Consider the following 57318-nt stretch of genomic DNA (forward strand, 5'->3'; position numbering starts at 1 on the left):
GGTTGGCAGGGACCGGGAACTATAGCTAGCACATGCCTGTATTTTGTGACGATTTGATGACAAACGAGGGCATCGCCCGTGAACGGCGCGTCGGTGTTATCACCAACGCGCGGTCCGGGGCGAAGCGCTCATCGGGGCGTCATGCTGTCATTGCACTGGCAGGGGCCGCGGCATCGGCATGGGCATCGGTGCCATCGGCACCGGCTCGGGCATCGGCGGAGGCAGCGTCGCGGCGGGCATCGTCACCACGCGGGTGGAGACCGACTCGCGGATCACGCCGCCGCCCATCACGCTGCCATCGACATTGCTGCGGATGTTGCCTGCGCTGCCCAGCACGCGGGCCTCGCAGTCGGCGCGCTCGACCGGCGGTTGCAGGCCGCAGCGGGCCACGGCGTTGGCGCGGTAGTCGGGCGCCGAGGTGAGGCCGCCGCGGGCCGCGGCCTGGCGTGCGGCGCCGGCTTCACGGATGCAGGCGGCACGGTCCTGCTGGTTGTGGCCGCAGACGGACACTTCCTGCTGGTAGGTGCTGCCGCCGTCGCCACGGGCGGCCGTGGCGATGGTGGTGGTGGCCAGCCCGCTGAGTGCGAGCAGGGCGAAGATCATCGAACGCGCATTGTTTGGCATGGTGTGCTCCTTGTCTGGCGTATCGGGGGAGAAGGCCGGCCTCGCTGTTCGCTCAGCGCGCCGGCTGCACGGGCTGTGGCGGCAGCGGGGTGACGGTTTCGCGGATCACGCCGCCGCCCATCACGCTGCCTTCGGTGGTGGTGCGCGCACCGCCGCGCATGCGCGCTTCGCAGTCCGCGCGGTCGGCGGACGGTTGTTCGCTGCAGCGCGCCAGCGCGTTGGCGTCTTCGCGCGCGGCGCCGGGGGCGGTCAGGCCGTTGCGCCCGGCTTCCTGGCGCGCGGCGCCCGCTTCGCGCAGGCAGGCCGCGCGGTCCTGTTGCACGCCGTCGCAGGTGGCGCGCTCCTTCTGCATCCGGGCGTCGCTGCCGGGCGCCTGGGCCGAGGCCAGCGGCGCGCCGGCCATGAAGAAGCCGCCGACGGCCACGAGGGCAGCCGTCGAGAGCGTGGAACGGAAGGTGTGGATCGTCATCGGGGCTCCTGAAGCGGCGCGCCGTGCGAACAGAGAACAGAAAACAGAAAACAAAAGAACGCAGGGCGCGACCGGTGCCCCAGTGTGGGCCGGCCCGTGGCGCCTGGCTGTGGGACAAGCCGTGCGCCGTGGAGCGGGCCGGACGCGCCCCTGCGTGTGGGACACGTCCGTCAGCGCGGGGAGGGCGTGCCCTCCCGCGCTGTGCCGGCAGGATCAGCCCTGCGCGATGCGCTGCGCGAGGTGGGCCAGCGCCTCTTCGACCTGGTCGACCAGGATGAGCGACAGGTCGCCCGGCTGCAGCCGCGCCAGCGCGGTGTCGATGGCGACGAATTCGCCGCGGATCTCGTCGATCTGGCGCGTGCGCGACGCACCTTGCAGGCCCTGGCGCAGCAGTGCCATGACCTCGCCGTCGGCACGCCCGCGCTGCGCTGCGTCCTGGTACAGGATCACGTCGTCGAAGGCCTGGCCGAGGATCGCGGTCTGGTCGCGGATGTCGGAATCGCGCCGGTCGCCCGCGCCGCTGATGACCACCGAGCGCTTGTTGGCGGGCATGGTGTCCACTGCCGACACCAGCGCCTTCATGGCGTCGGTGTTGTGGCCGTAGTCGGCGATCACGGTAGCGCCGCGGTAGTCCATGACGTTGAATCGTCCGGGCACGCCGGCCGCGTCGTTCATGAAGCTCGACAGGCCGCTGCGGATGGTGTCCCAGTCGAGGCCCACGGCCCAGGCTGCGGCCACCGAGGCCATCACGTTGTCGACCTGGAAGCCGATGGTGCCGCCGCGCGTGATCGGCACGTCGCGCAGCGCGATGCGTTCGCGCCACGAGCCTTCGGCGGCCACCAGCGTGTCCTGGTCGACGTACACGGTGCGCTTGCCTTGCGCGCGGTGCGTGGCCATCACCGGGTGCATGCGGTCGGCGGTGAAGAAGATCACGTTGCCGGGGCAGCCGGCCGCCATGGCGGCGACGTTCACGTCGGCCGCATTGAGCACCGCGTAGCCGTCGGCGGCCACGTTGCGCACGATCACGCGCTTGAGCACCGCCAGGTCTTCCACCGTGGTGATGTAGTTCAGGCCCAGGTGGTCGCCGCTGCCGATGTTGGTGACCACGGCCACCTCGCAGCGGTCGAAGCCCAGGCCCTCGCGCAGCACGCCGCCGCGGGCCACTTCGAACACGGCCGCATCGACGTCGGGGTGCATCAGCACGTTGCGCGCGCTCTTGGGGCCGCTGCAGTCGCCGCTGTCGGTCTGGCGGCCGTTGACGTACACGCCGTCGGTGTTCGTCATGCCGGTGCGCAGGCCGCTGGAGGCAATGATGTGGTTGATCAGGCGCGCGGTGGTGGTCTTGCCGTTGGTGCCGGTGACGGCCACCACGGGAATGCGGCCGTCGTCGCCGGGCGCGAAGAGCGTGTCCATCACGGCTTCGCCGACCGCGCGGCCGCGGCCGAACGAGGGCGAGATGTGCATGCGCAGGCCGGGCGCGGCGTTCACTTCGACCACGCCGCCGTGTTGTTCTTCGAGCGGGCGCAGCACGTTCTCGCAGACCATGTCGACGCCGCAGATGTGCAGGCCGACCATCTGCGCCGCATCGACGGCGCGCGCGGCCACTTCGGGGTGCACGGTGTCGGTGACGTCGGTGGCGGTGCCGCCGGTCGAGAGGTTGGCGTTGTTGCGCAGCACCACGCGCTGGCCCAGCTCGGGCACGCTCTCGGGCGTGAGGCCCTGCGACTCGAGCCGGCCGATGGCGATGTCATCGAGGCGGATCTTGGTGAGCGAGGTGGCGTGGCCTTCGCCGCGGCGCGGGTCGAGGTTCACGGTGTCGACCAGCTGGCGCACGGTGGAGCTGCCGTCGCCGATGACCTGCGGCGGGTCGCGGCGCGCGGCGGCCACGAGGCGGTCGCCCACCACGAGCAGGCGGAAGTCGAAGCCGGGCAAGAATTTCTCGACCATCACTTCGCCGTACACGGCGGCCGAGTCGTAGGCCGAGGTGAGTTGTTCGCGCGTGGTGATGTTCACCGTCACGCCCTTGCCCTGGTTGCCGTCTTGCGGCTTCACCACGACCGGCAGGCCGATTTCTTCGGCGGCGGCCCAGCCGTCGTCGGCGCTGCTCACGGGGCGGCCCAGCGGCACCGGCACGCCGGCGGCGTTGAGCAGCTGCTTGGTGAGTTCCTTGTCCTGCGCAATCGATTCGGCCACGCCGCTGGTGCTGTCGATCTCGGCGGCCTGGATGCGGCGCTGCTTGGAGCCCCAGCCGAACTGCACCAGGCTGCCGCTGGTGAGGCGGCGGTACGGAATGCCGCGCGCCACGGCGGCGTCGACGATGGAGCCGGTGCTCGGGCCCAGGCGCTCCGACTCGTCGAGGTCGCGCAGCGCGGTGATGGCGGCGTCGGCGTCGAAGGGGGTGTCGGCCAGCGCGGCCTGGATCAGCTCCTCGGCCAGGGCCAGCGCGCGGCGGCCGACGTCTTCCTCGGAGTACTGCACGGTGACCTGGTACACGCCTTCTTCGGTCGTCGGCGCGGTGTTGCCGAAGTTGACGGCGCAGCCGGCCTGGGCCTGCAGCGCCACGGCGGCGTTCTCGAGCACGTGGGCCAGCGCCAGCGGCTGGCCGAGCACCATGGGGTGCAGCTCGCCGATGGTCGGGAAGCGGGCGCGCAGGCGGGCTTCGAACCCGTCGAGCTTGCCGACGGCGTTCTCGTCGCCTTCGCAGGCCACGACGGCCTCGATGGTGGTGTGGCGGCTCCAGAGATTGGGGCCACGCAGGGCGCGGATGCGGGTGACTTTCATGGGGCTACGGCACGGGGCGCGCGGTTGCAGTGATCTTGCGGTGTGACCTGGTGGGCGCCGGCCCCGCGGGTGGCGGGGCGGCGCATCGGGTCATGCCAGTTGTTGTTGGGGGGAAAGCGGCGAGGCCTGCGACAGCTGCAGCGAGGCCAGGGCCGCCTGCAGGTCGGCTTCGAAGGCCTCGACGCCGGCGCCGATCAGGTTGAGCGGAATGCCCAGGGCCCAGCCCGCGGCCACGGCGGCCAGCAGGCTTTCGAGGCTCACGCCCACGTGGGTCGCACGCCAGATGGTCAGGCGGCCCAGGCCGGGCAGGAACGATTCGCTCGTGCCGTTGGCCAGCACCACGCGGTCCTGGCGCACCAGCACGGCCTTGCCGCCGGCAGCCTGGTGCGCGGACAGCGCGGCGGCCTGCGGGTCGGCCGCATAGAGGATGACGTCGCCGTCGCACAGCGGCGCCAGCGCGGCGATGCGCGGCTCGTCGGCGTTCAGCACGGCGGTGCCTTCGGCCAGCACCACGTCGACCTGCGTGCGCAGCACCTTGACCATCTGGTCGCTCTCGGTGATGTCGTAGTCGGCCAGAGCTTCGGAGCCTTCGAGGTCGGTCACGATGCCGACTTCGCAGCGGTCGTAGGCCAGGCCGTCGCGCAGGATGGTTTCGGCGCCGTTCTCGATCACCACGGCCTCGACGGCGCGGTTCACGAGCAGGCGGTGGCCGGCGTCCCAGTTGGCGCTGGGGCGTGCGTCGACGCGGCGGCGTTCGAGGAACAGGCCGTCGCGGCAGGCCAGGCCGGTGTGGCGCCCGCCGAGGTTGATGAGCCAGGCCACCAGCCGTGCGAGCACGGCGGTGTCGCGCGAGCCGGCCACGCCCACCACGGGGATGCGGCCGGGTGCGTCGTTCGGGAACAGGTGGTCGCAGATGGCGCGGCCCACGGGGCGCGGCGAGCCGATGGCCGGCTTCAGGTGCATCAGCAGGCCGGGGCCGGCGTTCACTTCGACGATCGCGCCGCCCTGCGGGCCCAGCGGCCTGGAGATGTCTTGCGCGACCATGTCGATGCCCGCGATGTCCAGGCCGACCACGCGGGCGGCGAGCACGGCGGCGTGCGCCACCTCGGGGTGCACGAGGTCGGTGCAGTCGTAGGCCATGTTGCCGTTGCGCTGGATCGTGACCACGCGGCCGGCGGCCGGCACCGAGCTGCCGTCGAGCTCCTGGCGCTTGAGTTCCAGTTGCAGCTTGGCGTCGGTGGCCAGCACGATCACGTCGAGCGGAAACTCTTCTTCGGCGCCGCGGCGCGGGTCGCTGTTGAGCTGCTTGTCGATCAGCCCGGCCACGGTGTTCGTGCCGTCGCCGGTCACGGTGATGATCTCGCCGCGTGCGGCCGCCACCACCTCGCCGCCCACCACCAGCAGGCGGTGTTCGTGGCCGCGGATGAAGCGCTCGACCATCACGTCGCTGCCTTCGGGCTCGGCGACCGCGAAGGCGGCCATGACTTCCTCGCGCGTGGTCAGCTCGAGCGACACGCCGCGGCCGTGGTTGGCGTCCGACGGTTTCACGACCACGGGCAGGCCGATGTCCTCGGCGGCTTCCCAGGCTTCTTCGGGCGACTCGACCACCTGGCCGTGCGGCACGGGCACGCCGCAGCTCGCGAGCAGCGACTTGGTCAGCTCTTTGTCGCTGGCAATCGATTCGCCGATGGCGCTGGTGTAGTCGGTTTCCGCGGTCCAGATGCGCTGCTGGTTGGCGCCGTAGCCCAGCTGCACCAGGTTGCCGCTGTTCAGGCGCATGTGCGGAATGCCGCGGTCGGTGGCGGCGGACACGATGGCCGCGGTGCTCGGGCCGAGGTAGCAGTCTTCGACCTTGGCCTTGACCGCCTCGACGGCCGTTTGCACGTCGGCCGCGGTGAACGGGTCGTTGTTGATGGCCGCCATCAGCAGGCGGTGGCCTTCGGCCAGCGCCACGCGGGCGACCTGTTCGTCACGGGCACGGAACACCATGCGGTACACGCCGTGCTCCGAGGTGCTGCGGGTCTGCCCGAAGCCGGTCGGCATGCCGGCCAGGTTCAGCAGCTCGATCACGACGTGTTCGAGCACGTGGCCCGACCAGGTGCCTTCGGTGAGGCGCTGGATGAAGCCACCGCGCTCGCCCACGCCGCAGTGGTGCTCGATGAGCGCCGGCAGCAGGGTGGTCAGCCGGTCGGTGAAACCGTCGATCTTGTTGGAGGGGAAGTCCTCGAGCTTGCCCAGGTCGAGCCAGACTTCGAGCACCGGACGGTAGGTCCAGAGGTTGGGACCGCGCAAATAGTTGATGCGCAGCAATTGGATGTCGTCGAAACGGGTCATGCAAACGTTCGATGTGCTTTGGCCGAGCACCACGGCGCCTTCAAGCGCTCCCATGGCGATCGGTCAGAATCGGCGCCCGACCAGGGGCGCCATGACGCGGTCCCTGCGGCCCGCGACGGGCAAGAGTCAAATAAACACAATGCAACATCACGATCCAGTCGGCGCCCAGGTGGGCGAAACGGAGGCGGTCTCAGGCGCGCTGAAAAGCCGACTCGCTGGCGCTGAAAACGTTCTGGTAACACTTGCGGTTGACCTCGACGACCAACTTCGCTTCGCCACGGGCCTCGTCGCCCTGACCGACCAGCGGCTCATCGCCCTGGAACCCGGCGGCGAATGGCGTGAGTGGCCACTCACCGATCAGGCCTTGGAAATGCGTCTTTCCGACCACGCAGGCGTCGGAACCCTCGACCTCATCGGCCCTTCCGGACAGCTCACCCGCTGGCGCTACACCCTGGCCGGCCAGCCGGCGGCGCTCAAGCTGCTCAAGTTGTTCGGCCAGCGCGCCGCGCCGGCTGTCACGAAGGCGACAGAAGAGGTGCCCGAACTTCTCGATGCCGAGGGCACCGACACCGAGCTTCAGACCCCGCCTTCGACCTGGGTGCTGCTGCGCCTGGGCCGCTTCGCCGGGCCGTACCGCAAGCAGCTGATCCTCGGGTTTGTTCTGACCCTGATCTCCACCGCCGCCACGCTGGTGCCGCCGTACCTGACCATCCCGCTGATGGACGACATCCTGATCCCGTTCCAGAACGGGCAGAAGATCGACTCCGGCCGGGTCGGCCTGTACCTGGGCGGCCTGCTGATCGCGGCGCTGGTCGGCTGGGGGCTCGGCTGGGCGCGCACCTACCTGCTGGCGCTGGTGTCCGAGCGCATCGGCGCCGACCTGCGCACCACCACCTACGAGCACCTGCTGACCCTGCCGCTGGACTACTTCGGCGGCAAACGCACCGGCGACCTCATGGCGCGCATCGGCTCGGAAACCGACCGCATCAACGTCTTTCTGTCGCTGCATGCGCTCGATTTCGCGAACGACGTGCTGATGATCGTCATGACGGCGGTCATCCTGTTCTCGATCAACCCGCTGCTGGCCGTGGTCACGCTGGTGCCGCTGCCCTTCATCGCCTGGATGATCCACGTCGTGCGCGACCGCCTGCGCACCGGCTTCGAGAAGATCGACCGCGTCTGGTCCGAAGTGACCAACGTGCTGGCCGACACCATCCCCGGCATCCGCGTGGTCAAGGCCTTCGCGCAGGAGCGCCGCGAAGCCGAGCGCTTCCGCGTGGCCAATGCCTACAACCTGCAGGTCAACGACAAGCTCAACCGCACCTGGTCGCTGTTCACGCCGACCGTGTCGCTGCTCACCGAAATCGGCCTGCTCGTGGTCTGGGCCTTCGGCATCTGGCAGGTGGCGCGCGGCCACATCACGGTGGGTGTGCTCACCGCGTTCATCGCCTACATCGGCCGCTTCTACACGCGCCTCGATTCGATGAGCCGCATCGTCTCGGTCACGCAGAAGGCCGCCGCCGGCGCCAAGCGCATCTTCGACATCCTGGACCACGTGAGCAACGTGCCCGAGCCCGCCAACCCGGTGAAGGTGGAGCGCGTGCAGGGCCGCATCGAGATGAGCGGGCTGGGCTTTCGCTACGGCTCGCGCGCCGTCATTCACGACCTCGACCTGACCATCGAGCCCGGCGAGATGATCGGCCTCGTGGGCCACAGCGGCTCGGGCAAGAGCACGCTGGTCAACCTGATCTGCCGCTTCTACGACGTGACCGACGGCGCCATCAAGGTCGACGGCACCGACATCCGCCGCTTCGCCGTGGCCGACTACCGCCGCCACGTCGGGCTGGTGCTGCAGGAGCCGTTTTTGTTCTTCGGCACCATCGCGCAGAACATCGCCTACGGCAAGCCCGACGCCACGCGCGAAGAGGTCGTGGCCGCAGCCCGCGCGGCCCACGCGCACGACTTCATCCTGCGCCTGCCGCACGGCTATGACTCGCTGGTCGGCGAGCGCGGCCAGGGCCTGTCGGGTGGCGAGCGCCAGCGCATCAGCATTGCGCGCGCACTGCTCATCGACCCGCGCATCCTGATCCTCGACGAGGCCACCTCGGCCGTCGACACCGAGACCGAAAAGGAAATCCAGAAGGCGCTCGACAACCTCGTGCAGGGCCGCACCACCATCGCCATCGCGCACCGTTTGTCCACGCTGCGCAAGGCCGACCGCCTCGTGGTCATGGACCGCGGCGAGGTGGTCGAGGTCGGGCCGCACGACGCGCTCATGGCGAAGCAGGGCGCCTATTGGCGCCTGTACCAGGCGCAGCTGCGCCAGGGCGACGAAGACGATGTGAGCGAAGGTGCTGCCGACGAGCGCGCCAACGCCCAGGCGCCGCTGGCCGTGAGCCACGCCGCCCATCCGGCAGGGGACGTGTGATGAGCAGCAACAACAACTTTGAACTGGCCCGCGACACCTTCGGCCGCCTCGTGCTGACCGACGCACAGGGCGAGCGCCACGTGGGCGTGACGCCCGTGCGCGCATTTCCACTCAGCGCGCCCAATGAGGGCGTGTCGCTCGTCGGCAGCGAAGGCCGCGAACTCGTGTGGGTCGATCGCGTCGACCAGCTGCCCGCACCCACGCAGGCGCTGCTGACCGAAGAACTCGCCGTGCGCGACTTCGCGCCGACGCTGCTGAAGCTGCACGGCGTGTCGAGCTTCGGCGTGCCCAGCACCTGGACCGTGAGCACCGACCGGGGCGACACCAGCTTCGTGCTCAAGGCCGAGGAAGACATCCGCCGCCTCGACGGCGGCGCGCTGCTCATCGCGAGCGCGCACGGCGTGCAGTTCCGCATTCCCGATGCGAAGACGCTCGACCGCGCCTCGCGCAAGCTGCTGGAGCGCTTCCTTTAAGAAGTCCTAATCCAGCAGGTCCGAGTAGTCGCCGCGCGCATAGCTCTCGACCTGCTGCCACGGCAGCACCTTCGGTGCGGCGACGGCCGAGGCGGTCATCACGTTGAGCGAAGTGCCGTGCGCGTCGCGCTGCTCGATCTTGCGCGCATAGCGGCCCGCCACGTCCCAGTCGACGCGCAGCGTGCGTTCGCCTTGCGGCAGCTCGTAGCGCTGCACGCCGCCACGCGCCGTGCCGAGCGCCTTCATGCGCGGCAGGCTGGCCGGGTCGATCAGCCAGTAGGCGTTGGCCCACGAGCCGCTGTAGCCGACGTTGCCGTAGTTGGCCGCGTCCACCTCGATCACCTTGCGCTGCTGGCGCAACACCATGTTCACCTGCACCGTGCCGGCCGCATCGCGGCGCAGCCACAGCGGCGCGGCCGTGTTGTCGGCGTGCGCGTGGCCGATGTGCACCTTGCCTTCGCTCGCTTCGTGGTCGTGGTCGGCGCGCAGCGCGGGCGGCAGCTCGCGCTCGATCCACACCGTGCCGGCGCGGCGCACCATGCGGTCGGCGTAGCGGCTTTCGCGCTGCACGCCGTCCTTGCCGATCGACATCACGTGGTGCGTGATGCGCAGAGTCTGGTCGGGCGCGGCGGCATCGCCTGCCGCGCCGGCCACCAGCGGCAGGGCCGCGAGGGCTGCTGCCGCCAGCAGCGTCTTGAGCGTTGCGGGCACGTTCACAGGCCCGCCGCTTCCTTGACCTTGTTGAACACCTTGATGTTCTCCACGGTGCCCTTGAAGAGCTTCGCGCCCGCACCGCCGGCGAACAGCATCACGTCGCCGCCGCCGTGCGTTTCCGAACCCGGCGTGCCCAGGTTGATGCCGACTTCCTGCAGGAAGTTGTCGTCCGTGGTGTCCATCGCGGTCTGGTCGTCGCGCGAGGCGCCGCGCGCCGGCGCGATCCACGGCTTGTTGCCGTCTTCCGGGTTGACCTGGCTGGAGGCCGTCGCGTTGGGCCGGCCGCCGTTGCCGAACACCAGCGTGGTGTAGGGCTTGCCGTCCGCCGCCTTCGACGGCTTGCCGTCGGCGTAGCCGTTGACCTTGCCCAGGATCGGGTTGCCGATCTTCGGATAGCCGTTGAAGGCGATCGCGTGGTCGTGGTCGGCCGTGACCACCACCAGCGTGTTCTTCAGGCCCGGGTCCTTCTTGTTCATGTAGTCCAGCGCGGTCTGGATGGCCGTGTCGAAGGCCAGCGTGTCTTCCAGCGCGCGCTTGGCGTTGGTGCCGTGCAGCGCGTGGTCAATGCGCCCGCCTTCCACCATGAGGAAGAAGCCCTTGTCGTTCTTGCTGAGCACGCCCAACGCCTTCTCGGTCATTTCCGACAGGCTCGGCTGGTCGAGGCTCTGCTTCACGCGGTCGAGCTCGTAGGCCATTTCGCTCGGCGTGAACAGGCCCAGCAGCTTGCCCGTGGCGCCCGCGTCGACGGCGCGCAGCTTGGTGCCGGTGTCGACGTAGGTGTAGCCCTTGGCCTGCATCGCAGTCACCAGGTTCACGCCGTCGGTGCGCTTGCTGCCTGCCAGCACCGTGGTCGGCAGGTAGTTGCGCTGGCCGCCACCCAGCAGCACGTCCACGCCGTCGAGCAGCTTGGGGTTGTAGTTGGCGTGGCCCGGCACGCTCTGCTCGGCGATGGTGTTGTAGCCGTTGCGGTTGCAGATGTGCGCGTAGGTGGTGGCCGGCGTGGCATGGCCGACGCGCGTGGTCGACACGGCGCCGACCGCGCGGCCCTTGGCCTTGGCGAGTTCGAGCAGCGTGTCGGCGGCCTGGCCGTTGGTCGGCGGGCAGGTGGTGTTCTCGCCGTTGATGTACTGCTTGCCGGCGCTGTCGACGGCGACCGTGTCGCTGGACATCGAGATCACCTCGTTGCGCATCTTCACGCCGGTCATGTAGGCGGCCATCGAGGGCGCGCTGTCGGTGGTCTGGCCGTCGAGCGAGAAGGTCTTCACACGCGCCGCATACGGCAGCGACTGCATCGTGAGGTTCGCGCGCTCGGGGCTCACCAGCGAGCCGGGCTTGGCGGCCAGCTGCTTCTCGCCCTTGTAGATGCGCGCGGCGGTCACGGTGACGGGGCCCATGCCGTCGCCGAGGAAGAAGATCACGTTCTTGGCTTCGCCGGCGGCGTGGGCGCCGGTGGCGAGCGTGCCGGCGGCGGCGCAGACGAGCGCGGCGGCCAGGCGGGTGGTGCGGAGGGTGCGGTTCATGGTCGTGTGCATGGTTGTGTTCGTCGATGCGTGGTTGCCGCCCCTCACAGGCCGACCGCCTTCCGGATCAGGCCGAACACGTCGGTGTTGGTGATCACGCCCGAGAAGTTGTCGGCGCCCAGGCCTTGCGCGCCCAGGAACACGTCGGCGCCGCCGTGGGTTTCGGAATCGCTCGCGGGGTCCATCGGCACCACGGCTTCCTGGCGGTAGTCGGCCAGCTCCAGGTCGGCCTCGCTGATCGCGATGTCGCGCGCCGTGCGGTTCGGGCCGTTGCCGAAACCGATGATGGTGTAGGGCATGCCGTTCACGTCCTTGCTGGTCTTGCTGGTGTCGACGTAGTCCTTCACCAGGCCGAGCACGCCGGGCTTACCCGATTCGGTCTTGCCCGTGCGCGCGGCATAGCCGTTGAGCTGCAGCGTGTGGTCGTGGTCGGCCGTGACCACCACCAGCGTGTTCTTCAGGCCCGGGTCGATGGTCTGCATCTTCTGCAGCGCCAGCTTGATGGCGTCGTCGAAGGCGCCGGTGTCCTGCAGCGCGCGGCGCGCGTTGGTGGCGTGCAGGGCGTGGTCGATGCGTCCGCCTTCCACCATCAGGAAGAAGCCCTTCTTGCGCGCGGCCAGCGCGTCGATGGCCTTGCCGGTCATCTCGGCCAGGCTGGGTTCCTTGGTCGGGTTGCGGTCCAGGTCGTAGGCCATGTGGCTCTTGGTGAAGAGGCCGGCGATCTTGGTGGCGCCGTCGGCCGGCAGCTTGTCGAACTCGGCCCGGCTGGCGGCGAAGCTGTACTTCGCGGTCTTCAGCTCGGCGATCAGGTCGCGCTTGTCGTTGCGCTTGCCGCCGGCTTCCTTGGCCGTGAAGTAGTCGGTGCCGCCACCGAAGAACACGTCGACGCCGTCGCCCAGCTTGCCGTTGTAGCCGGCGCCGCCCGGCACCAGCGCGGCGGCGATGGTGTTCTCGGCGTCACGGTGGCACACGTGCGAATACGTGGCGGCGGGCGTGGCGTGCGTGATGCGCGTGGTCGTGACCACGCCGGTGGCGTAGCCCTTGGCCTTGCTCTGCTCCAGCAGCGTGTCGACGGCCTGGCCGTTGCCCGAGGGGCAAGTGCTGTCGAAGTTGACGTGGTAGGCCTTGCCCGCGGCGTCGGTGGCCTTGGTTTCGGCGCTCATCGAGATGACCTCGTTGTTCATCTTCACACCGGTCATGTAGGCCGACATCGAGGGCGCGCTGTCGGTCACCTGTGCGTCGTTCGAGTAGGTGTGGACGAAGGCGGTCTCGGGCAGCGTGTCGATCGTCAGGTCGCCGTCCTCGCCGACCTTGTAGATGCGCGCGGCGGTCAGCGTGGTGATGCCCATGCCGTCGCCCAGGAAGAACAGGATGTTCTTCTGTGCCTGCGCGGCCGGCGGCGGCGTGGTGGGCGGCGGAAGAAACGGCAGCGACGGGCTGTTGTTGTTGCTGCCGCCGCAGGCGGACAGCATCAGTGAAGCGCCCAGCAGCGCCGGGGCGATCAAACGGTGGTTCATGCAGCTAACTCCCTCGGAGGTCGTGACGTTCGGCGCGCGTGCTGCGTACCGACTCAGGGAGCGCAATCTAAAGACGTCAGGTGACTCGGGCGTGACGATGCACGCCGGCCGCGAAAGTTCAGTCTTTGTTTGTGGGCGACTGTCTTTGGCGTGTCATGTGCCAGCGCCACGCCAGTGCACCCGCACCGGTTGCCACGCCACTGACCAGCGTGCCCCAGGCCATGTCGATGAACGACAGCGCCAGCGGCCAGCCGCGGACCACGGCCAGGTTCGTCAGGTCGTAGGTGCCGTAGCAGAAGAGGCCGAACAGGCCGCCCAGCAGCGCCGCGCGCACCACGCCTTGCGCCCGCAGGCCCGGCACGATGGCGAAGACCAGCAGGCCGATCGGGTAGAGCAGGTAGAACGCCGTGGCCACGCCCAGCCGCGGGTCGGGCGACATCAGCGTGCCCATCTCGCGCTGGTAGAGGCCGTCGGCGACGAAGCCGAGCCAGAGCGTGTCGAGCGCCAGCAGCACCACCAGGGTGGCGGCCCATGCGAGAAGGTGTCTGGCGGTCATGCGGGGCATCGTAGCGGCGCCAGGCCGAACGGCTGCGAAAATCGCGTGTTTGGACTACAACGGCCCCGCCGTTGACGGACATGCCCCTGCACACCACCGCCCTCGTTCTGTTTTCCGGCGGCCAGGACTCGGCCACCTGCCTGGCCGAAGCCCTGTCCAAGTACCAGCGTGTCGAAACCCTGGGCTTCGACTACGGCCAGCGTCACCGCGTCGAGCTCGACGTGCGCGGCACCGTGCTCGCCCAGATGCGCGAGCGTTTTCCCGAATGGGCGCCGCGCCTGGGCGAAGACCACGTGCTCACGCTGGCCGCGCTGGCCCAGCTCGGCGGCTCGTCGCTCACCGAAGAAGTCGCCTTCGCCATGCAGGCCGACGGCCTGCCCAACACCTTCGTGCCCGGGCGCAACCTGCTGTTCCTCACGCTCGCGGGCGCGCTGGCCTACCGGCGCGGGCTGCAGGTGATCGTCACCGGTGTCTGCGAGACCGACTTCTCGGGCTACCCCGACTGTCGCGACGACACCATGAAGGCGATGCAGCTCGCACTGTCGCTGGGCCTGGAGCGCCGCCTCGTCATCGAGACGCCGCTCATGTGGATCGACAAGGCCGAGACCTGGGCGCTGGCCCACCGCCTGGGCGGCCAGCCGCTGGTCGACCTGATCGTCGAAGAAACCCACACCTGCTACCTCGGCGATCGCGAGCATCGCCAGGCCTGGGGCTACGGCTGCGGCGAATGCCCGGCCTGCGACCTGCGCAAGAAGGGCTGGGAGCGCTACGTCGCTGCGGGCTGAGCCGTAGCCGCAGTGGTATCGAGCCGGTAGCGCGCGCCGCCGCCTGCGCTTTCTTCCTGCGGCACCAGCATCCATCGCTGGCCATGGAAATCGCCCACGGCCGGTCGGTGCGCGATCGACACCATCGCCCCGCCGCCTGCCCGCACCGTGTCGGCAAGCCGCTGGTAGAGCACGGCTTCGGCCGGCGCATCGAGTGCGCTGGTCACTTCGTCGGCGAAGAGCCAGGCCGGTTTTTTCAGCAACACCCGCGCGATGGCCAGCCGCTGCTGTTCGCCGCCCGAGAGCTTCTGGCTCCAGGCATCGCTGTCGTCGAGCCGGTTCACGAGGTCGGGCAGAAGCGCATCGACCAGCGCCTGGCGCAGTTGTTCATCGCTGAAGCCGGCGGCCGGGTGCGGGTAGGTCAGCGCCTCGCGCAGCTTGCCGTCGGGCAGGTAGGGGCGCTGCGGCATGAAGACCGCATCGGCCGGCGCCTGCACCTTGCCACTCGCAAACGGCCAGATGCCCGCGAAGGTGCGGAACAGCGTCGACTTGCCGCTGCCCGACGGGCCTTGCAGCAGCACGCTGTCGCCGGGGCGCACCGCCAGTGCGGCGCCGGCCAGCAGCTGCGTGCCATTGGGCAGCGCGACCGTGAGGCCAGTGGTGCTCAGTGCCGGCGCGTCGTTCTCGCGCTGCAGGGCGTCTTCGCTCGTGCGCGCGGCATGGGCGCGCATCGCGTCGTCGAAGCTGATCAGGCGGTCGGTGGTGGCGCGCCAGACGGCCACGCGGTCGTAGTTGGCGACGAACCAGCTCAGCGATTCCTGCACCTTGTCGAAGGCCGATGAAATCTGGATCAGTCCGCCCAGCTGGATGGCACCGCTGAAGAAGCGCGGCGCCGACACGATGAACGGAAAGATCACCGAGGCCTGCCCGAAGAACGAGGTGAAGGTCACCAGGTTCTTCTGCTGCTTGATCAGCTGCAGGTAGTTGCGCAGCACCGCGCCGAAGCGCGTGTCGAGCTGGCCGCGCTCCACGGTCTCGCCGCGGTCGAGTGCGATGGCTTCGCTGTACTCGCGCACGCGCACCAGATGGTGGCGAAAGTCGGCCTCGAAACGCTGCTGGCGGAAGTTCAGGCCGATCAGCGGCCGGCCGATGAAGTGCGTGATGACCGTGCCGACCACGCAGTAGACCAGCGCCAGCCACACCATCGAGCCGGCGATCTGGTAGGTGCTCCCACCCAGCGACAGGTCGAAGGTGCCCGACAGGCCCCACAGGATGCCGATGAAGCTCAGCAGCGTGACCACCGCGTTCAGGATTTCCATCGACAGCGTCATCGTGGCATTGGTGAACATCTGCATGTCCTCCTGGATGCGCTGGTCGGGGTTGTCGGGCGTGGTGCCGTCGGCGTGCGCGTAGCGGGCCAACTCCAGGTGATAGAAGGTCCGGTCGGCCATCCAGCGGCCGAGGTAGTTCCGGGTCATCCAGGAGCGCCAGCGCAGCTGCAGCAGCTGCGTCAGGTAGAACTTCGCCACCTGGATCGCGATGTTGAAGAAGGCCAGCCAGGCGAACACGCGGATCTCGCGCCAGAAAACCACCGCGTCCTTGTTCTGCAGCCCGTCATAGAAGCGCCCGTACCACTGGTTGAAGAGCACCAGCGCATACACGTACGCCAGGTTCAACGCCACGATGCCCGCGAACATGAGGCGCGCCCGCCATTTCTCTTCGTCCGAGCTGAAATAGGGCGCCGCGAGCCGGAGCACGCGGCGCACGACCTGGACGAACGTGTGGGCACGCGCCGCGACGGTGGGGGATGGAGCAGATGACATGCGGATTTCCTCGCAGGCGCTGATGCGCCGGACCTCGTGAGGGGCCCATCGTAGACAACTGCGTCTTAAGCGGGGCTGAAGGCGGCTCCCGCCACCCCGTCAACCCTCAGCGCAGCATCACGCGCGCCGCCGTCGCCAGGAAATGCGCCAGCGGGGGCGTTCGCAGCCCCTCGGCCTTGGCCTCTTCGTCCCACAGCCGCAGCCGCACCGCGTCGCCCGACCACGGCAGGCCGGCAAAGCGCTGCGCCGCCTCGTCGTCCATCACGCCGCCCTGCAGCGCCAGGCTGCGCACCGAATCGGGCGAGAGCTTCGAGGCGTAGCCCGGGCGCGTCGCGCACAGGTAGCGCTTGGCGTCCACGTGCAGGCGGATCGGTTCGCGCACCGCCACGTCGAAGGCGCCGCGCAGCAGCGGCAGCGCGATGTACTGGTGGCGGTCGTCAATGCCCAGTTCGGTGGGCGCGTGCGACAGCGTCTGGTGCTCGGCGATCAGCAGGTGCCCCAGGTCGTGCAGCAATGCAGCCGTCACGAGCGTGTCGCCGGCGCTGGCCTGTTCGGCCAGCCAGGCGCATTGCAACGCGTGTTCGAGCTGCGACACCGGTTCGCCCGCGTACGCCAGCCCACCGCGTTCGGCGAACAGGCGGGCGATCTCGGCGAGGTCGAGTGTCATGGGATTGCAAAAGAACGGGTGCGACAGCCTGTACAGGCTCGCGCCGCTCGATGACAGCCGTGTGACGAAAGTGCAAACGCCGCAGCGCGGGTACTGCCATGTGACAAACCTTTGTCACAAACCGCTGCGAGCATCGCTGCGTTCACGGCCTCGGCCGTGTTTTCTTTTTGCGTACACCGCCTGTTCTTACCTCGAGGGAATCTCCCATGCTGCATCGTCGTCTGATGTGGGCCGCCGTGCCCGCCGCCTTGTTCTCGCTGGCTTTCGCCGCCTCGGCCCAGGGCCGCACCGAGTTGCTGGTCTACACCGCGCTCGAAGCCGACCAGGTGCAGGCCTACAAGGCCGCCTTCGAAAAGGAGAACCCCAACATCGAACTGAAGTTCGTGCGCGACTCCACCGGCATCGTCACCGCCAAGCTGCTGGCCGAAAAGGCCAACCCGCAAGCCGATGTGGTGTGGGGCCTGGCCGCCACCTCGCTCATGCTGCTCGACAAGGAAGGCATGCTCCAGCCCTACGCGCCCAAGGGCCTGGACGCCATCAAGCCCACCATGCGCGACACCGCCAACCCGCCCAAGTGGGTCGGCATGGACGTGTGGTCGTCGGCCATCTGCTTCAACACCGTGGAAGCCACGAAGAAGAGCCTGCCCAAGCCCACCAGCTGGGCCGACCTGACCAACCCGGTCTACAAGGGCCAGATCACCATGCCCAACCCCGCTGCCTCGGGCACCGGCTACCTCATGGTGTCGGGCTGGATCCAGATGATGGGCGAAGACAAGGCCTGGAAGTACATGGACGCGCTGCACCAGAACATCGGCGTGTACAGCCTGTCGGGCAGCAAGCCCTGCCGCCAGGCCGGCGCCGGCGAGTTCGCGCTCGGCATGTCGTTCGAATACCGCGCCAACAAGACCAAGCGCGACGGCGCGCCCATCGACATCGTGCTGCCCAAGGAAGGCCTGGGCTGGGACATGGAAGCCACCGGCATCATGAAGACCAGCAAGAAGCAGGACGCCGCCAAGGCCCTGGCCGACTGGGCCGTGACGAAGCAGGCCAACGAGCTGTACGCGAAGAACTTCGCCGTGCTCGCGCTGCCGGGCATCCAGGAAAAGCTCGAGTTCGTGCCGGGCGACGTCGAGAAGCTGCTGGCCAAGAACGACTTCAACTGGGCTGCATCGAACCGCGACCGCATCCTGACGGAATGGTCGAAGCGCTACGACGCCAAGGCCGAAAAAAAGCCGATGTGATCGGGATTCCGGGTAGCCGCACATGACCAGCTTTCTCTCCCTTCGCGGCATCGGCAAGTCCTTTGGCGCCACGCGCGTGCTCGACGGCATCGACCTGGACATCGAGCCTGGCGAGTTCGTCTGCCTGCTCGGTCCCTCGGGCTGCGGCAAGACCACGCTGCTGCGCATCGTGTGCGGCATCGAGCGCGCCGACAGCGGGCAGATTCTGCTCGGCGGCCAGGACATCGCGGGCCTGCCGCCCGCGGCGCGCGGCTTCGGCGTGGTGTTCCAGTCGTATGCGCTGTTCCCCAACCTCACGGCGGCACAGAACATCGCCTACGGCCTGCACCCCACGGGCGCCTTGGCGCGCGAAATGGCCAAGCGCTCGCGCGAAATGCTCGACCTCGTCGGACTCGCCGCGCATGCCGACAAGTACCCCGTGCAGCTCTCGGGCGGCCAGCAGCAGCGCATCGCCCTGGCACGTGCCCTGGCGCCCAACCCGCGCCTGCTCCTGCTCGACGAGCCGCTCTCCGCGCTCGACGCGCAGGTGCGTGCCACGCTGCGCAGCGAAATCCGCGCGCTGCAAAGGCGCCTGGGCATCGTCACCATCATGGTCACGCACGACCAGGAAGAAGCCCTCTCGATGGCCGACCGCGTGGTGCTGATGCACAACGGCCGCATCGAGCAGGCCGGCACGCCCGACGAGCTGTACCGCCAGCCGCGCACCCGCTTCGCGGCGGGCTTCGTGGGCCGCATGAACATGCTGCCCGCCACCGTGCTGGCCGGCGGCAAGGTGCGCGTGCGCGACAGCGAACTCTTCTGCGCACCGGGCAACCTGAGCGTCGGTTCGCAAGCCACCGTGGGCATCCGCCCCGAGCATGTGGTGGTGAAGCGCTTCGGTTCCGAACTCGGCACCAACAGTTTTGCCGCACGCCTGCTCGACACCGAGTTCTTCGGCAACCGCACCTCGGCGCGCCTGGCCTGCGAGCCGCTGGGCATCGAGATCGAGGCCGAGCTGCCCGCCGATGCGCGCAGCGGCGGCGAAGAGCCGCTGGTGCCCAGCAGCATGGTGCACATCCAGTTGCCTTTGAACGCGCTGTCGGTTCTGGCGCAATGAAATGACATCGGGCTTGTCGGCGCCTTGTCGTTGGGAGCGCAGTCCTTCAGGGCGCGCTCCCGCCGACGGGGCACCTTGCTCCGCGAATGTCCCCCGGCCTGCGGCCTCCTCCTTGATTTCGCTGCGCAAGGCACCCCATCAGCGTGAGCGTTGTTCGCAACGGTCGTTGATCGGCCGCAAACCGACAGCGTGCCCTCGTGCACAGGGCACTGGGTGCTACCCGCAGCGAAATCAAGGAGGAGGGCGAAGCCCGGGGGACATTCGCGGAGGGGAGTACCCGGTGTCCTGTGCACACGCCCCGAACAACGACACCAAAAAAAGAACAACATGAGCACCCCTTCCGAAGCCCTCGCCCCGATCGCGATCCCTCGCACGGTCCACTTCGACCGCGAACGCTGGCTCACCGGCGCCGCCGCGCTGCTGGTCGTGCTGCTCCTGGTCGTGATCGTCGCGCTCCCCGTCGGCGCACTGGTCGGCCAGAGCTTCTACGACCGCGCCGGCGCGTTCGTCGGCTTGACGAATTTTGCGCGCTACCTCGAGAGCCCCGCGCTCGTTCAGTCGGCCTTCAATAGCGTCGGCCTTGCAGTGATCAGCGCCGTGCTTTGCACCTCTATCGCCTACGTGTACGCCTACGGCCTCACGCTCTCGTGCATGCCCGCCAAGGGGCTGCTGCGCGCCGTGGCGCTCATGCCGCTGCTTGCGCCCTCGCTGCTGCCGGCCATCAGCCTGATCTACCTGTTCGGCAACCAGGGCCTGTTCAAGGGGCTGCTGGGCGATCTGTCGATCTACGGCCCGCTGGGCATCGTGCTCGGTTCGGTGTTCTGGACGCTGCCGCATGCGCTGCTGATCCTCACCACGGCCATGGCCACGTCCGACGGGCGCTTGTACGAAGCCGCGCAGACGCTGGGTGCCTCGCGCTGGCGCATTTTTCGCACCGTCACGCTGCCGGCGTCGCGCTACGGCCTCATCGTGGCTGCGATGGTCGTGTTCGTGCTCGTCATCACCGACTTCGGCGTGCCCAAGGTGGTGGGCGGCCAGACCGGCGTGCTCGCGACCGACATCTACAAGCAGGTGGTCGGGCAGCAGAACTTCCAGATGGGCGCGGTGGTCGGCCTCGTGCTGCTGATTCCGGCGGTGCTGTCGTTCCTGGTCGAGCGGCGCGTGCGCCGCAAGCAGGCCGCGGCGCTGTCGGCGCGCGCCACGCCCTACCAGCCCGAACCCGTGAAGTCGCGCGACCGCGCGCTGCTCGTGTTCTGCACGCTCACCGCCATCGCCATCGTCGTGATGATCGGCATGGCCGTGTTCGCCTCGCTCGCTACCTATTGGCCCTACAAGCTCACGCCGTCGCTGAAGAACTACGACTTCAGCAACATGGACGGCGGCGGCTGGGGCAGCTACAGCAACTCGCTGCGCCTGGCGCTGTACGCGGCCGTGGCGGGCGCGTTCGCCACCTTCGTGTCGGCCTACTTCGTGGAGAAGCCGCGCCACTTCGGCCTGCTGCGCGAACTGCTGAACCTGCTGGCCAACCTGCCGCTCGCGGTGCCGGGGCTCGTGCTCGGCGTGGGCTACATCTTCTTCTTCAACTCGGCGGCGAACCCGCTGCACGGCCTGTACGGCGGCATGGCGATTTTGGTGATCTGCACCGTGGCGCACTTCTTTTCGGTGGCGCACCTCACCTCGCTCACCGCGCTGCGCCAGCTCGACCGCGAGTACGAGCTGGTGTCCGAATCGATGGGCGTGCCGTTCTGGCGCACGCTGTGGCGCGTGCACCTGCCGGTGGCGCTGCCCACTGTGCTGAACGTGGCCGGCTATTTCTTCGTCAATGCGATGACCACCGTGTCGGCCGTCGTTTTCCTCTATTCGCCACAGACCACGCTGGCCGCCATCGCCGTGCTCAACATGGACGACGCTGGCGACGTGGCGCCCGCCGCGGCCATGGCCTCGCTCATCATGCTCACGGCCGCCGTCGGCCGCGGCCTGTTCGCGCTGGCCGGGCACTGGGCACTGAAGCGCACGCAAGCCTGGAGGCAACGTTGATGAGCCCGAGCATGTCCGTCGAGAGCTTCGATGTGATCGTGGTCGGTGCCGGCATCGTCGGCTTGGCCCATGCGTACACCGCCGCACAGCGCGGCCTCAAGGTGTGCGTGGTCGAGCGCGATGCAGCCTGCCTGGGCGCATCGATCCGCAACTTCGGCTTCATCACCGTCACCGGCCAGGCGCCGGGCGACATGTGGCGCCGCGCCATGCATTCACGCGACGTGTGGCAGGCCATCGCGCCGCAGGCCGGCATCGACATCGTGCACCGCCACCTCTGGCTCGCGGCCTACCGGCCCGAGGCGCATGCCGTGCTCGAAGCTTTCTTGCGCACGCCGATGGCCGAGGCCTGCGCGCTCATCGACGCCGCCGATGCGCAGGCGCGCGCGCCCGGGCTCAACCTGGCGCAGGCGCGCTCGGTGCTGTTCAGCCCGCACGAGCTGCGAGTCGAATCGCGCACCGCCGTCGGCCTGCTCGCACGCTGGCTGGCCGAGGCGCACGGCGTCGTGTTTCGCTTCGGCGAAACCGTGCACGAAGTCGAAACCCCGCGCGTGCGCACCTCGCGCGGCACCCTGCGCGGCGAGCGCGTGGTGGTCTGCACCAACACCGAGCTGCACGGCCTGTTCGCCGGGCGCATCGCCACGCACGACCTCACGCTGTGCCGCCTGCAGATGCTGCGCGTGCAGCCCGAGGCGGGCTTTCGTTTGCCGGGTGCCGTGATGACCGACCTGAGCCTCGTGCGCTACGAGGGCTACAGCAGCCTGCCCGAAGCGGCGGCGCTGCGCGAGCGGCTGATGCAGGAAGAGCGCGCCTCGCTCGACCACGGCATCCACCTCATCGTCGTGCAGAGCGCTGACGGCTCGCTGGTGGTCGGCGATTCGCACCACTACGGCGACGCGCCCGAACCCTTTGCCATCGAAGCGGTCGACCAGCTCATCCTGCGCCACCTGCGCAGCACGCTCAACCTCGAGACCGCGCAGGTCACCGAACGCTGGACCGGCGTGTACCCGTCGTCCAAAACCACGCCCTGCGTGATCGACGCACCCGACGACGCCACGCGCGTGGTGCTGGTCACCAGCGGCAGCGGCGCGAGCACCGGTTTCGGCATTGCCGCCGACGTGTTCGACGCGTGGTGATCGCCGTCACCTTCCTGACCTTTCCTCCTGTGTCGCCATGAACGCCCATCACCATTCCAAGCTGCAGGCCGTCGTCTTCGACTGGGCCGGCACCATCCTCGACTTCGGTTCCTGCGCGCCCATGGGCGCCTTCGTGAAGCTGTTCGAACAGTTCGGCATCGACATCACCATCGACGAGGCGCGCGCCCCGATGGGCATGGCCAAGTGGGACCACATCAAGGCGCTGGGCATGCAGCCGCGCATCGCCGCGCAGTGGGAGACGAAGCACGGCCATGCCTTCAGCGACGCCGACGTCGACCGCCTGTACGAGGTGTTCACGCCCATGAACGCGGCCAGCGTGCGCGACCACACCGACTTCATTCCGGGCGCCCTCGAGGCCGTCCACGCGGCGCGCGAGCGCGGCCTGAAGATCGGTTCGACCACCGGCTACAACCGCCCGATCATGGACGTCGTCACGCCGCTGGCCACGGCCGGTGGCTACACGCCCGACAACCTCGTGTGCGCGGGCGACCTCGCGGCGGGACGCCCGTCGCCGCTCATGATGTACCGCTGCTTCGCCGACCTCGGCGTGTGGCCGCCGCACACCGTCGTCAAGGTCGACGACACCGGCGTGGGCCTGCAGGAAGGCCTCAACGCCGGCACCTGGGCCGTCGGCGTGTCGGTCAGCGGCAACGTCAACGGCCTGACGCTGGCCGAGTGGCAGGCCCTCGACCTCGACGGCCAGCAGGCCCGCCGCGCCCGCGCCACCGCCGAGTTGGAAGCCGCCGGCGCGCACTACGTGATCGACAGCGTGGCCGACCTGCCGAACGTTCTGGAAGACATCGAACGCCGCCTGCAGGCCGGCGAGCGCCCGGAAGTCCTCTTGCGCTGAAGCAGAAAAAAGTGCGCTTCGCCGACGGTGGCTGGCGCTGCCGTCCGACTTGACGCACCCCATCGCGGGCTTAGCATGCGCCGCATGCGAAGCACAGCCTTTGTTCTTCTGCTCTGTCTCGGCCTGCTGACAGCGGCCTGCGACGGCAAGCGCAAGCCCGGCACTCCGATGCCGAAGGCCTTCTTGTCGTCGAGCGTCGTGGTGGTGATGGCGCCTGCGCCGTTCGTGGGCTGAGGCTGCCGGGGCGTTTCAGCGCACCGGCCGCGGCGAACGTCTCAGGACGGGACGTACGCCAGCACTTCATCGCCCGCTGCATCGAATTCGCCCGTGGGCTTCCAGCCCAGGTGCCGGTAGAACCCGTGTGAGCGCACCTGCGGATCGGGCGAACAGCCCAGGAAGAGCTGCTGGAAGCCGAGCCCTTTGAACTCTTCGACCATCAGTGCGAGCAGCGCCTTGCCGATGCCCTGGCCTTCGTACGCAGGCAGCAGCGCCAGCACGCCGATCTCGCCGGTGTCCCGCTCGCCGAAGCAGTAGCCGGCCAGCGCGCCATCGACGAAGGCAACGTAGCCGGGCAGGGAGCCGTCGGCGATGCCGGCTTGCCAGCTTTCCAACGTGATGCCGAGCGCCTTCAGGTCTTCGACCGAGAAGGCGTTCTCTCGCGTGCGGCCTCGCAGGTCGAGGCACGCGGGCGTGTCTTCAGGCACGGCCTGTCTGTAGGTGATTTGCATGCGTTGGGTTCTCGAGGGCACGCGCAGCAAGCGACGCAGCCTTCCGCGAGAATGCCACACGACGTGCACGGCCCGATGCATGCGTGGAGACAAAGAGAATGAAGACGACCCCAGCGACAACCATCGTCCACCAGCCCGACTCGCGCTACGCCATGGTGCGCCTGGCGCTCACGCTGCTGGTCATGACGGTCGGCAGCAGCGGCATGTACGTGGTGTCGGTCATGCTGCCCGCCGTGCAGGCCGAGTTCGGCGTGGCGCGCGCCGATGCCTCCATGCCCTACACGCTGCTGATGCTGGGCTTCGGCTTCGGTGGCGTGCTCATGGGCAAGCTGGCCGACCGCATCGGCGTGATGAAGCCGATGCTGATGGGCTCGGTCTTCCTGGCCGCCGGCTACATCGCCACGGGCATGTCGGAAGGCATCGTGTCCTTCACCGTCGCGCAGGCGCTGCTGGTCGGCCTGCTCGGCAGCTCGGTGGCCTTTGCGCCGCTGGTGGCCGACACCTCGCTGTGGTTCGTCAAGCGGCGCGGCATTGCGGTGGCGGTGTGCGCCAGCGGCAACTACCTGGCAGGCGCGGTGTGGCCGCCCATCGCGCAGCACTTCGTCGAGCAGGTGGGCTGGCGCCAGACCTACATCGGCATGGGCATCTTCTGCGGCCTGACGATGGCGCTGCTCGCGCTGTTCTTCCGCGCACGGCCACCGGCACTGGCCGAGGTGGCGCCGGTGTCGCAGGTGGCGGGCAGCACCCTGGTGCGCGACATGACGCGGCCCTTCGGCCTGAGCCTGGGCACGGCGCAGGGCCTGCTGTGCGTGGCGGGCGTGGCCTGCTGCGTGGCGATGGCGATGCCGCAGGTGCACATCGTGGCCTACTGCGGCGACCTAGGCTACGGTCCGGCGCAGGGCGCGATGATGCTGTCGCTGATGCTGGGTTTCGGCATCGTGAGCCGGCTGGTGTCGGGCGCCATCTGCGACCGCATCGGCGGGCTGCGCACGCTGATGCTGGGCGGTGTGCTGCAGTGCGTGGCGCTGCTGCTGTTCCTGCCCTTCGACGGGCTGGTGCCGCTGTATGTGATCTCGGCGCTGTTCGGCCTGTTCCAGGGCGGCATCGTGCCCTCGTACGCAATCATCGTGCGCGAGCACTTTCCGCCCAAGGAAGCCGGCGCGCGCGTGGGCACGGTGCTGATGTTCACGCTGTTCGGCATGGCGTTGGGCGGCTGGATGTCAGGCAAGGTCTTCGACCTGACGGGCAGCTATCACGCGGCCTTCCTGAACGGCATTGGATGGAACCTGGTGAACGTGAGCATCGCGGCGTTCCTGTTGTTCAGGGTGAGCCGGATGCGGCGGGGTGGGATGGCGGTGGCGGCTTGAGGCCGCAGGCTGCCTCTTCCGCCTCTTGACGCGGCAGGTATTCGATCAAGGCTTTTCTATGCCAACGCCAGGAAAACGCCGGTAGCGACAAGCAGAGTCCCTAGCAGACCCATGCCTGCCCAATAGATGCACGCATCGCGCCTCGCGCACTTCTTGCATGCCCGGGCCAAAGTGGCGGGTCCCGGACCACCAGCAACGCGGATGTGAACGGACTGCATGGGCCCCAGTTCCACACCGCATCGAAAGCAGTTCCACGACGAGCTTGTTCGCCGCGCCTTGCGATGGTTGTACCTGTCCCAAGCGAACACACCCAAGGCCAGTGCGATCAGGAACGCGAGGAGGATTCGAGTTGCATCCATGTGAGCGGCGGCGCTGATTGATTGCGGTAGTCGATCAACTTCACCGAGAGTCCGGGTTGAAAAGCGCAGCGAAGAAGCGTCGAATCAATCGGTGAATCTCGAAGTACAGGAAGATCGCGAGCGCGGCAACACAGAGTGCCGTGCCACCTTCGGTGGGTCCGAGCATCAGTACGAACAGGCCGATGACGAAGAGGCCGATGCATGCAAAGCGAACGCCTGTGCGAGTCGCTCGTTCACTCTCTGCTTTCTTGCGAGCCTCTTCTTTGGCGCGTTCCACTTGCGCTCCCACGTCGGCCGCTGTCGCTCGGATTTCGTCTCGAATCCCACTTGGGTTGCGTCCGCTCAAAACGATGCGAAGCGCATTGCCAGCCTCCTCCGAGAGGCTGTCGCCACGGGTGACGAGGAGATACGAGAGTTCCTCGTCGGTCATCCTGGAGTAGCGATCCAGAAAGTACGCTGTTTGTGCTTCTTCCAATTTCAAGTCTCCCTGCTTGAGTCGGCCTCGTGGCGGAATTCGATCGTTCGATTTCAACGTGGGCGGAGGGCTACGGAAGAACTCGCTCTGCCCGCCAGGTCTTTCCGCCATCCACTGAAACCATGAACCTGCCATTCAGACCGACATAGCCTATTTTTTCTGTACCACCCAATGCGACGAGGGCGCCGCCGATGGTCTTTGGCGAACCAGCCAGGGACCATGTATGACCGGCGTCATTGGTTCTCCACACGGACTGTTCAATCAGCTCCGGATCAAAAGCCGCCCTGGAGTCGAGACGAATGACATAGCCGACTTTCTCCGAGACAAACAGCAAGCTGCCATTGGCCCAGTTGAGATCACCACGTCTTTCCCAGCTCTTGCCATTGTCCTGGGAGGTCATGAAGTACATGCCCGTCATCGGAATGCCAGCAAAGCGGCCGACGCTTCCATCGTTCAGGGAGGCCCAGTTGGAAGGAACGTTCTCGTCGCCCGAGGAAACATCCCTCCAGATCGGATCTGTGCCGCTGTATTTGAGAACCTCCGTCTTGCTCTGAAACGCTCCCATGGCAAAAAGCACCTGGCTGCTTGCCTCGAGAACATATCCGCGCACGTCGTTCATTGGGTTCGAAAAGAGTGCACGGGGCTTCGAGAACTGCTCCTTCAAGGGACGGTTTGGCGCAGCGTCGACAGAAAGCCCAAGGAATCGATCGCTCGTTTGAAGCACAACGAGTACATCGGCGCTGCCTGGCAATGGACCGACGTGGATGACGGACGAATCATCGGCCGGCAACGCAATCGACTCCCAGCTGCCTGTGGCTGTGCGACGCACCATCAAGAGGCCATTGTCAGAGCCCGCATACAACTCGCCGCCACGACCCACATGCAAGGACCGAATCGGCTGTGAGGTCGGTGTCTGCAGAAATGACCAAGTCCCTTGTGCACTTCGCACGGCAATTTGACCGAACGATTCACCGAACAGAGCGCTGCCATCGGGCTGCAGCACCGGAGAGGCAGCCCGCATGGTCAACCCCAGGAACTGGTCATGGGTCTTGCGCCGCGCGCGAAGCCGGTCACCATCGCTCCATCCTAAGACCGGCCGCACACTCAATTGATCACGCAGCACTGGATTGAGGCGCCGAAGAATGGCTTGTCTGTCAAAGGACGCCTCTGGAGCGATGCCCCACTGGAACTCCCGCGAGTCGACGGGATAGTGTTTGCGCATGAATGCGATCGTGCCGAGATCGGTCAGCTGGCCGGCCGCAACTGCGAACCCAGGAAGCACATCGGAGGCATCGGCGAAGTTGGTAAGGGTGGCCATGCCTGAGGCTGAACTCTCAACGCTATGGATCTCATATGTTCCGGCAAGCAGCGCACCTACAAACAAGCTGTGGTTTTCGATGGAGTCGGAACGATTCGAGAGCGACGTGAGGCCCGAAGTCTCCAGGTTCTTGACCCAGAGTTTGGACCATTGACTGAAGTACGTGGAGACCCGTGCGCGATTGGACGTTATCTTCAGAGAGACCACCCCCTGCGCGGAGGTCAACTGCAGTGAGCCCGGTGCATTCTTCGCGCGCTCTTCAGGCGATATCGGCGCTATGGCACACCCGCTCAACAGAAGAGAAACTGTCAACCACGGCGCGATCATGAGGCGAAACAACGAGCTCCTCGGATTCTTGACTGTCGCTTGTCGAGTGAAGTTAAACATCGTTCTTCTTGATCGGGCCGCAGCCCTTGCTCGTTCTAAATATAGGCCTGCCAGATACGGAACTTACCGGCGCGGCTGGACGATAGCAGGCTGAAAAAGGCATTTGCCCAGGGCCTACCCAATCGTCCCTAACTCGTCGTCTGCTGCTGCGACGTGATGAAAAACCGGATCGGCACCTCCTGCCACACCACCGTGCCGTCATCCGGCGTCGGCTTGAATCGCTACGTGCGAACGGTCTCGACAGCCGAGCGGTCCAGCTTGGTGTGGCCGCTCGACTGCTTCACCTCGACGGTCGCCGGCAGGCCGTCCGGCGTGGTGCCTTCATCGGTGTTCCGCAATCCTTCGGGAGGAGACCCCGGGGCATTGTGACCCGCCCGCGTTCCCCACCTTCCCCCCCGGTACGTAGTTCCCCTCGCGGCTTCGTCAGATTCCGATCAGCTTGCGAAAAGAGCATCGATCCGTCCGGAACTTTCTTCCGGACGGAGACACGCCCGCACCGGTTCTGCCGGTCGCGGGCGCATTCGAATCACATCACACCGTGAGCGTATGAATGAAAAATAGAAACCTTGTCAGAGGTCTGTTCCTCATGGCGATCGCGCTGGGCTTCGGCCTGACCGCGCTGAGCTATCCCATCGGCGACTTCAGCCGGGCGGGGCCGGGCCTGTTCCCCGTGATGGTGAGCGGCCTGCTGCTGCTGATCGGCGTGGCCACCGTGGTCCGGTCGTTCGTGGTGGCGCCGGTGACGTTGAACCTGAACTTCAAGAACATCGGGCTCATCCTGTCGAGCCTGTGCGGATTCGCACTGATCTCGATGTACGTGAACATGATCGCGGGCATCGTCTTCATGGTGTTCTGTTCGGCCTTCGCGGGCAGCTCCAACTCGTGGGTGCGCAACGTGAAGATATCGGCGGGCCTGATCGCCATGGCGCTGGCGCTGCAGAAGCTGCTCGGCCTGAACTTGCCGCTTTTCTGAGGTCACGACCATGATGGATGTTCTGAACAACCTGGCGTTCGGTTTCTCGCACGCCCTGACGCTCCACAACCTGATGTACTGCGCCATCGGCTGCACGGTGGGCACGCTGGTCGGCCTGCTGCCGGGCCTGGGCCCGCTGGCCACCATCAGCCTGCTGCTGCCGCTGACGTATTCGATTCCCACCACTGGCGCGCTCATCATGCTGGCCGGCATCTACTACGGTGCGCAGTACGGCGACAGCGTGAGCGCGATCACGATGAAGATCCCGCATGCCAGCAGCATCGTGGCCTGCATCGACGGCTACGCGATGACGCTGAAAGGCCAGACGGGCCTGGCGCTTTTCACGGCCGGTTTCTCCAGCTTCATCGGCGGCACGGTCGCGATTTTGGTGCTGTCGTTCCTGGCGCCGACGCTGGGCGAGGTGGCCTTCCTGTTCGGCCCGGCGGACTACGTCGCGATGATGCTGGTGGGCTTCGTGTGCGTGAGTTTCGTGACCACGGGCAGCCTGCTGAACGGGCTGGCGATGTGCATGATCGGCGTGCTGCTGGGCACCATCGGCACCGACGTGAACAGCGGCATGGCGCGCTTCACGATGGACATGCCGTTCCTGACCGACGGCGTGGGCATCGTGAGCATTGCACTGGGCTGCTTCGGCATCGCCGAGATCACGAAGAACCTCGACTCGCGTGAAGAACGCTCGCCCTTCAACGGCAAGATCAACCTGATCCCGACCTGGGCGGAGTTCAAGCGGATCATTCCCAGCGCGCTGCGCGGCAGCGTGGTCGGCTCCATTCTGGGCATCCTGCCCGGCGGCGGCCCGACGATTGCGCAGTTCGCGGCGTATGCGCTCGACAAGAAGGTCAGCAAGTACAAGCACGAGATCGGCACGGGGTGCATCGAAGGCGTGGCCGGCCAGGCCGCAGCCGACGAGGCGGCTGCGCGCACCAGCTTCATTCCGCTGATGAGCATCGGCATTCCCGAGAACGCAGTCATGGCGCTGATGCTGGCGGCCTTCATCATCAAGGGCATCCAGCCGGGCCCGAACATGATCGCCAGCCACCCCGAGCTGTTCTGGGGCCTGGTGGCCAGCATGTGGATCGGCAACGTGTTCCTGCTGGTGCTGAACGTGCCGCTGGTGCGCTACTGGCTCTCGGTGTTCAAGATCCCGTACAGCGTGCTGTTCCCGTCGATTTTGTTCTTCTGCTGCATCGGCACCTACAGCGTGAACAACAACCTGCAGGACGTGTTCATCACCGCCGCGTTCGGCTTCATGGGCTACATGTTCATGCGGCTGGAGCTCGATGCCGCACCGCTCATGCTGGGCTTCATCCTCGGGCCGATGTTGGAGGAGAACTTCCGCCGCGCAATGCTGCTGAGCCGCGGCAGCTTCGGCACCTTCGTGTCGCGGCCCATCAGCGGCACGCTGCTGGGGCTGGTCGGCATCTTCGTGGTGTGGCAGTTCGTGGCGTTCGTGCTGCAGGCGCGCAAGAAGAACGGGGCGCCGGCGCCTGTCGCGCTGGAACCGCAAGAGTAGGTCACGCGACAGGCCCGAACAACGCCCGCCCCTTCGGCGGGCGTTGTCGTTTCAGCTCGCTTCGGCCACCAGCCGCCCCAGCGTCTGCAAGGCCTGCTCGCTGTGCGTGTCCCACGCGTGGCCGTAGTTGAGCCGCAGGCAGTTCGCGAACGCACGCGTGGCCGAGAAGATCGGGCCGGGCGCGACGCTGATGCCGCGCTCCAGCGCCAGGCGATGGATCTCCAACGCATTCACCTGCGGCGGCAGCTCGACCCACAGGAAGTACCCGCCCAACGGCCGCGTGGCGCGCGTGCCCGCCGGAAAGTAATGCCCCACGGCCTGCGCGAAAGTGGCTTGCTGCATCGCCAGCGTCTGGCGCAGTTTGCGCAGATGCTTGTCGAAGCCGCCCTTCTCGAGGTAGTCGGCCAGCGCCAGCTGCGCGGGCACCGAGGTGCTGAGCGTGGTCGTGAGCTTTTGCCGCGCCACCTTGCGCGCGAAGCGCCCGGCCGAGGCCCAGCCGATGCGGTAGCCGGGGGCGAGGCTCTTCGAAAACGACGAGCAGTGCAGCACCAGCCCCTGCGTGTCGAAGGCCTTGGCGGGCGGCGGGCGGCGTTCGCCGAAGTAGAGCTCGGCGTACACGTCGTCCTCGATGAGCGGCAGCTCGTGCCGGGCGAGCAGTTCGACCAGCGCCTTCTTCTTCGCGTCGGGCATCAGGCTGCCGAGCGGGTTCTGGAAGGTGGTCATGAGCCAGCAGGCGGTCGGCTGGTGCGCGGCGATGGCCTGCGCCAGCGCGTCGAGGTCGATGCCTTCGCCCGGGTGCGTCGGCACCTCGATGGCGCGCAGGCCCATGCGTTCGAGCGCCTGCAGCGCGGCATAGAAGGTGGGCGACTCGACGATCACCGCGTCGCCCGGCCGCGTGACGGCCGAGAGGCAGAGGTTGAGCGCTTCGAGCGCGCCGTTGGTGACGACGATTTCCTCGGCCGGCACGGGCAGGCCGTCGGCCAGGTAGCGCAGCGCGATCTGCCGGCGCAACGCCGCGCTGCCGGGCGTGAGGTCGTCCACGGTGCGCCACGGGTCGAGCGACTTGGCGCTGGCCGCCATGAACTGGCCCAGCCGCGCCAGCGGAAACAGCAGCGGGCTCGGAAAGGCCGAGCCGAAGGGCACGACCTGGCGCGACATGCTGGCTTCGAGGATGTCGAACACCTGGTCGCTCACGTCGAGCGCGCGCGGGCCTTCGGCGGGGCGCGAGGTGAGGGTGGTTTCGGGCGGCGCGTCGCGCAGGCCGCCGCCGGCCACGTAGTAGCCCGAGCGGTCGCGCGCGCGCACGAGGCCGCGCGCTTCCAGCAGGTAGTAGGCTTGGAACACGGTGGAGGCGCTCACGCCGCGGCTGCTGCCCGTGTGGCGCACGGAGGGCAGGCGGTCGCCGGTCTTGAGGGTGCCGTTGCGGATCGAGGCCTCGATGTCCGAGGCCAGGGCTTCATAACGCTTCATCGGGGCTTCGTCAGTGGGCCGTTGTCATTCGCGGGGACTCTAATCTGATATGGTGAATCGAGCTGGATCTGCATCTGTTTTTTTTGACCCGTTTGCGCGACAGTGGAGCCATGTTCAATCTGATGCGCGCGGTGCGCGCCGTACTCTGGAGCTTCATCGGGCTGGGCGGCCGCCGGGCCGACGCCGACAAGCGGACCGCCCAACTGGGCATCCTGCCGCTGATCGGCGTGGGCCTGTGCATGGCCCTGCTGCTGATCGCGGGCCTGCTGGCCCTGGCGCATTTCGCGGCAGGCACGTGATGAAGGCCGTGCTCCATCGCGCAGCGCTGGCCCTGGCGCTGCTGTTGCCGCTCGCGCCCGCCATGACGCGCGCAGCCACCACCACCGTGCCCGACACCATCGAGCAGCGCGTGGCCGCCTGCATCGCCTGCCACGGGCGCGAGGGCGCCACCACCAATGCCGGCTTCTTTCCGCGCCTGGCGGGCAAGCCGGCGGGCTATCTGTTCAACCAGCTCGTGAGTTTTCGCGACGGGCGCCGCTTCAACAGCGACATGACCTACATGGTCCAGCACCTGTCGGACGACTACCTGCGCGAGATGGCCGACTACTTCGCGAACCTGTCGCTGCCGTACGCGGCGATTTCGCCGCAGAGCGACGCCTCGCCCGAGCAACTGCGGCGTGGCCGCCAACTGGCGCTCGAAGGCGATGCAGCGCGCCAGATCCCGGCCTGCGTGCAGTGCCACGGCGCCGCGCTCACGGGCGTGCAGCCGGCCATTCCGGGCCTGCTGGGCCTGCCGCGCTTGTACGTGTCGTCGCAGCTCGGCGCCTGGCTCACCAAGGAGCGCCACGCACCCGCGCCCGACTGCATGGCGCAGATCGGCCAGCGCATGACCACCGCCGACATCAACGCCGTGGCCAGCTGGCTGGCCGTGCAGCCGATGCCGGCCGACACCCGCCCGGCCGCCTCGCTGCCCGCACCGTTGCCCGTCACCTGCGGCGGCATGCCCACCGCAGCGAAACCCTGAGAACCCGATGACCGCGCGATTGAGACATTTCGGCTGGGCCCTGCTGGGCCTGGTCACCCTGGCGGCCGTGTTGGCCGGCGTCGTGGGGGCGCTGAACCTGCGCGGCGAAGACCCGCTGCCCGAACGCGCCGAAGCCTTCGACGCCACGCCGCAACTGGTCGAGCGCGGGCGCTACCTCGCGCTGGCGGGCAACTGCGCCGGCTGCCACACCACGCGCGGCGGCCAGCCCTACGCGGGCGGCGTGCCGCTCGAAACGCCGTTCGGCACCATCTACGCGACCAACCTCACGCCCGATGCGACGCACGGCATCGGCGGCTGGAGCAGCGCGCACTTCTGGCGCGCCATGCACAACGGCCGCAGCAAGGACGGGCGCCTGCTGTACCCGGCCTTCCCGTACCCGAACTTCACGCAGGTCACGCGCGAAGACTCCGATGCCCTCTACGCCTACCTGCGCAGCGTGGCGCCGGCCGCCACGGAAAACCAGGCGCACCGCCTGCGCTTTCCGTACGACACGCAGGCCGCGCTCGCGGTGTGGCGCGCGCTCTCGTTCAAGCCGCAACCCTTCGTGGCGAACGCGAACAAGCCGGCCGAATGGAATCGCGGCGCCTACCTGGTGGGCGGGCTGGGCCACTGCATCGCCTGCCACGGCAGTCGCAATTCGCTGGGCGCGACCGAAACCAAGCTCGGGCTCTCGGGCGGCCTGATCGCGGTGGAGAACTGGTATGCGCCGTCGCTGGCCGATCCGCACGAAGCGGGCGTGGCCGACTGGCCTGCGGCCGATGTCGTGGCGCTGCTCAAGTCCGGCACCGCCCCGCGCGGCTCGGTGATGGGCCCGATGGCCGACGTCGTGTTCCGCAGTACGCAGTACCTGAGCGACGCCGACCTGGGCGCGATGGCGATCTACCTGAAGGACCTGCCCGAGGCGGTGAAGCAGGACGCGCCAGAAGCAACGAAGGCGCCCGCCGCCCCGCTGCGGCGCGACGCCGGCGCGATGGTGCGCGGCGCCAAAATCTACGACCAGCGCTGCGCCTACTGCCACGGCGACCAGGGCCAGGGCGCGGCCGGCGCCTACCCGCCGCTCGCGGGCAACCGCGCGGTGACGATGGCGCGGCCCACCAACCTGATCCAGGTGGTCGCGCACGGCGGCTTCCTGCCCGCGACGGCCGGCAACCCGCGCCCCTACGGCATGCCGCCGTTCGGGCACGCGCTCGACGCCACCGAGGTGGCCGAGGTGCTCACCTACATCCGCGGCGCGTGGGGCAACAACGCCGCGCCGGTCACGCAGCTGGACACGATGCGGCGCTGAGCGGCGCTCGCGCCTTCTTCAGATGTTCGTGCTCGAAGGGATGCGGCTCGGCAGCAGGTGCTCGTAGGGCCGTGTGCGCGCGGTGTTGCGCTGGCGGATGGTGGCTTCGATGCCGACCAGCGCGGTGCGAAAGCGCTCCAGCGGCCCGCCTTGCCCGGCGATGGCCGGGTCGAGCAGCACCGGCAGGTGCGGGAACACGTTGTCCTTGTACTCGCCCAGCGGCCGGTAGTACACGCCGCCCAGGATGTGGAACAGCAGGATCTGCTCCTGCGCCGCCAGCCGTGACGGCAGCATCTGCGACCAGCTCGTCTCGCTCTGCCCCGCGATGCTCGTCGGCGCCGGCACGCCGCCCGCGCCTGCGCTGAAGGGCGCATAGGTCATCACCGAATACTGCGGGAAGTTCACGGCCGCATGCTGCGCGCTGGCGTTGAAGATGATCGCGGTCAGCACGTCGATCAGCTGCGTGCGCGTGGTGATCGGCCGGAAGCCGTGCACCTTGCCGCTGGTCGCGAGCTCGGTGGCCCAGGCCTTGAGCTCGTAGTCGCCGGTCACGTCGCCGTCGCTCAGGTAGTAGGCGGCCACGTAGTCGCCCACCCATTGCGCGATGGCGTGCCACACCAGCAGTGCGTCGTCGCGGTACGGGTAGTCGGGCAGGGCCGCCGTGTCGTCCACGCCGCGCGTGCGCAGGTCGTTGGGCAGCACCATGCGGTCGTAGAAGCCGTAGGCCAACCGGTCGCGGCCGCACTGCTGCTGCAGCGTCTCGATGGGCGCGGCAAGAATCACGTCGCCTGTCGTCAGCGGCGCCATGATGATCAGCGTCGCGAACTCGTTGATGAACATCGCGCCCTCTAGGTGCGGCGACAGCAGCCGGCTCAGCGGATGCGCGGTCGCGAACTGGCGCTGCGTGGCCATCGCGAAGGCTTCCGACATCAGGTGCGTGCGGCCCAGGTGCACGAACATCTCGTGGTAGTTGAAGTCGGCCACCTGCACGGCGGTCTTGGCCGATTGCCAGGCCCAGTAGGCCTGCGCGTTGGCCGTGTCGTCCACGCGCAGGAAGATCGGACTCAGCGTCGGGTCCTGTCCGCACTGGATCGCGACCGGCACCAGCGAGCGGCCGGTCTTCGGCCGCGCGAACAAGGCAATGGGCGCGTGGATGTAGGCCGTGCCCGTGAGCGGCTTGCTCACCGGGCCCGTGGGCGCCATGTCGCCCAGGCCCTCGTAGTCGAGCAGGTAGAGCCGGCCCGACGCGGCCGCCTCGGCAAGGCTGTCGCCGGCGCCCATCACCTGGCGGTACTGCGCATCGGCGAGCGGAAACTTCGTCGGCAGCGCCGTCGCGCGCTGGATCAGCATCGGGTTGGGCCCGGCCACGCGCATGGCCGCGAACAGGTCGTTGTCGTGCAGCAGCTGTGAGAGGGCGGGCTTCTCGATGGTGACGAACAGCGCGTCGTACTGTGCCACCGTCTTCGGTCCGTTCAGCGCGCCCAGCGGGCCTTGCGACAGCAGGTCGTGGTGGATCTGCTTGAGCTGCGTGGCGATGTCGCCCGCTGTGCCCGTGAGCGTGCCCAGCAGGTTCAGCACCGCGGCCGGCAGTGTGGCCAGCCCGCCGTTGGCGGCCAGCAGCTGCTCGAAACTGGCCTGCAGGCCGGCCAGGCGCGTGCGCAGGTTGTCGAGCGACTGCAGGCTGCCCGAGGCCAGCGCGCTGGTGGCGAACGAGGCCGCGAAATTGGTGACGGCCTCCAGGGCCTTGGCGATGGTCTTGAGCTGGTGCTCCAGCGCCGGCAGCTCGGTGGGAGGCAGCACCGCGCCCATCGGCACGCCGGCCAGGTTGATGTGCGATTCGGTCCAGAGGTAGGCCGTCTGCCGCCCCACCAGTTCGAGCCGCCGCAAGGTGGCGCTGATCGGGTCGATCTTCTGCGGCAGCGTGGGCTTGAGCACCGGCAGGGCCGCCGAGGCGGTGGAGGTCTTGCCGGCCAGCAGGCCCAGGCCGCCCGCCGAGGCGGACCATTTGAGGATGTCTCTGCGCTTCATCGGAAATTTCCCTGTCGTTATGCATCTTGGGAAGGCCGACGGGGTGTCCCGTCACCAAATAGAACGCTCGTTCTATTTGGTGGGCGGATTCTGCGGAGGGGCTCTGGCGTTGGCAATGAGGGTTGGTGCCTACCTCGAAGGTGCTCACCCGGCAGGGGCTCTCAGGCGGTGTGTGGATGCCGCGCCGATTCGTACAGCGTGCGCGCCAGCCCGCGGTGCGTCGCCAGCAGCGGCGCCAGCTCGAAGCCCGTGAAGCGCCCGTCGCGGATGCGGACCACGCCGTCGATCACGCTCAGCGCCGCCGCCACCGGCGTGCAGAACACCAGTGCGGCGACCGGGTCGTGCCACGCGCCCGCGTGGTCCACGCCGCGCATGTCGAAGGCCACGAGGTCGGCCGACATGCCCGGTGCGAGGGCACCGATGTCGTCGCGCCCGAGCACGCGGGCGCCGCCGAGCGTGGCGATCTCCAGCGCCTCGCGCGCGGTCATGGCGGCGGGGCCGTAGCCCACGCGCTGCAGCAGCATCGCCTGGCGCGCCTCGCCCAGCATGTGCGCGCCGTCGTTCGACGCGCTGCCGTCCACGCCCAGGCCCACGGGCACGCCCGCGCGCCGCATCGCCCCGATGGGCGCGATGCCCGAGGCCAGCCGCATGTTCGAGCACGGGCAGTGCGCCACGCCGGTGCCGGTGCGCCCGAAGAGCGCGATGCCGGCGTCGTCGAGCTTCACGCAGTGCGCGTGCCACACGTCGGGGCCGACCCAGCCCAGGTCTTCGGCGTACTCGGCCGGCGTCATGCCGAACTTCTCGCGCGAGTAGGCGACGTCGTTGTCGTTCTCGGCCAGGTGCGTGTGCAGCGACACGCCGCGTTCGCGCGCCAGCTCGGCCGACAGGCGCATCAGGTCGCGCGACACCGAGAACGGCGAGCAGGGCGCGAGCACGATGCGGCGCATCGAATGGCGCGCGGGGTTGTGCCAGCGGTCGATGAGCCGCTCGCTGTCGCGCAGGATCGCGGCCTCGGTCTCCACCACCTCGTCGGGCGGCAGGCCGCCGGCGCTGCGGCCCACGCTCATGCTGCCGCGCGCGGCATGGAAGCGCATGCCCATGGCGTCGGCCGCCTCGATCGAGTCGTCGAGCCGCGACCCGTTCGGGAACAGGTAGAGGTGGTCGCTGGTGGTGGTGCAGCCCGAGCGCATCAGCTCGGCCATGGCGGTCTGCGTCGACACGCGGATCATCTCGGGCGTGAGCCGCGCCCACAGCAGGTACAGGTGGGTGAGCCAGCCGAAAAGCTCCGCGTCCTGTGCCTCGGGCACGGCGCGCGTGAGGCTCTGGTACATGTGGTGGTGCGTGTTCACCAGCCCGGGTATCACGACGTGGCCGTGCATGTCGATGGCCTCGGCCTGGCCGCTGCGCAGCGCGTCGAGGTAGGGCGCCGGCAGCTCGGCCGTGGCGCCGACCCAGGCGACGGCGGGGCCGTTCATCACCACGGCGCCGTCGGCGATCTCGCGCCGGGCGGCGTCCATGGTGACGAGCACGTCGGCGTGCCGGACGATCAGCAGCGGCGGGCGCTGCGGTTGCGAAGAAGAGGGATGTTGAAAAGTCATTCGGTACCGTGCGAAGTGCGCGCCGCCATCGCGAAGGACCGTTCCTTCGACAGCACGCCGTTGTAGAAAAGATTGAGCAGCACCGCGGCCAGCGTGCCCAGCACGATGCCGCTGTGCGTCAGCGGATGGGTCCAGGCGGGAAAGTGCTGGAAGAAATTGGGCGACAGCGTGGGGATCAATCCGAGCCCGATGGAAATGGCGATCACATACAGCGCGTGGCGGTTCTGCGCGTAGTCGATTGCGCCCAGGATGCGCACACCCGTGGCCGCGACCATGCCGAACATCACGATGCCCGCACCGCCGAGCACGAACTGCGGCACCGAGGCCACGATGTGCGCGATCTTCGGTAACAGCGCCAGCGCAATCAGCATCAGGCCACCGCCCGCCGCCACGTAGCGCGAGCGCACGCCCGTCACCGTGACCAGCCCCACGTTCTGCGAGAACGAGGTGTAGGGGAAAGTGTTGAACACACCACCGATGACCGTGCCCAGCCCGTCGGCGCGCAGCCCGCGCGTGAGCGCGTCGGTCGTCACCTTGCGGCCGGTGATCTCGCCCAGTGCGAGGAACATGCCGGTCGATTCGACCAGCGTGATGAGCATCACGATGCACATCGAGGCGATGGCCGTGAGCTCGAAGCGCGGCAGGCCGAAGTGGAAAGGCGTGGTCACGGCCATCCAGCTCGCTTCTTCGAGCCCGTCGAAGTGCATGCGCCCCAGCGCCAGCGACACGCCCACGCCGAACACGATGCCCAGCAGCACCGCGATGTTGGCGATGAGGCCTTTGCCGAAGCGCGTGATCGCGATGATCACCGCCAGCACCGCTGCGGCAATCGCCAGGTTCACCGGCTCGCCGTAGGCCGGGTTGGCCACCGCGTGCGCCACGCCGTCGATCATGCGGGTCGCGGTGGGCTGGCCGCCTGCGGCCCAGTTGATGGCCACGCCCATGAGCGACACGCCGATCAGCGTGATGACCGTGCCCGTGACGAGCGGTGGAAACACGCCCAGCACCCGCCCCATGAGCGGCGCAACGAGCATGCCGAACACGCCCGCCACGATGGTCGCGCCGTAGATCGCGGGCAGGCCGAGCGAGGGGTCCATGCCGATGGCGATCATCGGCCCGACGGCCGCGAAGGTCACGCCCATCATCACCGGCATGCGGATGCCGAAGCGCCAGAAGCCGATGGCCTGCACCAGCGTGGCGATGCCGGCGGCGAACAGGTCGGCGTTGATGAGAAACGCGATGTCGGCCTTCGAGAGGCCGAGCGCACCGCCCACGATGAGCGGCACGGCCACCGTGCCCGCATACATCACGAGCACGTGCTGCAGGCTCAATGCGCCGCAACGGGCGAGCGGAAGCTTCTGGTCGACCCCTTCGCCGTCTCCTGCGGGGGTCTTTTTATCGTTCGAGAACATGGGAACCTTTCCTGCCGATGAACCGGCGCGGCAGTCTAGGAGCGATGTCTTTGCACATGCAAAGTCAATAAATGACGCGCCCTGTGCACAAAAAGTGGACGGTCATCGCAAGGGCTGCCAGAGCGGAAGGTTCGCGGAACCTGCGCGGCATCAGGGCGCCAGCAGGTCGTCCAGGCAGGCCACGACATGGTTCGCGAACAGCTCGGCCGCGGCGCTCGGCGCCTGCGCGGCGCGGGTCTCGAGCGTGAGCGTCTGCGCGCCCAGCGTGGTGTCGCGCAGCGGCACGAAGACCAGGGTGCCGTCGTTGCGTTCCTCGTCCACGTCCAGGCGGTTCAGCAGCGTGATGCCGCCGCCGTCGCGCACCAGCCGGCGCATCAGCGCGGTAGAAGTGGTTTCGACCACCGGCGACACGCGGATGGCCGAGCGCTCGAACGCGGCGTGGAGGATCGGGCGGATCGACAGCGAGGGCGCGGGCAGGATCAGCGGGTAGCCCACGCACTCCGCGAGCAGTGCGGTCGCATGCGCCGTGAGCGGATGGCCCGGCGGCACCACCGCGCCGATCGGCCATTCGCTGCTGAACAGCGTGCGAAAGCCGGCCGTGCCGGGCACGTCGTAGGCCAGTGCCAGGTCGGCATCGCCTTCGGCCACGCTGCGCAGCACGGCCGCGATGGGCAGGCCGAGCAGCTTCAGCTGGATGCCCGGGTGCGCGGCGCGAAAGCGCTGCACCACGGCGGGCAGGAAGGCGTCGGCCAGGCCGGCCGTGGTGGCCAGCGTGACCTCGCCCTGGCGCAGGCCGCGCACGTCCTCGATGCGCTGGCGCACGAGGTCGAACTCGCGCAGCGTGCCGCGCGCATGCGCCAGCACGATCTCGCCCACGGGCGTGAGCTTGAGCGTGTTGTGGATGCGCTCGAACAGCGGCGCGCCCAGCTCTTCCTCGAGGTTGAGGATCTGCCGGTTCACGGCCGTTGGCACCACGTGCAGCTGCTCGGCCGCCTTGCGGATCGAGCCCGCGCGAACCACCTCGACGAAGTACCGAATGACCTTGGCGTGCATGAATCCCCCCGCGCCACTGGCGGGCGCGGGGGGATCATGCCTACGTCTTCAGAGGTCGGGCAAGCCCATCGCCGGATCGCTCACCGTGTGCTTGCCGGTTTCCACGCGGCCGGCAAAGCGGCGGTAGAAGGCCGGGTCGCTGTCGCAGGTGACGGCAAAGTCGTACCACTGGCCGCTGGCGGCGAGCTCCCAGTGCTGCTCGGCTTGCGCGCCGCCGTTCACCGTCGCGTTCCACGGGCCGTCGTCGCGGTAGGCCTTGGCGCGCACCGTGAACTTGCACGCGGCCTTGCCGTCGTTGCGCATCTGCAGGTACACGTTGCCGTTGGCGATGTCGTAGCAGACACGCACCTCGGGCGCGGCCACGCCGCCGGCGCGCAGGCGGCTGAGGTCGCCCTTGAAATGGCGGTGGTAGCCGTTGGGGCCGAGCACCCAGAGGTCATATTGGCCGGCGTCGTCGGTCGCTGCTGCCCAACTGTCATCGAGCTGCTTGCCGGCTTCCACCATGTAGCGGCGCGGCAGACGGTCATCCAGGTGAAGCTTGTCGTAGACATGGAACACCGCTGCGGCCTTGCCGGTGTTGGAAAACAGCAGCTTCACCTTGCCGGTGAGGGCGTCGGCCTTGGCGCTCGTGTGCAGCTCGTAGGGCAGTGCGCGCGACGGGCGCGTGCCGGTGGGCTGGCGCGGCAGCTGCGGGTTTTGCGGAACCGGGACAGGGTCCAACTTTTCCTGCTCGATGCGCAGCGTGTCGGCTTCTCCTCGGGACTTGTGGCCGGCGAGCGCTGGGACTGCCTCGCTGTTGGGTGTGGCGAAGTTGAACGCGCTCGTGAGGTCGCCGCACACTGCACGCCGGAAAGGCGAGATGTGCGGCTCCTTCACGCCGAAACGCGCTTCAAGGAATTGCAGCACCGAGGTGTGGTCGAAGGCCTGCGAATTGACCCAACCGCCTCGGCTCCACGGAGAAATCACGTACATCGGCACGCGAGGGCCCGGACCGAACACGCGGTTGTCGGGGGCGGGCTGCTTGGCGCTGCCGTCCGGCGCTGGCTGCGTGAAGTACTCGGCCTTCAGGTCGGCATCGGCGAGTGTGGTCTTGCCGGCCGGCGTCTTGTCGGGGTTGAGCGAGGGCGCCGACGGCGAGGGCACGTGGTCGAAGTAGCCGTCGTTTTCGTCGAAGTTGACGAGCAGCACGGTCTTGCTCCAGACCTCGGGCACGGCGGTGAGCGCGTCCAGTATTTCCTGGATGAACCACGCACCCTGCACCGGACTGGAGGGGTCCGGATGCTCGCAATAGACAGAAGGTGCATTGACCCAGCTCACCTGCGGCAGGCGGCCGGCCTTGATGTCGCGGCGGAACGCGTCCAGATATTGGTCCGGCTCCTTGCCCGGCAGCGTGTTGGCGATGCCCTTGTAGAGCGGGTTGCCCGGGTTGTCGCTGGCCGCGTCGTAGGCGTGGAAGGGCAGCTTCTGGCCCGTGTCGGAAAAAGGCTCCTCGAAGTAACCGCTGGTCACCGGATAGGTGGACGCCCGGTTGGCACGCCTGAACTGGCGGAACGCGCCCAGCATGTTGTCGCCCCATTCGTCGGGCATGTTCTGGTACGAGATCCAGCTGATGCCGGCGTCTTCCAGCCGTTCGGCATAGGTCTTCCACGTGTAGCCGGTGTCGACCTTGCTGGGGGTGGCGTCCAGCCAGTCCCATTCGTTGATGACGAAGGCCACGTTCTGCGCGGTCGGGCCGTTGGTGCCGGTGATGTGGAAGGATCGGTTCGCGTCAGTGCCTGTGTGCATGGCGCAGTGGTAGCCGTCGCACAGGGTGAACGCGTTGGCGAGCGCGTACTGGAACGGGATCTCGGCTTCCTGGAGGTAGCCCATCGATGCGTCGTGCTTGTAGCGCGCCCACTGCGAGAGGCGACCGCCGTCCCAGGCGTTCTGCGAGTCGCTCCAGTTGTGCGGCAGGCTTTCCGGCCGCTGTGCATTGCCCTTGCTGCCGTCGAGGTGGTAGGGCGGGATCAGCTGGCCGCTGGCATTGCGCTGTTGCCAGACGTTCAGGCCTCTGGGCAGTGGAACCGTGAAGCGATCGCCGAAGCCACGCACGCCCGGCAGCATGCCGAAGTAGTGATCGAACGAACGGTTCTCCTGCATCAGGATCACGACGTGTTCGACGTCGTTGATCGTGCCGGTCTTGTTGTTGGCGGGAATGGCCAGGGCGCGTCGGATGCTCGGCGGAAAGGCCGAGAGTGCGAGCGCAGCGGCACCGGTGGTGGCAGTGCCGGTGAGGAAGTTGCGGCGGGAGGTCATGGTCTCACCCCTGGCCTCAGGCGCGGGCCGTGCCCATGGCCGGGTCGCTCACCGAATGCCGGCCGGTTTCCACGCGACCCGCGAAGCGCCGGTAGTAGCTGGTGTCGGCATCGCAGATCACTTCGAAGTCGTACCAGGCGCCGCTGGCGGCCAGCTCCCAGTGTTGTTCCGTCGAGGTGCCGCCGGCCACGGTCGCGGTCCACGGACCGTCGGTGCGGTAGGCCTTGGGGCGGATGGTGAACTTGCAGGCGTTGCGGCCGCCGTTGAGCATCTGCAGGTAGACGTTGCCGTTGGCGATGTCGTAGCACACGCGCACTTCGGGGTTGGGTGCGTCGCCCGCGCGCAGGCTGTTCAGGTCGCCGCGGAAGTGGCGATGGAAGCCGTTCGGGCCGAGCACCCACAGGTCGTAGAAGCCCGTGTTGTCGACCATCGCGTTCCAGGTGTCGTCCAGCGTCTTGCCGGCCTCGACCATGTAGCGGCGCGGCAGGCGTTCCAGGTTGAGCTTGTCGTACACGTGGAACACGGCCGCGGCCTTGCCCGTGTTGGCGAACACGAGCCGGACCTTGCCGCTGATCGCGTCGTTGCGCGCGCTCACATGCAACTCGTAGGGCAGGGCGCGCGAGGGGCGCGTGCCGGTGGCTTGAACCGGCAGTTGGGGATCGACCGGCAAGGGGACTGCCGCTCGCAGGGTCTTTCCATCCGCCTCGAACTCTTGCGATTTGTTCTGCGCAACGGCTTCGTCCAGGCTCTTGCGTCCCGCCAGTTGTGGCCGCGGCTCGTTGTTCGGGTTGGCGAAATTGAAAGCGCTGGTCAGGTCGCCGCATACCGCGCGGCGGAACGGGCTGATGTTGGGTTCCGCCACACCGAATCGCGCCTCGATGAAGCGCAGCACCGACGTGTGATCGAAGGCTTGCGAATTCACCCAGCCACCACGGCTCCATGGCGAGACCACGTACATGGGAACACGCTTGCCCGGTCCGAAGACCTTGCCATCCGGTGGGTACTTGTTCTGGCCGGTGGTGCCGGGCGGTGCAGGGTAGTTGTGGTACTCGAAGGCCAGATCGGCTTCGCTCAGCGTGGTCTTGCCGGCGGCGGTGCCGTCCGGATTGATGGAAGGTGCAGCCGGCGACGGGTAGTGGTCGAAGATGCCGTCGTTCTCATCGAAATTGATGAACAGCACGGTCTTGCTCCACACCTCGGGCACGGCGGTGAGCGCATCCAGCACTTCCTGGATGTACCAGGCGCCCAGCACCGGGCTGGAGGGCCCCGGATGTTCGGAGTAAGCATCGGGTGCCACGACCCAGGACACCGCCGGCAGCTTGCCGTTCTTCACGTCATTGCGGAAGGTGTTCAGGTACTCGTCCACCTTGGTGCCAGGCATGGTGTTGGCGATGCCCTTGTACAACGGGTTGCCGACGTCGTCGCTGGCTGGATCGTAGATCGGCACCGGATTCTGGTTGGTGATCTGCTTTGCCTTCGCTGCCTCGTTGGCCAGGCGGTACTGCTTGAAGCCGGTGAGCGGGTTGTCGCCGTAGTTGTCGGGTATGTTTTCATACACGATCCAGCTGACCTTGGGCGTTGCCGCTTCCAGGCGTTCGGGGTAGGTCTTCCACTCATAGCCGCTGGTCGAAGCGGGAGGGCGCCGGTCGTCCCATTCGTTGGTGACCGTGGCCACGCCGGCGCCGGTGGGGCCGTTGGTGCCGGTCCAGAGAAACATGCGGTTCGAGTTGGTGCCCGCGTGCATGCTGCAGTGGTAGCCGTCGCACAGGGTGAAGGCGTTGGCCAGCGCCGTTTGATAAGGCAACTCCGCTTCCTTGTAGTAGCCCATGGAAAGCGGGTGCTTGTAGCGCGGCCACTGATAGTTGCGACCGCCGTCCCAGGCGTCCTGGCCATCGGACCAGTCGTGCGGCGTCTGACCCGCGCGCAGCGCGTTGCCCTTGGTCTGGTCCAGGTGGTAGGGCAGTACAGGCGTGCCCGTCTCGTCGGCTTGCTGCCAGACGTTGCGCCCCTTGGGCAGCGGAATGGTGAAGCGATCGCCAAAACCACGCACGCCCATCAGCGTGCCGAAGTAGTGGTCGAACGAACGGTTCTCCTGCATCAGGATGACGATGTGCTCGACGTCCTTGATGGTGCCGGTCTTGTTGTTGGCGGGAATGGCCAGTGCGCGGCGGATGCTCGGCGGGAAAGCCGAGAGTGCGAGGGCGGCAGCGCCGGTGGTGGCAGTGCCCGTGAGGAATTTGCGGCGTGAATTCATGGTCTTGTCGTGGCTGTTCATGAAGTCGCGCGTCACGGGGCGCAGCGCATTTCGGGCTTCACGCCGGTTTCGGGTTGGGGCTGCGGGGGCGGCGTGATGATGGGCGGGAAGCCACCGCCGTTGTTGTCACTGCCGCCGCAGGCGGACAGCGTGCAAGCCAGGAGGAAGGCGGCCAGCAGCCGCGTGGGGAGGGAAGCTTGAAGCAGCATGGGGTGATCCGTTCTTTGTGATGTCGTGGAGATCGGGGTGATCGGAGCAATCAAGGGGCGAGTGCCGACAACGGCTGGCCCGACGTGTAGATGGCCGCGAGCTCTTCGGCGGTGAGCGCGCGGTTCCAGATCGCGAAGTCGTTGAAGTCCATCGCGCCGCGCGGCGAGTCGGCGGATGCGCGCTGGTAGTACAAGCCGGTGGCGTCTTCATTAAGGGCGATGCCCTTGCCCAGGCCGCCGAGCGCGGCGACCAGTGCATTCGAGAGCGCGACGCTGCCGGTCTGCGTGCCCTTCACGGGGTCGAACACATAGCCGTTCATGTTCTTGCCGGCCTTGTCGATGACCATCGCGATGTAGGCCCAGCGGCCCGCGCTCAGGAAGTGCCTGCCCCTGATCTCGCCGCGTCCGCTGCCGGTGCCGGTGTTGAAGCGCAGCTCGCAATTTCCGAACAGGCCGATCGCCAGGCCTGCGTTGTTGCCGGTGTCGTAGTTCTTGTTGGCGATGACCGACCCGCCGTTGTTGACGCCCTGGCTGCAGGTGGCGTCGGTGCGCAGCCAGAAGCCGAGGGTGAAGGCGGTCACTTTCGGTGCAGTGGTCACGTCGCGGCTCTGCTGCAGCAGATAGCCGGCCTTGCCGACGGCGTTCTTGATGCGGCTGTCCACGCGCAGCGCTTGCGCGCGGTAGGGCGGCTGGAAGTTGTCGTCGGCCACGAGCGAGCCGCCGTCGGCATCCGCGGTGATGGGCGCGAGCGTCGCCGTCGCATTGACGTCGAGGGCCGGCAGCGCGTCGAGCGGGAAGAGATTGATCAGGCCGACCTTCACATAGGCGATCTGCGCGGCGAGCGAGACGCTGGCGCCGCCCGCGGCGACCGTGTACTGGAACGCGTAGAGGCCATCGGCCGCGGCCTTGACGGGGTCGGTGTAGCGCGTGGCGCCAGCCGGCAGCGTGGCGATCGGCTTGCCGTCGCGCAGCACCTGCACGGGGCCGCCGAGGTCGCCTGCGAGCGTCCACGAGAGCTCGATGCTGCTGCGGTCGGCGCTGGTGCGGGCTGCAAGCTGCTGCACGGCGGTGGTGGCTTGCAGGGCCTGGCCGTTGAAGTTGTACGCCGCGGTCGCGGGCAGTGCGCCGAGGTGGCGCAGCACCGTGGGCGCGATGTCGGTCGCGGCCGCCGACTGGCGCAGTGCGTTGTCGTCGGCCGGCGAGGCGGCGCCGACGGCGGGCAGCGCGGGCAAGGTCTTGTTGCTGGCGATGAAGACGGTCTTGTTGTCGATGTCTTTCAGAGACGTGACACCGCCGAAGGCATCGAGGCCGTGGCCGGTCGTGAGGATCACGAGCCAGTCTTCCTTCGCATCGTTGGCCGTGCGTTGCGCGATGCGCGCGAGCAGCTGGCCGACAGCGGCAGCGGTGTCGGAGACGGCGCGCTGGTAGCTGTCGCTGCGCAGGCCGTTGGAGGCTGCGGCAGCAGGTGCGCTGTACTGCGCGACCAGCAGGTCGTAGCCCGCGCCGATGAGCCGTGTGGTGTTGGCGGTCACGCAGGCATCGGCACCGGCGCAATCGACGGCGGTGTCGAGCGTGCCGGTTTCCGCGAGCAGCAGATTCGGATACAGCGTGTTGGCGGTGACCGATGCGGTCAGGTAGCCCGCGTCTTTCTTCTGCTTCGCGAAGGCGAAGACGGAGGGCGCGAGCTTGGCGTCGATGCGTTGGTCCACGGTGTCGGCGCGCACCGCGTGGCGCGGCACCCAGGTGCCGGTCAGCAGCGTGGCCCAGCCGGGGCCGTCGGTGACGGGCTGCTCGCTGAGCGCGCCATCGGTGCCGCCGGTCCATGCGGGCGCGAGCTGCAGCGATTGCAGCGCAGCCGGCACTTTCTTCTGCGCGATGGCTTCGCGCAATGCGGCATGCGTGAGCCCGTCGATTTCGACGATCAGCGCCTTCGGGCCGCTCTTGCCTTCGTTGGGCGTGGTGGCGGGGGGGGCGTCGGTGTGCCGCCACTGATCGGCGGAAAGGCAACGCCACCGCCGCCTCCACCGCCGCAGGCCGCGAGCGCGGCGGAAATCGCAAGGGGCAACAGCCAGCGCGTGAGAGGCGCGGCGTGCGTGGAAGGAGTCGGACGCATCGGAAAAGCCGTTCGGTTCTTGTTGTCTGTCGAAGGAGGTGAAACGCCGGCGCGAAAAAAAAGTGCCACGAAGGCACTGCGCACCGGACAGGCGACAAGACTAGGGAGAACCCGTTACTCGGCAGTGAACGAGCGATGACAGTGGGACGAAACGCGTGTGACAACGCGCTGGTCTCTGAGGTTGCGAGAGAAGGACGGTGGCGTGTGCACAGGACACCGGGTATTCCCCTCCGCGAATGTCCCCCGGGGCTTCGCCCCTCCTCCTTGATTTCGCTGCGGGGAGCACCCAGTGCCCTGCGCACCTGGGCACGCTCTGCGCTTGCGGCCGATCAACGACGGCACTGCCTATCGATCACGTCGATGGGGTGCCTTGCGCAGCGAAATTAAGGGGGCGGCCGCAGGCCGGAGGACATTCGCGGAGCAAGGTGCCCCGTCGGCGTGATCGCGCCCTGAACAACGCACTAGAAAGCGCTCAGGACTCGTTGCTGATACCGCTAGACACATGCCCTGCAGGCACATGCCGCGAGGCCGCGTCGACGTGACCCGTTTGGTCGTCGAAGAAGAAGTCGGGCTCGAACTCGCGCAGGAACTCGCCCTTGGGCAGGCCGCCGAGGAACATCGCTTCATCGACGCGGATGTTCCACTTCATGAGCGTGCGGATCGCGCGCTCGTGCGCCGGTGCGCTGCGCGCCGTGACCAGTGCGGTGCGGATGCGCATCTGCGCATTGCCGGCCATCTGCAGCCGATGCAATGCCATCAGCAGCGGCTTGAACGGGCCTTCGGGCAGGGGCAGGTCGGCCTTGCTGAGTTCGTGCGCCTGGAAGGCGTCGAGGCCCTCGGCCTGGAACACGCGCTCGGCTTCGTCGCTGAAGAGCACGGCGTCGCCGTCGAAGGCGATGCGCACTTCGTTGGGCCATGCATCGCTGGCCTTCACCGATTCGACCAGCACGCGCGCGGCCGGAAAGCCCGCGGCGAGTGCCTCGCGCACGTCCTGCGCGTTGACCGACAGGAACAGGTGTGCGCGCAGCGGGCGCAAATAGCCGAAGGGCGGGCGGCCCTGCGTGAACACGCCGCGCTGCAGCTTGATGTCAGCTGCGGCGCTCGACTTGAAGATGCGCATGCCCGACACCGGGTCGTTGCGCGAAAGAATGACCACCTCGACGCGCTGCACGCCGTCTTCGTTGAAGCGCAGCAGCTTGCGGATCAGCGACGACGCGATGCCGGGGGCGGCCGGTTCGTCGATGCGGTCGAGCTGCAGCTTCATGTAGCCCTCGTTGTCGCCGGCCTCGAAGATCTTGTTTTCTTCTTCGAGGTTGAACAGGGCGCGCGAGGAGATCGCGACCACGAGTTTGTCTTCGAGCGTTACGGGCATGTGAGGGGCTCCCCGTTCGTCGTCACTTGACGAACTGGTTCAGCTGAATGATGGGAAGCATCACGGCCAGCACGATGAGCATGACCACGCCGCCCATGGCGACGATAAGCAGCGGCTCGAGGATGGTGGCCAGGTGCATCGCGCGGCGCTGCACTTCGGCGCCGAGCTGGTTGGCAGCGCGTTGCAGCATCACGGGCAGCGTGCCGGTCTGTTCGCCCAGTCGCGCGAACATCGACACCAGCCCCGGGAAGCGTTTTTTCTGCGCCAGCGCGGAGGCCAGCGGCGCACCTTCGCGCACCAGCACCAGCGCGTCGAGCGCGTCGGCGCGCATGGCGCGGTTGCCCAGCGTTTCGGAGGCCGCCTGCAGCGCGCGCAGGATGGGCACACCGGCTGTGGCGAGCATGGCGAGCGTGCTCGCGAAACGCGCCGCGTTGTAGCCGCGCGCGAGCTTTCCGACCAGCGGCAGCTTGAGCCAGGCGGCATCGAACTTGAGGCGGAAGGCTTCCTGCGCCAGCGCGACGCGCACGCCGACCGCCGCGATCACGATGGCGCCCAGCATCCACCAGCCGTAGTTGCGCACGGCCGCGCTCAGCGACAGCATCACGGTGGTGAGAAAAGGCAGCGAGCGCTTGGTGCCGGCGAACACCTGGGCCACCTGCGGCACCACGTAGCTCACGAGGAAGATCACGATCACGATCGCCACCAGCGTGACGATGGCCGGGTACAGCGCGGCGCCGATCAGCTTCTGCTGCAGCACCTGGCGCTCTTCGAGGTCGTCGGCGAGGCGTTCGAGCACGAGCCCGAGGTTGCCGCTTTGCTCGCCGGCGCCGATCACGGCGGTGTAGATGGGCGAGAACTCGCGCGGGTGCGCCGACAGCGCGCGCGCGAAGGGCGAGCCCGCGTTGACTTCGGCGCGCAGCGAGGCGACGAGGTTGCGTTGCGGTTCCGATTCGGCTTCGTCGGTGAGCGCCGTGAGCGCGCGTTCCAGCGGCAGGCCGGCCGAGATGAGGCCGGCGAGCTGGCGCGTCCACACGGCGAGGTTGGTCGAGTTGAAGACCCGCTTGCCACCGCCGAGCCAGCGCGTGAGCGCGTTGCTGCCGGCGCCGCCGCCAGCCGCATCGCCGCTGCCGACCGGTTTGACCGACAGCGGAATGAGCGCCTGCGCCCGCAGCAGGCCGCGTGCGGCGCGCGCGGTGTCGGCCTCGAGCACGCCTTCGCGCGACTGGCCGCTGGCATCGATGGCTTCGAAGGAATAGGCGGGCATCGCGGGTCGTTACTCGCGGGTGACGCGCACGAGTTCGGCGCGCGAGGTGATGCCGGCCTGCACCAGCCGTTCGCCGTCTTCGCGCATGGAGCGCAGACCACCGCGTGCGCCGGCTTCGAACAGCGCGCTCTCGGCGGCCTTGCCGTGGATGAGCGCCTGCACTTCGTCGTCGGCCACCAGCAGTTCGAAGATGCCGGTGCGGCCCTGGTAGCCAGTCTGGCCGCAGACCTCGCAGCCCGGGCCGCCGCAGGCCGTGCAGACCTTGCGCACGAGGCGCTGGGCCAGCACGCCGAGCAGCGACGAGCTCAGGAGGAAGGGCTCCACGCCCATGTCGGTCAGGCGCGTGACGGCGCTCACCGAATCGTTGGTGTGCAGCGTGGCCAGCACGAGGTGACCGGTGAGCGAGGCCTGGATGGCGATCTGCGCGGTTTCGAAGTCGCGGATTTCGCCGATCATGATCACGTCGGGGTCTTGCCGCAGGATGGCGCGCAAGGCCTTGGCGAAGGTGAGTTCGATCTTCGCGTTGATCTGCGTCTGGCCCACGCCCGGCAGTTCGTACTCGATGGGGTCTTCCACCGTCATGATGTTGCTGCGGCTCGCGTCGAGCCGGGCCAGCGCGGCGTACAGCGTGGTGGTCTTGCCCGAGCCCGTGGGGCCGGTCACGAGGATGATGCCGTGCGGCTGCGCAATGAGCTTTTCGAAGCGCGCCAGCGAGTCGCCCTGCATGCCGACCGATTCGAGCGTGAGCTTCGATTCGCTCTTGTCCAGCAGACGCAGCACGGCGCGTTCGCCGTGCGCGCTGGGCAGCGTCGACACCCGCACGTCGACCGCGCGCGTGCCGATGCGCAGGCTGATGCGCCCGTCCTGCGGCAGCCGCTTCTCGGAGATGTCGAGGTCGGCCATGATCTTCAGGCGCGAGATCAGCGCGGCGTGCAGCGCGCGGTTGGGCTGCACCACCTCGCGCAAGGTGCCGTCGATGCGAAAGCGCACGGACGACGTGCGCTCGTAGGGCTCGATGTGGATGTCGCTGGCGCCGTCGCGTGCGGCCTGCGTGAGCAGCGCGTTCAGCATGCGGATGATGGGCGCGTCGCCGGCGCTGGCCAGCAGGTCTTCGACCGCCGGCAGCTCCTGCATCATGCGCGAGAGGTCGGCGTCGTTCTGCACTTCGCTGACCACCGCGGCGGCGCTCGATTCGCCCTGGGCGTAGGCGGCGCTGATGCGCTGGGCGAGCGGGCCGGCGTCGAGCACCTCGAAGGCCTGCACGCCGTACTTGCGGGTCACTTCACCGACCGCGCTGCGCGCCGGGTGGGCAGACATCCACAGCGTGTGGCGGCCGTCGTCCGTGGCTTCGAGCAGCAGTTGCTGGCTGCGTGCGAACGCGTAGGGCAGGGGATAGCGCATGGGCGGGGCGTGGCTTGCTTTGGGGCGGGGTTCAGGGCGACTCGCGCGAGCTGGTCGGGTCGGAGGTGGGCGGCAGTGCGCCGCGCAGCGGGCTGGGCGCGAGCCGGCGGTTGTCGGTGGCGGGGCGCGGCGGCGGGATGAGCTGCGTGCCTTCCATGCGGGTCTGGCCGCTCTTCTTGCTGTCGTCGTTGTTGCCGTTGATGCGGTTGATGCGCACCAGCGGCGCCTCGGGCAGCACGGGCGCCGAGTCGACACCGCGCAGCATGATGTTGTCGGTGTTGGGCTGCGTACGCTGCTGCATGCCGCGGATCTCGTCGTAGCGGTCGTAGGCGAAGGCTTCGGTGGAGGCACCGTCGCGCATCACGGCGGGGCGCAGGAACATCATGAGGTTGCTCTTGTCGCGCGTGCGCACCTCGTTCTTGAACAGGTTGCCGAGCACGGGAATGTCGCCGGCCAGCGGCACCTTCTCGACGGTGTTGCCGTAGTTGTCCGACAGCAGGCCGCCGAGCATCACGAGGCCACCGTCTTCGACCAGCACGCTCGACTCGATGGAGCGCTTGTTGGTGGTCGGGCCGTTGGGGTCTTTCACGGTGTTCTGGTCGACCGTGGAGGTCTCCTGGAAGATCGTCATCTTCACGGTGCCGTTCTCGTTGATGGTCGGGCGCACGCGCAAGGTGAGGCCCACGTCCTTGCGCTCCACCGTGGTGAACGGGTTGATGCCCACAGAGCCCGAGGTGCTGGCGTACTGGCCGGTCACGAAAGGCACGTTCTGGCCGATGACGATCTTGGCTTCTTCATTGTCCAGCGTCAGCAGGTTGGGCGTAGAGAGCACGTTGGCGTCGCCGTCGCTGTTGAAGAAGTTGGCGATGGCGCCCAGGATGTACTGGCCGCCGATCTTGCCGGCGATGCCCAGGTTCAGGCCGGTGGAAGGCCGGATGTTGGCCACGTCGCGCGTGGCCAGCGCCTGCGTCAGCGCCAGAATGTTGGCGCTGGCCAGGCTGGAGTTGGTGCCGATGACGGCGTTGTTGCCCAGCGCGCTCTGCCACTGCACGCCGAAGTTGGCGGCCTTCTTGGCGCTGACCTCGACGATGAGCGCTTCGATCATCACCTGCGCGCGGCGGCCGTCGAGCTTGTCGATCACGGCGCGCATCTGGCGGTACTGCGGCTCGGGCGCGGTGATGATGAGCGAGTTGGTGCTCGGGTCGGCCTGGATCTGGCCGCCGGTGGACGGCTGGTTGGCGTTGTTCAGCGGCGCGTTGGCCGCGGCCGAACCGCCGCCCTGGGTGTTGTTGCCGCCGAAGCCGGCCTGCGTCATCGGCATGCTGGCCGGCGGCACCGACGAACCCGCGCTGCCCGCGGCCCCGGGCGCACCCGGCACCTGCGACTGCTGCTGGCTCGCGGCCATGGCGGCGCGCAGCGTGGCCGCGAGGCGCACCGCGTCGGCGTTCTTCAGGTAGACCACGTAGATGTTGCCGGCCGCGCCGTTGCTGGTTTCGGCCGGTGCGCGGTCGAGCTTCTCGACCAGCGTGCGCACGAGCTGCGCGCGCGCCGGGTTGGCGGCGCGAAGAATCAGCGAGTTGCTGCGCGGGTCGGCCATCAGCGTGGTGCGGAACGACGCGTCGGCCCCGCCCGGCGCAGCGGCACCCGGCGCGTTCGCACCGCCGCCGTCGACCAGCCGCGTGACCAGCGGCACCATGTCGGAGGCCACCGAATGCTTGAGCTGGATGACCTCGATGTCGGACGCATTGGGCACGTCGAGCGACGCGATGATGCGTGCCAGCCGGCGCATGTTGTCGGCGTAGTCGGTGATCACGAGCGAGTTGTTGCCCGGGTTCACGTTGATGGTGTTGTTCGGCGGAATCAGCGGGCGCAGCACCGGCAGCAGGCTGTTGGCCGACTCGTAGTTCAGGCGAAAGATCTGCGTGACGATCTGGTTGCCTGCGGCCGAGCTGGCGCCGCTGATGGAGGTGTTGACGGTGCTGGTCTGCAGCTTGGCGTCGGCCTCGGGCACCACCTTGTAGAGGCCATCGGCCTCGACCACCGCGAAGCCCTGCAGGCGCAGTGCGGCGGCAAACTGGTTGAACGCGGCGGCCGGCGCCAGCGGGCGGTCGGTAACGAGGTTCATGGTGCCCTTCACGCGCGGATCGACCACCACGTCGCGCCCGGTGACCACGGCCATGGTGCGGGCCACGGCCTCGATGTCGGCGGCCGCAAAGTTGAGCGTGATCGGTTCGCCGCGCCGCGGGGCGTCGCCGGTCTGTGCGTAGGCGGCCGGCAACACTGGCACGAACGACGCCGCGATCAGCAGGCGTACCGCGAGCGCGATGAGGCCGGGGCGGGCGCCGGACGAGGACAGAGGCTTCTTCATGGTCGGATCAACCCAGGGTGATGATCGAGCGCGCACCGTCGCGCCGCCCGATGATGTTCAACAAATTGGAAAGTGCGTCTTCGCGGCCCGGTGCCGCGCTGGCTTCGCCGTTGAAGCGCAACGCGGTGCCGCTCCAGCTGCCGCTGCCGTTCAGTTCGAGGCTGCCTTCGCGCGTGCTCAGCAGCAGCGTGGGCCGCGTGCCGCCTTCGAGCGAGAGCCGGTAGCTGCCCATCGGCCGCAGGGTCGACAGGGCGGATGACACATCGGTGGCGTCGAGCGTGGCCTGGCCTTCGATGCGCAAGGCGGGGCCGTCCCACTGCATGGCGAAGGCGCGCGTATTGAGGTCGAGCGCGCCTTCGAGCTTGAGGGTGTTCCAGGGCGCGCCCAGGCCGGTGAGCAGCGTGGCGGGCCAGCGCGAACGGGCGTCCTGCCATGTGAGCTGCAGGCCGTCGGCGCGCGGGCTGGCTTGCAGGCCCAGCGGCTGCGCCGCGCAGCAGGACAGATCGAGGCGCGCCGAGAGGCCGCGCCAGTTCGGCCACATGCGCCAGTTCAGCAGGCCGGGCAGCGAGACGGCCTGTGCGCCGCCGGCGCCGCTGGCGAATACGACGGCGGCGGTGCCGTTCCAGACCGTGCCGCGCGGGTTGACCAGCAGCAGGCGGCCTTGCGTCCAGCCCGAGAGCGCCGAGGCCAGCCAGCGTGCCGGTGCGAACAGCACGACCGCGACCAGCATGCCGGTGACGGCGCCGAGCACGGCCCAGCGCCAGCTGCCGCGGCGCGGCTGGAGGTCGGGGACCGGAGAGCGTCTCGCCATGCCGTGCGTTGCGTGGGGGTGCTTCAGCGCGGGGCGGGCAGCGCCATCACGAGCGTGCCGTCCCAGCGGGGTTGCGGAGGTTGGTCGGGCGTGGCCGGCGCAGGCTTGGCGCCCGGCGGCGGCGGTGCGACGGGCGCGCGCGTGAGGTGCACTTCGCGCGGCACGGCGTGGGCATTGCCGCGCGCCTGTGTGAGCCATTGCGCCAGGCTTTGGGCCGGCGCACCGCGCAGCGTGACGGTGGCGCCGCCGTCGCCGCCGGCCGTCATGAGCTGGGCGTTCGTGACGCCGAGGCCGTCGCGCACCGAGCTTTCGAGTGCGCGCAGTGCGTCGTCGCGCGCCAGGCGCGGTTGCGACTGCAGCGCCTTCGCGCGGTTCTGCAAGGTGGCCATCTGCTGGAGCTGGGCGTCGAGCCGTGCGTGTTCGGCCGGTGCCGCGGCCAGCGTGCGCAGCGCGGGGGCGAGCGCAATCCACCAGAGCAAGGCCAGTGCCACCAGCGCGACAGCGCCGATGACGAGGCGGCGCTCGCGCATCCCGAGGACGGCCCAGCGGGCCTTGAGTTGTTCGCTGAAGTTCATCGGTTGGCCTCGGCCTGCACCAGCAGCAGATCGCCCTCGGTGCGCACCTGGTAGCCGCGCGGCGACAGCACGCTGGTGATCTGCGTGACCTCCTGCGGCTGCAGCCCGAGGCCGCGCAGGCGCAGCTGGCCGGCGCTGAAATCGATCGCGCTCGGGGAGCGGCCGGGCGGCAGGGCGGCAGCGATGGCGCCGACCATGGGTTCGAAATCGCTCGGTGCCACGTCGCCCACGGCCTGTTGCAGCGCGGCGACCTCGCGGCCCATCTGCAGCGGCGCGTCGACCACGATCTTCACCGAGGGGAAGGTCTGCGTCAGGATGGCGCGCGTGGCCTGGCGCTTGGACTCGAGCGCGTTGCGCTCCTTCCAGGCCCAGGCGTTCAGGCCGATGAGTTGGGTCAGCAGCAGCACCACGATGCCCCAGCGCGCGGCGCGCCATTCGGGCGCGAAGCGCAGCGTCTGCAACACCGACGCGAACTTCTTGCCGGCGCGCGCGCGGCCCGTCACGGCGAGGTCGAACTGCGCGAGCTCCCAGGGCGTGCGCGTGGCATGCAGCCAGCGCTGCGGCGCCTGCACGATCGGCACACGGCGCTCCAGCAGATGCTCGGCCGCTTCGGCGACGGCGGGTTCGGTGCTGATCACGGCGGTGTCGAGCGGCAGGCTGTTCGACAGGGCCAGGCCCGCACCGGCCAGCGGCAGCGAGACCACGCCGTCGCCGTCGCAGACCGTGAGCTGCGGCGCCTCGGCCTCGCCGGTGATCTGCAGCAGCGGCGGCGCATCGGCCGGCTGCGGCGTGAATTCGGGAACGATGCGCACGACGCGCCGGCCGGCCGCTTCGAGCCCTTGCACGACGCTGCGCAGCCAGATGCGGTTGCAGGCCGCGACCCACACCGGCTCGCCGGCCTTGGCGTCGGGGGCGAGCGCGAAGTGCAGGGTTTCCGGTTCGTCGAGCAGGTGCTCTTCGAGCAGGCCGTCGAGCACGGCGCGCAGCTTCGAGGTGCTGCCCATGCTGCCCTTGGGCAAGGTGACGCGGTGCCACGAAAGCGCTGCGGACGGAATGCCGAGCGTGACCTCGGGGCCCGACGGCAGCAGTGCCAGCAGCGCACGGCCCTGGTCGCGCAGGGCGATGCCGTCCTCACCGGTCTGGGCCCAGTCGTACTCACCCGCGGCATCGGCCGGAGGGAGGGGAGCAATGAGCAGCAGCGGGGTCATGTAGGGGGTGTCGGAAAAGCCGGAGATTGTAGGGGGTGGCTTACAAGTTGTTGCTATTGTTTGAATAGCATACCTTGCAGAGACTACGTGCGTTTGACGGTGTTTTGAGTGGACAAAAGTTAACGGGACTCAGGGTTTTGCCGGAGGCGTGGTCGCGCCCGCGCCACGGGTGCGCCAGACAGTGGTCACCGCCAGGCCCTTGCGAAAGAGCAGCGAATGTTCTTCGACCCAGGTGCGATCGAGCCGCAGCCGGCCGTACACCTCGAAATACTGCGTGCCCACGCCGTGCTGGGCCGCGTTGAAACGCGAGCCGCCGCTGGGCAGGCCGGCGTTGGCTTCCTCGATGTTCTTGAAGAAGGATCGGGTGCGCCGCTCCACCAGCTGGCGCGCGCTAGCGATGCCCAGCGATTCGACGCTCGCGCTGATGGCCTCGGCGCTGGCCGTGTTGAGGTTGAGCGTGGTGCGCTCCGGCAGGATCGTCACGTAGGGCTCGAGCGCGGCGGCGGTGGCGGGCGAGAGGCCGAGCCACACCAGTTGCGCGACTTCCTGCGGCATCAGCGGGGCGGCGCCTGTGTCGGCGCTGGCATCGCTGCTGCCACCGCCACTACCGCCTGAGGCAGCGTCGGTGCTGCCGGTGTGCAGCGCGCTCGCGAGCCGCGTGGTCATCTGGCCGAGCTCGCCGGCCGGCAGGCCGAGCAGGTTGAAGAGCCGCGTGAAGGTGGCCACGCTCGCGGGCACCGGCTTGCCGGCGTCCACCAGCGACAGCACGTTGAGCTTGGACTGCGCGTCGACGATGCGGCCTGACAGGAACGCGTCGGGCAGGCCTTCGAGGTTGTCGCTCGCCACGTTCTTTTCGGCCGAAAGAAAGCTCGTGAGGCGGGCTTCTTCGAGCGGCACGGCCCACGGCTCGCCGAGGTGGTCGGGGCCGCCGGCGCGGCCGTCTTCGCCGAGGATCAGGCGCGACCAGTCGAGCGCGCCGATCAGCACCCAGGCCGCCTGCACGCGCGCGCGCTCGGCGCCTTCGACTTCGGCGGAGCGCCACTGCTGCCAGAGCGCGGCGGCGGAAAAGGTGGCGACCAGCATCACGGTCAGCATGGCGGCGAGCAGCGCGGCGCCGGACTGGCGGCGTGCGCTTGCCGTGCGATGGCTGCGTGGTGCGGTCATGAGCGCGGCCCTCCCAGCGTCGGCCGGACCCAGTCGCGCGTGAGCGTGCCCGAGAGCCCGTCGCCGGGCGGCAGTGTCAGCACCAGCCGCACGCCGTCGGGCATGGCGATGAGCGCACCGGCCGGGTTGGACGGGTTCGCTGCCGCGACGGGCAACGGCTCCGCCGGCACCCAGGCGTTGTTGCGGAAGTACGCGAGTTGCCAG

General features: G+C 68.3%; 47 protein-coding genes (1 of these 47 only partly in view). 15 read left to right on the forward strand and 32 right to left on the reverse strand.

Annotation, left to right across the window (positions count from 1 at the left end):
* Positions 1-147: 147 nt before the first annotated feature.
* The 4 genes from CLU95_RS19805 to CLU95_RS19820 form a co-directional block, all read right to left on the reverse strand.
* Positions 148-624, reverse strand: coding sequence for a hypothetical protein (locus tag CLU95_RS19805; RefSeq protein ID WP_099795179.1), 477 nt, complete (start codon positions 622-624; stop codon positions 148-150).
* Positions 625-676: 52 nt separating this feature from the next.
* Positions 677-1093 (reverse strand): hypothetical protein, encoded by a 417-nt coding sequence (locus CLU95_RS19810; RefSeq protein ID WP_099795180.1) that lies wholly within the window; start codon positions 1091-1093, stop codon positions 677-679.
* Between the two features lie 213 nt (positions 1094-1306).
* Complete coding sequence (gene cphA / locus CLU95_RS19815; RefSeq protein WP_099795181.1) at positions 1307-3874, reverse strand: cyanophycin synthetase; 2568 nt, start codon at positions 3872-3874, stop codon at positions 1307-1309.
* Positions 3875-3964: 90 nt separating this feature from the next.
* Complete coding sequence (locus CLU95_RS19820) at positions 3965-6208, reverse strand: cyanophycin synthetase (protein WP_257214675.1); 2244 nt, start codon at positions 6206-6208, stop codon at positions 3965-3967.
* A gap of 139 nt (positions 6209-6347) precedes the next feature.
* On the opposite strand from CLU95_RS19820, the gene CLU95_RS19825 reads away from it, so the two are divergent.
* On the forward strand, positions 6348-8636 hold the full coding sequence (locus tag CLU95_RS19825) for a cyanophycin metabolism-associated ABC transporter (protein ID WP_099795183.1): 2289 nt from the start codon (positions 6348-6350) through the stop codon (positions 8634-8636).
* Positions 8636-9109 (forward strand): cyanophycin metabolism-associated DUF1854 family protein, encoded by a 474-nt coding sequence (locus CLU95_RS19830; protein WP_099795184.1) that lies wholly within the window; start codon positions 8636-8638, stop codon positions 9107-9109. Before CLU95_RS19825 ends, CLU95_RS19830 begins: the two co-directional genes overlap by 1 nt.
* A 6-nt stretch (positions 9110-9115) precedes the next feature.
* Here CLU95_RS19830 and CLU95_RS19835 read toward each other — a convergent pair whose 3' ends face one another.
* The 4 genes from CLU95_RS19835 to CLU95_RS19850 form a co-directional block, all read right to left on the reverse strand.
* Positions 9116-9826 carry a hypothetical protein gene (locus CLU95_RS19835; RefSeq protein WP_257214676.1) on the reverse strand — a complete coding sequence of 237 codons (711 nt, stop codon included), beginning with the start codon at positions 9824-9826 and terminating at the stop codon, positions 9116-9118.
* Entirely contained in the window at positions 9823-11355 is a 1533-nt protein-coding gene (locus tag CLU95_RS19840) for an alkaline phosphatase (RefSeq protein WP_373669305.1), read from the reverse strand. Before CLU95_RS19840 ends, CLU95_RS19835 begins: the two co-directional genes overlap by 4 nt.
* Positions 11356-11387: 32 nt before the next feature.
* Complete coding sequence (locus tag CLU95_RS19845) at positions 11388-12860, reverse strand: alkaline phosphatase (protein WP_099795185.1); 1473 nt, start codon at positions 12858-12860, stop codon at positions 11388-11390.
* Positions 12861-12978: 118 nt separating this feature from the next.
* Positions 12979-13416 carry a DUF2177 family protein gene (locus tag CLU95_RS19850; RefSeq protein WP_099797395.1) on the reverse strand — a complete coding sequence of 146 codons (438 nt, stop codon included), beginning with the start codon at positions 13414-13416 and terminating at the stop codon, positions 12979-12981.
* 80 nt (positions 13417-13496) lie between these two features.
* Between CLU95_RS19850 and queC the strand changes: the two genes are divergently transcribed.
* Positions 13497-14201 (forward strand): 7-cyano-7-deazaguanine synthase QueC, encoded by a 705-nt coding sequence (queC, locus tag CLU95_RS19855; RefSeq protein WP_099797396.1) that lies wholly within the window; start codon positions 13497-13499, stop codon positions 14199-14201.
* Here the strand turns inward: queC and CLU95_RS19860 are convergent.
* Together CLU95_RS19860 and CLU95_RS19865 are read right to left on the reverse strand one after the other, a co-directional pair.
* Positions 14183-16003, reverse strand: coding sequence for an ABC transporter ATP-binding protein/permease (locus tag CLU95_RS19860; protein ID WP_099795186.1), 1821 nt, complete (start codon positions 16001-16003; stop codon positions 14183-14185). The two genes, queC and CLU95_RS19860, sit on opposite strands and share 19 nt — an antisense overlap.
* Before the next feature lie 106 nt (positions 16004-16109).
* Positions 16110-16670, reverse strand: coding sequence for a phosphonate degradation HD-domain oxygenase (locus CLU95_RS19865; protein WP_099795187.1), 561 nt, complete (start codon positions 16668-16670; stop codon positions 16110-16112).
* 206 nt (positions 16671-16876) lie between these two features.
* Here CLU95_RS19865 and CLU95_RS19870 point away from each other — a divergent pair, with 206 nt between their 5' ends.
* The 6 genes from CLU95_RS19870 (at position 16877) to CLU95_RS30935 (ending at position 23282) form a co-directional block, all read left to right on the forward strand.
* Positions 16877-17911: a putative 2-aminoethylphosphonate ABC transporter substrate-binding protein gene (locus CLU95_RS19870; RefSeq protein ID WP_099795188.1), complete on the forward strand. Its 1035-nt coding sequence runs from the start codon at positions 16877-16879 to the stop codon at positions 17909-17911.
* Positions 17912-17933: 22 nt separating this feature from the next.
* Positions 17934-19007, forward strand: a complete 1074-nt coding sequence (locus tag CLU95_RS19875) for an ABC transporter ATP-binding protein (RefSeq protein WP_099795189.1) — start codon at positions 17934-17936, stop codon at positions 19005-19007.
* Positions 19008-19334: 327 nt separating this feature from the next.
* Entirely contained in the window at positions 19335-21044 is a 1710-nt protein-coding gene (locus tag CLU95_RS19880) for a putative 2-aminoethylphosphonate ABC transporter permease subunit (RefSeq protein ID WP_099795190.1), read from the forward strand.
* On the forward strand, positions 21044-22177 hold the full coding sequence (locus CLU95_RS19885; protein ID WP_257214677.1) for a TIGR03364 family FAD-dependent oxidoreductase: 1134 nt from the start codon (positions 21044-21046) through the stop codon (positions 22175-22177). Before CLU95_RS19880 ends, CLU95_RS19885 begins: the two co-directional genes overlap by 1 nt.
* Positions 22178-22214: 37 nt before the next feature.
* On the forward strand, positions 22215-23048 hold the full coding sequence (phnX, locus tag CLU95_RS19890; RefSeq protein ID WP_099795191.1) for a phosphonoacetaldehyde hydrolase: 834 nt from the start codon (positions 22215-22217) through the stop codon (positions 23046-23048).
* 84 nt (positions 23049-23132) lie between these two features.
* Entirely contained in the window at positions 23133-23282 is a 150-nt protein-coding gene (locus CLU95_RS30935; RefSeq protein WP_169805033.1) for a hypothetical protein, read from the forward strand.
* Positions 23283-23323: 41 nt separating this feature from the next.
* Here CLU95_RS30935 and CLU95_RS19895 read toward each other — a convergent pair whose 3' ends face one another.
* On the reverse strand, positions 23324-23776 hold the full coding sequence (locus CLU95_RS19895; protein WP_099795192.1) for a GNAT family N-acetyltransferase: 453 nt from the start codon (positions 23774-23776) through the stop codon (positions 23324-23326).
* 98 nt (positions 23777-23874) lie between these two features.
* On the opposite strand from CLU95_RS19895, the gene CLU95_RS19900 reads away from it, so the two are divergent.
* On the forward strand, positions 23875-25143 hold the full coding sequence (locus CLU95_RS19900) for an MFS transporter (protein WP_099795193.1): 1269 nt from the start codon (positions 23875-23877) through the stop codon (positions 25141-25143).
* A 399-nt stretch (positions 25144-25542) separates the two neighbouring features.
* On the opposite strand, the gene CLU95_RS19905 is transcribed toward CLU95_RS19900, so the two are convergent.
* The 3 genes from CLU95_RS19905 to CLU95_RS30670 form a co-directional block, all read right to left on the reverse strand.
* Positions 25543-25983: a hypothetical protein gene (locus CLU95_RS19905; protein WP_143606017.1), complete on the reverse strand. Its 441-nt coding sequence runs from the start codon at positions 25981-25983 to the stop codon at positions 25543-25545.
* 64 nt (positions 25984-26047) lie between these two features.
* On the reverse strand, positions 26048-27682 hold the full coding sequence (locus tag CLU95_RS19910) for a WD40/YVTN/BNR-like repeat-containing protein (protein WP_180288647.1): 1635 nt from the start codon (positions 27680-27682) through the stop codon (positions 26048-26050).
* 221 nt (positions 27683-27903) lie between these two features.
* A complete protein-coding gene (locus tag CLU95_RS30670) occupies positions 27904-28020 on the reverse strand; it encodes an energy transducer TonB (protein ID WP_143606019.1) in 117 nt (38 codons plus the stop codon).
* Positions 28021-28232: 212 nt separating this feature from the next.
* Here CLU95_RS30670 and CLU95_RS19915 point away from each other — a divergent pair, with 212 nt between their 5' ends.
* Both CLU95_RS19915 and CLU95_RS19920 read left to right on the forward strand, forming a co-directional pair.
* Positions 28233-28655 carry a tripartite tricarboxylate transporter TctB family protein gene (locus CLU95_RS19915; protein WP_373669313.1) on the forward strand — a complete coding sequence of 141 codons (423 nt, stop codon included), beginning with the start codon at positions 28233-28235 and terminating at the stop codon, positions 28653-28655.
* Positions 28656-28668: 13 nt separating this feature from the next.
* Positions 28669-30189, forward strand: a complete 1521-nt coding sequence (locus CLU95_RS19920) for a tripartite tricarboxylate transporter permease (RefSeq protein WP_099797398.1) — start codon at positions 28669-28671, stop codon at positions 30187-30189.
* A gap of 51 nt (positions 30190-30240) precedes the next feature.
* On the opposite strand, the gene CLU95_RS19925 is transcribed toward CLU95_RS19920, so the two are convergent.
* Positions 30241-31659, reverse strand: a complete 1419-nt coding sequence (locus CLU95_RS19925) for an aminotransferase-like domain-containing protein (protein ID WP_099795197.1) — start codon at positions 31657-31659, stop codon at positions 30241-30243.
* Positions 31660-31769: 110 nt separating this feature from the next.
* Here CLU95_RS19925 and CLU95_RS19930 point away from each other — a divergent pair, with 110 nt between their 5' ends.
* From CLU95_RS19930 to CLU95_RS19940, 3 genes are read left to right on the forward strand one after another with little or no spacing between them, the layout of a single operon-like run.
* The gene (locus CLU95_RS19930; RefSeq protein WP_056573062.1) at positions 31770-31958 is read left to right on the forward strand and encodes a DUF2970 domain-containing protein; all 189 of its coding nucleotides are present in this window, start codon (positions 31770-31772) and stop codon (positions 31956-31958) included.
* Positions 31958-32683, forward strand: a complete 726-nt coding sequence (locus CLU95_RS19935; RefSeq protein WP_099795198.1) for a c-type cytochrome — start codon at positions 31958-31960, stop codon at positions 32681-32683. Before CLU95_RS19930 ends, CLU95_RS19935 begins: the two co-directional genes overlap by 1 nt.
* Before the next feature lie 7 nt (positions 32684-32690).
* Positions 32691-33989 (forward strand): c-type cytochrome, encoded by a 1299-nt coding sequence (locus tag CLU95_RS19940; RefSeq protein ID WP_099795199.1) that lies wholly within the window; start codon positions 32691-32693, stop codon positions 33987-33989.
* Positions 33990-34007: 18 nt separating this feature from the next.
* On the opposite strand, the gene CLU95_RS19945 is transcribed toward CLU95_RS19940, so the two are convergent.
* The 17 genes from CLU95_RS19945 to CLU95_RS20020 form a co-directional block, all read right to left on the reverse strand.
* Positions 34008-36017 (reverse strand): lipoxygenase family protein, encoded by a 2010-nt coding sequence (locus CLU95_RS19945; protein ID WP_099795200.1) that lies wholly within the window; start codon positions 36015-36017, stop codon positions 34008-34010.
* 161 nt (positions 36018-36178) lie between these two features.
* Entirely contained in the window at positions 36179-37615 is a 1437-nt protein-coding gene (locus CLU95_RS19950) for an 8-oxoguanine deaminase (RefSeq protein ID WP_099795201.1), read from the reverse strand.
* Complete coding sequence (locus CLU95_RS19955; protein ID WP_099795202.1) at positions 37612-39027, reverse strand: nucleobase:cation symporter-2 family protein; 1416 nt, start codon at positions 39025-39027, stop codon at positions 37612-37614. Before CLU95_RS19955 ends, CLU95_RS19950 begins: the two co-directional genes overlap by 4 nt.
* A gap of 150 nt (positions 39028-39177) precedes the next feature.
* Positions 39178-40080, reverse strand: a complete 903-nt coding sequence (locus CLU95_RS19960; protein WP_099795203.1) for a LysR substrate-binding domain-containing protein — start codon at positions 40078-40080, stop codon at positions 39178-39180.
* A 48-nt stretch (positions 40081-40128) separates the two neighbouring features.
* On the reverse strand, positions 40129-42375 hold the full coding sequence (locus CLU95_RS19965) for a phosphocholine-specific phospholipase C (RefSeq protein ID WP_099795204.1): 2247 nt from the start codon (positions 42373-42375) through the stop codon (positions 40129-40131).
* 16 nt (positions 42376-42391) lie between these two features.
* The gene (locus tag CLU95_RS19970) at positions 42392-44629 is read right to left on the reverse strand and encodes a phosphocholine-specific phospholipase C (RefSeq protein ID WP_099797399.1); all 2238 of its coding nucleotides are present in this window, start codon (positions 44627-44629) and stop codon (positions 42392-42394) included.
* Positions 44630-44661: 32 nt separating this feature from the next.
* Complete coding sequence (locus tag CLU95_RS30940) at positions 44662-44838, reverse strand: hypothetical protein (protein WP_180288492.1); 177 nt, start codon at positions 44836-44838, stop codon at positions 44662-44664.
* A gap of 50 nt (positions 44839-44888) precedes the next feature.
* Complete coding sequence (locus tag CLU95_RS19975; protein WP_257214678.1) at positions 44889-46727, reverse strand: LamG domain-containing protein; 1839 nt, start codon at positions 46725-46727, stop codon at positions 44889-44891.
* A gap of 696 nt (positions 46728-47423) precedes the next feature.
* The gene (locus CLU95_RS19980) at positions 47424-48323 is read right to left on the reverse strand and encodes a 5'-nucleotidase (RefSeq protein WP_099795206.1); all 900 of its coding nucleotides are present in this window, start codon (positions 48321-48323) and stop codon (positions 47424-47426) included.
* A 22-nt stretch (positions 48324-48345) separates the two neighbouring features.
* A complete protein-coding gene (gene gspF / locus CLU95_RS19985) occupies positions 48346-49587 on the reverse strand; it encodes a type II secretion system inner membrane protein GspF (protein ID WP_099795207.1) in 1242 nt (413 codons plus the stop codon).
* Positions 49588-49596: 9 nt separating this feature from the next.
* The gene (locus tag CLU95_RS19990; RefSeq protein WP_099795208.1) at positions 49597-50988 is read right to left on the reverse strand and encodes a GspE/PulE family protein; all 1392 of its coding nucleotides are present in this window, start codon (positions 50986-50988) and stop codon (positions 49597-49599) included.
* A 31-nt stretch (positions 50989-51019) separates the two neighbouring features.
* On the reverse strand, positions 51020-53356 hold the full coding sequence (gene gspD / locus CLU95_RS19995; RefSeq protein WP_099795209.1) for a type II secretion system secretin GspD: 2337 nt from the start codon (positions 53354-53356) through the stop codon (positions 51020-51022).
* Positions 53357-53363: 7 nt separating this feature from the next.
* Positions 53364-54167, reverse strand: a complete 804-nt coding sequence (gspN, locus tag CLU95_RS20000; RefSeq protein ID WP_099795210.1) for a type II secretion system protein N — start codon at positions 54165-54167, stop codon at positions 53364-53366.
* Between the two features lie 23 nt (positions 54168-54190).
* Entirely contained in the window at positions 54191-54742 is a 552-nt protein-coding gene (gspM, locus tag CLU95_RS20005) for a type II secretion system protein GspM (protein ID WP_099795211.1), read from the reverse strand.
* Complete coding sequence (gene gspL / locus CLU95_RS20010; protein WP_099795212.1) at positions 54739-55950, reverse strand: type II secretion system protein GspL; 1212 nt, start codon at positions 55948-55950, stop codon at positions 54739-54741. Before gspL ends, gspM begins: the two co-directional genes overlap by 4 nt.
* Before the next feature lie 129 nt (positions 55951-56079).
* Complete coding sequence (gene gspK, locus CLU95_RS20015; RefSeq protein ID WP_099795213.1) at positions 56080-57114, reverse strand: type II secretion system minor pseudopilin GspK; 1035 nt, start codon at positions 57112-57114, stop codon at positions 56080-56082.
* On the reverse strand, positions 57111-57318 hold the final stretch of the coding sequence (locus CLU95_RS20020; RefSeq protein WP_099795214.1) for a PulJ/GspJ family protein. Its footprint extends 482 nt past the window's final position; only the last 208 of its 690 coding nucleotides appear in the window; the start codon falls outside the window, past its right edge; the stop codon is at positions 57111-57113. Before CLU95_RS20020 ends, gspK begins: the two co-directional genes overlap by 4 nt.

Source organism: Variovorax sp. 54 (assembly GCF_002754375.1).
Lineage (GTDB): Bacteria > Pseudomonadota > Gammaproteobacteria > Burkholderiales > Burkholderiaceae_C > Variovorax.

Coding starts and splice junctions, on each gene's coding strand:
- CLU95_RS19805 (WP_099795179.1), bottom strand. CDS start 624: ATGCCAAACAATGCGCGTTCGATGATCTTCGCCCTGCTCGCACTCAGC.
- CLU95_RS19810 (WP_099795180.1), bottom strand. CDS start 1,093: ATGACGATCCACACCTTCCGTTCCACGCTCTCGACGGCTGCCCTCGTG.
- cphA (WP_099795181.1), bottom strand. CDS start 3,874: ATGAAAGTCACCCGCATCCGCGCCCTGCGTGGCCCCAATCTCTGGAGC.
- CLU95_RS19820 (WP_257214675.1), bottom strand. CDS start 6,208: ATGACCCGTTTCGACGACATCCAATTGCTGCGCATCAACTATTTGCGC.
- CLU95_RS19825 (WP_099795183.1), top strand. CDS start 6,348: ATGCAACATCACGATCCAGTCGGCGCCCAGGTGGGCGAAACGGAGGCG.
- CLU95_RS19830 (WP_099795184.1), top strand. CDS start 8,636: ATGAGCAGCAACAACAACTTTGAACTGGCCCGCGACACCTTCGGCCGC.
- CLU95_RS19840 (WP_373669305.1), bottom strand. CDS start 11,355: ATGCACACGACCATGAACCGCACCCTCCGCACCACCCGCCTGGCCGCC.
- CLU95_RS19845 (WP_099795185.1), bottom strand. CDS start 12,860: ATGAACCACCGTTTGATCGCCCCGGCGCTGCTGGGCGCTTCACTGATG.
- CLU95_RS19850 (WP_099797395.1), bottom strand. CDS start 13,416: ATGACCGCCAGACACCTTCTCGCATGGGCCGCCACCCTGGTGGTGCTG.
- queC (WP_099797396.1), top strand. CDS start 13,497: ATGCCCCTGCACACCACCGCCCTCGTTCTGTTTTCCGGCGGCCAGGAC.
- CLU95_RS19860 (WP_099795186.1), bottom strand. CDS start 16,003: ATGTCATCTGCTCCATCCCCCACCGTCGCGGCGCGTGCCCACACGTTC.
- CLU95_RS19865 (WP_099795187.1), bottom strand. CDS start 16,670: ATGACACTCGACCTCGCCGAGATCGCCCGCCTGTTCGCCGAACGCGGT.
- CLU95_RS19870 (WP_099795188.1), top strand. CDS start 16,877: ATGCTGCATCGTCGTCTGATGTGGGCCGCCGTGCCCGCCGCCTTGTTC.
- CLU95_RS19875 (WP_099795189.1), top strand. CDS start 17,934: ATGACCAGCTTTCTCTCCCTTCGCGGCATCGGCAAGTCCTTTGGCGCC.
- CLU95_RS19880 (WP_099795190.1), top strand. CDS start 19,335: ATGAGCACCCCTTCCGAAGCCCTCGCCCCGATCGCGATCCCTCGCACG.
- CLU95_RS19885 (WP_257214677.1), top strand. CDS start 21,044: ATGAGCCCGAGCATGTCCGTCGAGAGCTTCGATGTGATCGTGGTCGGT.
- phnX (WP_099795191.1), top strand. CDS start 22,215: ATGAACGCCCATCACCATTCCAAGCTGCAGGCCGTCGTCTTCGACTGG.
- CLU95_RS30935 (WP_169805033.1), top strand. CDS start 23,133: ATGCGAAGCACAGCCTTTGTTCTTCTGCTCTGTCTCGGCCTGCTGACA.
- CLU95_RS19895 (WP_099795192.1), bottom strand. CDS start 23,776: ATGCAAATCACCTACAGACAGGCCGTGCCTGAAGACACGCCCGCGTGC.
- CLU95_RS19900 (WP_099795193.1), top strand. CDS start 23,875: ATGAAGACGACCCCAGCGACAACCATCGTCCACCAGCCCGACTCGCGC.
- CLU95_RS19910 (WP_180288647.1), bottom strand. CDS start 27,682: ATGTTTAACTTCACTCGACAAGCGACAGTCAAGAATCCGAGGAGCTCG.
- CLU95_RS19915 (WP_373669313.1), top strand. CDS start 28,233: ATGAAAAATAGAAACCTTGTCAGAGGTCTGTTCCTCATGGCGATCGCG.
- CLU95_RS19920 (WP_099797398.1), top strand. CDS start 28,669: ATGGATGTTCTGAACAACCTGGCGTTCGGTTTCTCGCACGCCCTGACG.
- CLU95_RS19925 (WP_099795197.1), bottom strand. CDS start 31,659: ATGAAGCGTTATGAAGCCCTGGCCTCGGACATCGAGGCCTCGATCCGC.
- CLU95_RS19930 (WP_056573062.1), top strand. CDS start 31,770: ATGTTCAATCTGATGCGCGCGGTGCGCGCCGTACTCTGGAGCTTCATC.
- CLU95_RS19935 (WP_099795198.1), top strand. CDS start 31,958: ATGAAGGCCGTGCTCCATCGCGCAGCGCTGGCCCTGGCGCTGCTGTTG.
- CLU95_RS19940 (WP_099795199.1), top strand. CDS start 32,691: ATGACCGCGCGATTGAGACATTTCGGCTGGGCCCTGCTGGGCCTGGTC.
- CLU95_RS19945 (WP_099795200.1), bottom strand. CDS start 36,017: ATGAAGCGCAGAGACATCCTCAAATGGTCCGCCTCGGCGGGCGGCCTG.
- CLU95_RS19950 (WP_099795201.1), bottom strand. CDS start 37,615: ATGACTTTTCAACATCCCTCTTCTTCGCAACCGCAGCGCCCGCCGCTG.
- CLU95_RS19955 (WP_099795202.1), bottom strand. CDS start 39,027: ATGTTCTCGAACGATAAAAAGACCCCCGCAGGAGACGGCGAAGGGGTC.
- CLU95_RS19960 (WP_099795203.1), bottom strand. CDS start 40,080: ATGCACGCCAAGGTCATTCGGTACTTCGTCGAGGTGGTTCGCGCGGGC.
- CLU95_RS19965 (WP_099795204.1), bottom strand. CDS start 42,375: ATGACCTCCCGCCGCAACTTCCTCACCGGCACTGCCACCACCGGTGCC.
- CLU95_RS19970 (WP_099797399.1), bottom strand. CDS start 44,629: ATGAATTCACGCCGCAAATTCCTCACGGGCACTGCCACCACCGGCGCT.
- CLU95_RS30940 (WP_180288492.1), bottom strand. CDS start 44,838: ATGCTGCTTCAAGCTTCCCTCCCCACGCGGCTGCTGGCCGCCTTCCTC.
- CLU95_RS19980 (WP_099795206.1), bottom strand. CDS start 48,323: ATGCCCGTAACGCTCGAAGACAAACTCGTGGTCGCGATCTCCTCGCGC.
- gspF (WP_099795207.1), bottom strand. CDS start 49,587: ATGCCCGCCTATTCCTTCGAAGCCATCGATGCCAGCGGCCAGTCGCGC.
- CLU95_RS19990 (WP_099795208.1), bottom strand. CDS start 50,988: ATGCGCTATCCCCTGCCCTACGCGTTCGCACGCAGCCAGCAACTGCTG.
- gspD (WP_099795209.1), bottom strand. CDS start 53,356: ATGAAGAAGCCTCTGTCCTCGTCCGGCGCCCGCCCCGGCCTCATCGCG.
- gspN (WP_099795210.1), bottom strand. CDS start 54,167: ATGGCGAGACGCTCTCCGGTCCCCGACCTCCAGCCGCGCCGCGGCAGC.
- gspM (WP_099795211.1), bottom strand. CDS start 54,742: ATGAACTTCAGCGAACAACTCAAGGCCCGCTGGGCCGTCCTCGGGATG.
- gspL (WP_099795212.1), bottom strand. CDS start 55,950: ATGACCCCGCTGCTGCTCATTGCTCCCCTCCCTCCGGCCGATGCCGCG.
- gspK (WP_099795213.1), bottom strand. CDS start 57,114: ATGACCGCACCACGCAGCCATCGCACGGCAAGCGCACGCCGCCAGTCC.